Origin of the sequence: Psychrobacter sp. DWR1-2-3, assembly GCF_049896465.1 — a bacterium.
GTDB classification, from domain to species: domain Bacteria; phylum Pseudomonadota; class Gammaproteobacteria; order Pseudomonadales; family Moraxellaceae; genus Psychrobacter; species Psychrobacter maritimus.
This window is the reverse complement of sequence record NZ_JAFCUJ010000002.1, coordinates 115344-173014: the sequence shown is the minus strand read 5'-3', so window position 1 is coordinate 173014 and position 57671 is coordinate 115344. Positions and strand designations below refer to the sequence as shown.

Below are 57671 nucleotides of genomic sequence, written 5' to 3'. Positions count from 1 at the left end.
AGTCAGTCGATTTGTCCCATAGCAATACCATGGCATTGGCATGTGTGGCGGATATGGTCGTGACGCTTGCCGATGAGGCGCAACTTGATGCCTTTATGGCAAATCACGGAAAAGATGCAGAGCTTACTAAGCCGTTATTCGCGCTCTCTGGCGGTAGCAATGTTTTATTGCCAGCGCATCTAGATGCGATTGTCTTACGTCTCCAAATGCACGGTATCACTATAACGGCGCAAACAGACAGTCATGTCGATATCGAAGTGATGGCCGGTGAAAACTGGCACGATTTGGTGATGTATACCGTGGCTCAAGGTTGGTATGGACTTGAAAACTTGGCATTGATACCGGGTCTGACGGGAGCGGCTCCTGTACAAAATATCGGTGCTTACGGTGTGCAATTAGAAGATTGCTTAGAGTATGTTCGTGCTTATCATCTGCCAACCCACACTTGGCATCATCTAACAGCAGCAGACTGCCAGTTTGGCTACCGCGACAGCCTCTTTAAGCGTGCGCCTAATACTTGGCTTATCACTCGCGTGGGTTTTCGCTTACATACCGATGCCAATAAAATCCTTGCCAGCTATGGCGATGTGCAGACGGTCGCGCAGCGCTATGCAGAGCAGCAAGGGCGCATGCAGCCCGTACCTGCTGATGTCATGCAGGCGATTATAGATATTCGCCAACAAAAACTGCCCGATCCTAAACAGCTCCCCAACTGTGGTAGTTTTTTTCAGAATCCTATTATTCCTCAAGCGCAATTTATAGCGCTACAATCCGCTCACCCTACCATCGTTGGCTATCCAATGGCGGATGCCATGGTCAAGGTAGCGGCTGGCTGGTTAATTGAACAGTCTGGTTTAAAAGGTGGCGGTTTAGCGCCGATTATGACCCATCAACAGCAAGCCTTGGTGTTGACCAATCACAGCCCTTATCAAGCGACGCAAGCAGATGTGGCAAAGGCTCAAAATCATATTGCCAATATTGTCTCTGAGATATTTGCGATTGAATTATCACGCGAGCCGGTTTGGGTAAATGCTGACGGCTCTATTGGATTTGATGAGCATGTGGTCTAAACGATCATGGTCTAAGCGCTTATGGCGCTCTTACTTACGTTCAGCTGAGCGTATGATAAAGCTGTTTCGTATTATTAATGCCACCTTTTTACTGGGTTCAACGGCGGTTATTCTCGTTATTATCAGTTTATTTACCCCGCTATTTTCACAAGCGGTGATTTACCTTTTAGCCCATTTACCTTTACCAAAGATGCCGCCTGCCGCCATGAGCTCTCCACCGACCGCCTATGTGGTACTGGGCGGCGGTCTGACCAATGATAATAACAATCAAACCATCCTAAACAGTTATAGCCTCAACCGCGCCCGTACGGCGGCAACCGCCTATCATGATTTGCCGCTACCTATTGTACTGAGTGGTGCTGAGGCGCCTTGGCTTGGTCAGTGGCTTATAGAACACGGTATTGATGGGCTTATCAGCGAAAATGCCAGTATGAATACCTGTGAAAATGCGCGTTTTACTGCTAAGCGTATTCCTCTACATCATGTGTACCTGATTACCGATAGCTATCATATGGCGCGAGCAAGGAGACAGTTTGCCCTAAACGGCATCAATAGTACCCCAATCAATGCGCCTTTACCGGTCAAACGCGATTGGATGGAACCGGCACAGAACTTGAGTCATTCGCGGCGGGCAGTTTATGAAGTCGCCGCCTACTTACGTGATGTGATACGCCCACAAGCAAACTGTCGGCATGCTAAGGATGTGACCTCGCAGCAACTCTTAACCCCTAGAGGCAATGCCGTGAAAACGCCTACTGAATAACGCTTAGCTGGCATTCTCTGACCTAGTATTATTAGATTAGTATTATTAGATTAGTATTATTAGATTAGTATCATCAGACGACTATTATTGCCCCATTACCCACTGTCTCACTTTTAGTATTTATAGAACATTTAAAACACTTGCAATAAGTGTATAATATAAGAAACTGCTATTGAAGAGGTTTGCCATGCTCAGTATATTTTTATTAATTCCTTTAAGTTTAATGCTGTTCGTGGTCGCCATCTGGGCAATACGCTATGCGGTCAAATCAAACCAGTTTGAGGACTTAGATAATGCGTCACAGCGTATTATCTTGGATGATCGTCAAGAACGTCGGCAAACGATTCAAGCTCATACGCCTAGTGACGATATACCACAAGCTGATGACACGGCAGACTCCAACAAAGCCGACGATTGAGTGCTACTGATTCACCTTTTACCGATATCGTCTTAACAAAGCAAATAGCTATCAATAAAATTCAAACATATAGCCTTCCATATCTCATTTATACGTGACTGCTTTTATCATTTTTTTAGATAAATGATAAAAATAGGCTCACGCTTTACTATTTTTAGGAGAGACTCCCCATGACCACAGCTTTACTTGTTGCGGCATTACTAATGGGATTTTTTGGTTCACCGCATTGCTTAGGCATGTGTGGCGGGCTAGTAGCAGCATTTAGTCTATCGATGAAAGACGTGAGCCCTGCTAAGCGCCGCGCTTTGATAGCCACCTACCATTTCGGGCGTTTAAGCAGTTACGCATTTTTAGGTTTGGTCGCCGGACTTGTGGGTACCACGGTTTTAGAGCCATTAATGAAAGGCAATAGTACGCCTCGTATCTTATTGGGCTTGGTATTGGTATTTGTTGGTGTCACGATGCTTGGCGCGCCATTTTTAACCAAGCTTGAGCGTGTCGGCATGCGTTTTTGGCAGTATCTGAGTCCGCTACGCCAAAAAGTATTTCCACTTAATACCTTCCCACGTGCTTTAGCGGCAGGGTTATTATGGGGCTTCTTACCTTGTGGTTTGGTTTACGGTGCGCTACTCATTGCCGTCGTTGCTCACAACCCATTGGGCGGTGCGGCATTGATGTTTGTCTTCGGTTTGGGGACAGTGCCGATGTTGGTTGCCACTCATGAAACGGTTGGTTGGCTACGTGAGAAAATTGGACGCCTACGTTTAAGGCAAATTAATGGCGCTATCATGGTTTTATCGGGGTTAGCCGTCGTTTTCGTGCCTATCGCCATGTCCAGTATGCATGGTGACCATGGCGGTGGTCATAGCATGAACATGGAGCATGGTGAGCATACCATGATGAATGACACAGGTAATACCACCGACCACGATATGAGTCAGATGGACCATAGTATGCACAATATGAATGATGACTCAGCAGATATGGAACATCATCACTAACTAATTGCTGTTTAATATTCCTTTAAATTGATGGCATCTAAAAACAGACGTATAAAAAAGCCCTTAATCATGCATTAAGGGCTTTTTGCTGTTTAAATGCTTTAGAACTTAATTCAAAAAATTCTATTAAGGCTGCCACTGCTCAAGGCTAAACTTGGTATCTAAATGCTTTTCTAATGCAGGGATATTAAAGGCATCATCTTCGCTGACGAAGCTAATACTGATACCGGTTTGGCCCGCGCGTCCAGTACGTCCAATACGGTGTACGTAATCATCTGGCTGATCTGGCAGGGTGTAATTAATCACATGACTGACATCATCAACATGAATACCGCGTCCTGCCACATCGGTCGCGACCAACACAGAAGCATGACCATCTTTAAAGCGTTGCAGATATTTTTCGCGCTTTTGCTGAATCACATCGCCTGATAACATGACGATTCTATGTCCCTGACGCAGCTTATGATACAAGCGCTTAACCTGATCTTTACGGTTGGCAAAAATAATCACCTTCTCGACTGTGCTATCAGTGATGATACGCTCGACCGCTGCTAGTTTTTGATCTTCGGTTAATAAGTAAAAATGCTGATCGACCAATTCACTGGTCTTATGCTCAGGCTCAATTTCTACAAACTCTGGCTCATGCAACCAGCGATAAGCGAGATTCATCACATCTTGGTTAAAGGTGGCAGAAAACAACAAGCTTTGACGATCAGTATTCGGCGGCATACGACCAACCAAACGCTTGATATCAGGGATAAACCCCATATCGAGCATACGATCAGCTTCATCTAACACCAACACTTCCACGCGATCTAGATAGACCATGCCTTTGTGCATTAGGTCAATCAAACGACCTGGAGTGGCAATTAAGATATCCACATATTGGCGCTCAAGCTCATGCTGCTGAGTTTCATAATTGGTGCCACCCATGATACACACGCTGTGTAGCGAGGTATATTTGGTCAAAGCAATACAGTCGTCAAATATCTGCTGGGCAAGCTCACGGGTTGGTGCCATAACAACGGCACGTGGCTCACCTAAATAACGTTCTTCATCGGTAGCAAAAGGACGTTTTAATAACGCTTCCATAATGGTCAGTAAAAACGTTGCCGTCTTGCCAGTACCCGTTTGCGCCTGTCCGATGGCGTCTTGATTTGCCAATGTATGCGGTAATATCTGTGCTTGAATGGGCGTCAATTCAGTAAAACCTAAATCACTTACGGCACGTAAAGTAGGGTTTGATAACGGCAAATCCGTAAACGTCTTAAAAGTACTCAAAAAAATATCCTTGTGTGTGAATCGCTTGTCTATTATTAATAAATAAAAGCTTAAATGAATAAAAGCTCATGATAAGCGTTGGTTTTATAATACGACTGTCTGTTGTGAATAAGAAACATTGTGATTAGAAGCTACTACTTAAAAAAGCCCAGTCCGTAATCTCTAATCAGGCAATCTATAAAACTCATAAGCATAAAAAAGCCAAGCCCAACGCCTAAACTTACCAAATATGCTGCGTTCAACTCAACATAGGTAAGACAAGACGGGCTTGACTCAGTAGTATATCAGTAGTTTGTACAGACATTATAGCTGAACGGCGCTAATCACTGTAGCGATTACTCTTCTACTTTTCTGACTTCTTCAGCTTGCAGGCCTTTATCGCCTTCTACCACACTGAACTCAACCTTTTCGCCATCTTTTAGAGAGCGATAACCATCACCTTGGATTGCGCGGAAATGGACAAAAATATCTTCGCCGCTATCACGTTGAATGAAACCAAAGCCTTTTGAGTCATTAAACCACTTAACGATACCTTGCTCACGAGCTGACATAATATTACTTCCTAAAAAGTCACTTAACCCCAAATTCCTTTGCGAGATTGCATATAAACGGGGTTTAAGATTATGAAATCAAAATGTAAGAGTACTACTCTACATACCATCATCTGCACATAAAGCGTGTTATTACCCTCTTTATGATGCAGCCTATAGTAAAATTACTATGGTCAGTGTAGGTTCATATCAAAATTGCTTTATGCACTTTAATAGTTAGCCCAACTGACATTAGCAACAAATAGGTAATATTTGTTGCGTAAAAAATATCATAGCACGGGTTTTTAGCAACATAAAGACTTTTAACACGATTTTTAGCCCCTAGGATAATTTTTCATGTTATTTTTTATTACATGGCTGCCAAGCTGTTATCATAAAAGGATAAGCGCTTATCTATTCGGCTAGTTTTATTCTTCGGATAACTTTACTCTTAAAACCTTACAGCAAAGTTATCTTATACGGTCCTACTATGGACCCATAGCGATAACGACAACAATACTTATAAATAAAATACCACTTTATAAAGATAGAGACTATTATGACCACACCTTCTCAGTCAGCAGTGACCGACAAAACCTCTAATCAAGAAACTCTTATAAGTTCAAATGACATAAGTGCAAATGACATAAGTTCAAACAACATAAGTGCAAACGCCAAAACGCATAAGCTGTTGCTTATCAATGGTGTTAATTTAAATTTGTTGGGTAAACGTGAGCCTGAGATTTATGGTCATACAACCCTTGCTGATATTGAGAAAAGTTTGGTCGCACGGGCAGCCAAATATGGCATTGAGCTGATTTGCATTCAATCAAACCATGAAGGCAAGCTTGTCGATGAGATTCAACATTATGGTCTGTTAGCAGAGTCAGCAGCGCAAGTAGATGCGATTATTATCAATCCTGCTGCCTTTACTCATACTTCGGTTGCGATACGGGATGCATTATCGGCGACACAAAAACCCTTTATAGAAGTGCATTTGTCCAATGTTCACGCCCGTGAATCGTTCCGGCAGCATTCTTATTTTAGTGATATAGCCGTCGGCGTTATTTGCGGCTTAGGGCATTTAGGCTATCAGATGGCATTAGATTATTGGCTGACTCATACTTATGATTTGAAGTTAGACAGCTAATGATTTATCACTTGATGCTTGTTATTAAAACCTTATTGAAACCTTATTTATTAACCAATAAAAAACCGTCATACTGTTAAGTTATAAGCGAAAATCTATAACTTATAAGCAGCATTAAGATACGCATACTGTTGCTTTTGGCACATTTTTTGGCACACTAGTTAAACAGCAATCCTTTGCTTAAAATAATAACATTGGGGCTTAGTAAATAAACCCACTATATGGTGACATGAATGGCAAAATCGTCCGGAAAACGCTTTATGAAACTCGCTGGCATGACCGCCAGTATTGCCGGCAAAGCCGCAAAAAACTCATTAAAGCATCTATCAAGTGACGAAGAAAAACGTCTACAAGCGCGCTCAGAGCTGATGCAAGATGTCGGTGTTCAGATAGCTGAAACGCTTGGCGAAATGAAAGGCGCGGTGATGAAAGTGGGTCAAATTGCCTCGCAATATAAAGATGTGTTTCCGCCGGAGGTTGCAACGGCTTTAGAGAAGCTGCAAAAAGATGCACCGCCGATGCCGTATGCGCAGATACGTGCTCAAGTTGAACGTGAGCTTAACGCACCAGTTGCTGAGTTATTTACTGAATTTGAAGAAGCACCCTTTGCCGCCGCCTCAATCGGGCAAGTGCATAGAGCCGTTTTGCCATCTGGACAAAGGGTGGTGGTAAAGGTTCAATACCCTGATGTCGATGAGAACTGTGATAGCGACCTGAAGCAAGTACGCATGGCGCTAAAAATAGCCGGCGTGCTCAATATGAGTAAACAATTACAAGAGCAGTTATTTCACGAGATTCGCCAAAGCTTGCACGATGAGCTCGACTATATTAAAGAGGCGCACAACCTCCAAGTATTTGGTGCGTTTCATGCAGAAGACGACGGTCTTATTATTCCTAAAGTGATTGGTAGTCATTCATCTAGACGGATTTTGACCTTAACCGAAGAGATGGGTGAAACGCTAACGGTCGCCGCGACGTGGGATAATGCTATCAAGCAAAAAATTGCTGAGCGCCTGTTCCATTTTAGCGCAGGGCAACTATTTGGTTTATACCGCATGCACTGTGACCCACACCCTGGCAACTTTGCTTTTCGCACCGATGGCAGTGTGGTCGCTTATGATTTTGGCGGAATTCGCAGTTATAGCCATAGCGAAGTGCAATTATTTAGGCGTTTTGCCAAGCATGCTTTAAAGGGTGATGTGACCGCGCTTGAGCAAGATTTAATCGCCCTAGACATTCGCCGTGATGACGAGAAAGTTGTGCCGGGTGAGTTTTATCAGAAATGGCTAGAGATTGGCCTTAAGCCTTTATCCGTAAAGCCTTATCAAGAAGGTGCATTTGATTTCGGTAGCAGCCAGACCCATCACGAAGCCATCGCCCAAATGCGTACTTCTTTAAAGTATTTTGGTCAGTTCCAGCCATCAGCGACGACGATGATGCTTGACCGTACGATTTCGGGTCAGTATTGGAATTTGGTCAATCTGGGCGTGGTGATAGATTTATCACCACTGGTTGCTGAATATATAGACTATTAGTACTTAAAAGCCCGATAATTTTAAAAAGCCATATAAGTCGCGTTAATAAACACTAAACATGCAGGGCATGACCGCAGCGATCGCAGAAATCCGCTCCTACGGCGTGGCCAAATTTTCCGCAGTTTGGACAGGCAATAGGATTGAGCTGTGGACGCATATTACGCGCCAGCTCAGCGGTAAAGATACCCGTCGGTACGGCAATAATCGCATAACCGGTAATCATGACCATAGATGCAATTGCTTGCCCGATGGGCGTTTTTGGTGACATATCGCCATAGCCAGTGGTGGTGACCGTTACCACCGCCCAATAAATAGAGATTGGGATACTGGTAAAACCATTTTCTGGCCCTTCTACCACATAGACGACTGCACCAAAAATAGTCACCAGCAATACCAAGGATAAGAAAAATACCGTGATTTTCTGCTGGCTGGTTTTAAGTGCTGAGGCAAGAAAACCCGCTTGCTGCATATAAGTGTTGAGCTTGAGCACGCGAAATATACGCAAGATACGTAGTATGCGAATCACGAGCAAATACTGTACACCACCAAATATTAAGCTTAAATAGCTTGGCAATACCGACAATAAATCAACTATCCCAAAGAAGCTAAAAGTATAACGAAAGCGATTGGGCGCTGAAAATAGCCTTAAGATGTATTCAATAGTAAACAAAATGGTAAAAAACCATTCTGCATAGCGAAATATGGTGCCATATTGCAAACGCATGTACAGCACACTATCTAGCATCACTACGCCGACACTGGCCAAAATCGCAATCAGCAATACGATATCAAACAGCTTACCCAAACGGGTATCCGTGCCTTCGATAATAATATGAATGCGGTTACGCAAATGAGTAATGGCTTCGGCAGTTGGTTGCTTCATAGAGTCAATAAAGTCACAAGATCAATGGTTATATAGAACCGAACGTTTTAGGCTGGCATGGACAAGCTAAGGTTGGTCAAAATGCGCTAAAGTGGTTTATAATATTGCAAATATTGTTGCTCTCGACCGTCATCGTAAGAATTGATGATGGGTCAAAATATAGAAAATAGCAGTGTAGCAAAAAAGCGCACCAAACGACATACAAATCGTTAACTGGCCGATAGGTCTATTACACTGTATTAACAGCACAATCATATAATAAGAATACCTCATCAGGTATAAAAAGTTGCTACTGATGTATAGTCCTAACAACTTTTTTATCCGCACTATAAATAACACGTAAAACTTAAGGATGTCATATGGCAGGCCATTCAAAATGGGCAAATATCAAACACCGTAAAGCCCGTCAGGATGCGGTAAAAGGTAAAGTCTTTACCAAAATTATTCGTGAAATTGTTTCTGCTGCCAAGCAAGGTGACCCCGACCCTGATAAAAACCCACGCTTGCGTGCCGTTATCGAAAAAGCACTGTCAGTCAATATGACACGAGATACCATCAATCGCGCGGTTGCTCGTGGTACAGGCGGCGATGACAATGATAATATGGATGAGGTCAGCTACGAAGGCTATGGTGTCGGCGGCGTCGCAGTATTGGTCGAAACCTTGACTGATAACCTGAACCGTACGGTCAGTGAAGTGCGTCATGCTTTTACCAAAAACGAAGGCAACCTTGGCACCTCAGGCTCAGTGGCTTATCTATTTACCAAGCGCGGCGAAATCACCTTTAACGATATCAGCTTAGAAGAAGAAGTTATGCTAACAGCCTTAGACACTGGGGCACTTGATATCGAAAACGACGGCGAGTCACTACTGGTCATCACTGAATGGGAAAGTTTCGGTCAAGTCAAAGATGCGCTCAATGCGGCAGGTCTGGTCTCTGACAATGCTGAAGTGACTATGTCACCCTCTACCAGCGCTGAGATAGACAACGTTGAAGATGCCGAAAAAGTCATAAAAATGATTGATATGTTAGAAGATATCGACGATGTGCAAGAGGTCTATAGTAATGTGACTTTTTCAGATGAAGTTATGGCGCAGCTTGAGCAATAGTTCGAGCAATAGTTTCTAAGCAATATAACCATTTATCAACACCTTATTGATTATTAATAAAAAGGCGAAACATATTTAATGTTTCGCCTTTTTTAGTGTTTAAGCGCGGGTGATGAGCACTTTTTCCATGCTAAGTTTTGTAGCTCACCCCTTCCAGCGCTAACAAATACGCTTTCTTGTCTAAGCCGCCTGTATAACCACCAAGCTTACCATCGCTGGCAATTACTCGGTGACAAGGAATGATGATACTAAAGGGGTTTTTACCATTGGCATTAGCAACCGCACGAAAGCCTTTAGGATTACCTACGCGCTGCGCCAGTGTGGCATAGCTAATCGTTTCACCATGCTTGATGCCTTGTAACGCCCGCCATACCTGTTGTTGAAACTCAGTGCCTAAGCTTATATCTAATGGCAAATCAAATACTTGACGCTTACCCTCAAAATACGTGATTAATTGCGCTATCGCTTCTATAAGTAGCGCTTGAGAAGGCACGTCTTTGCTTAGGCTGTTTTGAGCGATAAAGGTAAAATCTTGATCGACAAGCCCATAATGCTTTTTAAGTTTAGGAATGGATTTTGAGCTGTGCCAAGAATCGCCCACCTGCAGCCAATTGACTTCGACCAGCTTAGGGCTGCTATCCGCTAGCGCACTAGCAATCAGTACTAACTGGTGCGACTCAACAGCTGCGATGGTGACTATCATGATTCTTCCCTCTAAACACTCATATTTTTAACACTTATTTATTCATTGAAAAAAACTACCAAGCGCTACTCTTTATCGTCAGTCTCAAATAGCGCTGCGACAAACTGTTTTGGACTAAAGGCGCGCAAATCATCAATCGACTCACCGACCCCAATATAACGAATCGGCACATCCGAGGTTTCAGCGATATTAAAGACCACACCACCTTTTGCAGTACCGTCTAATTTAGTAATAGTAATGCCGGTTAATGGCACGACTTTGTTAAACAATTCCACTTGGTTAATCGCATTTTGACCCGTGCCAGCGTCGAGGACAATCATACCTTCATGCGGCGCGCTTGGATCGGCTTTACGCATCACGCGCACGACTTTTTCAAGCTCCGCCATCAGGTGGGTTTTATTTTGCAAGCGCCCTGCGGTATCAGCGATTAATACATCGATATTTTTTGCTTTGGCAGATTGCATAGCATCAAAGATAACAGAGGCGCTGTCAGAGCCATGACCTTGGGCGACGACAGGAATGTTATTGCGTTCACCCCAGATTTGTAGCTGTTCAGTCGCGGCAGCTCGGAACGTATCGCCAGCTGCCAACATCACTGATTTACCTTCACCTTGTAGACGCTTAGCAAGTTTACCAATAGTCGTGGTTTTACCAACACCATTCACGCCCACCACCAAGATAACAAAAGGTTTTTTACTGGTATCAATAACGAGTGGCGCAACTTTTGGCGTTAAAATATCGACCAGCTCAGTTTGTAAGGCTTTATATAATGAATGGGCATAAATCAAATCGCCACGAGCGGTTTGCTCAGTGAGACTTTTGATAATACGGTTGGTTGCATTGACACCGATATCAGCCACCAACAGCTGGTCTTCAACCTCTTCTAATAGCTCATCATCAATCTCTTTACCACCGATAAGAATACTGACCATACCTTCGGCAAGATTTTTACGTGACTTACTTAGTCCCGTTTTCATGCGATTAAACCAGCTGCCTTTTTTCTTATTTTCCTCAGTCTGTTTTGACTCTTGTGACTCTTCTGTCGCGGCTGATAACTGCTGTATCTCGGTTTGTGCTTTATTTATAGCACTGGTATCACTAGTGGCAGATGTAGCGCTTGGTCTATCGCCCAGATGATCTTGCAAAGGCATGGTAGGAATGGTAGTTGTAGGCTGCGATGGAAGAGCGGCTTTATTAGTATTTACAGCGCCTGTTGCAGTTTCTACAGTAGATTCTAAAGTGTTTTCAGAAGAACTTTGTTTTTCTATCTCAACGATGGGCGTACCTAATGCTATATCTGCTGTATTACTCTTTTCTGCATCACTCTTTTCTGTATTACTGCTTGCAACGCTGTCTGACGCATCGACGATGGGTACCGTTTGCGCTGGCAGACTGGGTAAGGTAATATCATCGTCATCCAAATCATCAAGACCGCCGTCAAGGTTGATGACCACACGATTGCTATTATTGGGATTATTCATAAGCTTGCCCTAAAAGTTATCATTATCAGTAATTTGGTTTAAAGTGACTGTTTTTAAAGTAACTGTCTTTAAAGTGGTTTTTTAAAATGGCTGTTTTAAAATGACTATGCCGCCCGCTTTTTATTATTTAACGGGTGATTATTTTTAGCCTAGTTTAGCATAATTCAAGTGGTGCTTAGCCTTTAGCATTGTAGAGCACTGTCAAATTGTAAAAACCTGTCAATCCATAACAAACAGCCATGCCAAAAACCGTGCCAAACAGACTGTCATAAGCATTATAAAAAACATGCTAGCAATCATACGCTGGTCTAAGCAAGTTTCGCTTAAGGTTTGGACACAAAAATCTGACCTTTGATAGGCCAAACTTCGCCTACTCTTAGCGAGCGCTAAACCGTTGTATTTTTTAATTTACTCAACCACTTATATTGGAAATGACCTATGTTATCACTATCGAATAACTATAAAAAAATGACCCAAATGGGCGCCGCCGTGCTTCTCGCTACCATTGCATTATCGTCAACAGGCTGTAGCACCACTCAAGAATTTAAGCCGACCGCTAGCGTCATGGTTGGGGCGCATAAGTCGTTATAACGGTTTTATGCTCATAATAACGACGTACATTACTAGATGCATTAACATACGCTCTTCTCATTCTATAAATCAGTTACTTATCAGCTGCCTTTTTATATAAGTAGAACCTATCATGTCATTGTCACTGCCTTCATCACTGTTTCTGCCATCATCTGCTCACTCTCTACGCCTTGCCTGCGCTCTAGCTATGGCCACTACCCTTGCGGCTTGCCAAACCAGCGCGATTTCTTCGGCGAGTGAAGTTGCCACAAATAAAAATACTACAACTACAGATGTGATAAATAAAAACCAAACACTTAAAGATGCTGAGCAATCTTCAGCGCTGACCATGGATATGTCTGGTCGCCATGAATACAAGCTCGCAAATGGTCTAAAGATAGTGGTCAAAGAAGACCACCGCGCGCCTGTGGTCATGACCCAGATTTGGTATCGCGTCGGGTCAGCAGATGAGCCACTTGATAAAGGCGGCATCTCTCATGTGCTAGAGCATATGATGTTTAAAGGCACCACTGATGTGTCAAGCGACGATTATGAGCGTTTGATTGCTAAATTTGGCGGCGTTAATAATGCCTTTACCAGTTACGACTATACTGGCTATTACGAGCTATTCCCTGCCAATCGTTTGCCGTTAGCTTTAGAGCTAGAAGCGGATCGCATGAAAAACTTAATATTTGATGACAAAGCGTTTGCCAAAGAGCATCAAGTGGTGATGGAAGAGCGTCGTCAACGTACGGATGACAACCCCCTTGCCAAAGCTTATGAGTCCTTTCGCTTACTGGCATTGCCGAACAGCCCGAAAGGCGAATCGGTCATTGGACCCATGAGCGAGCTTGAATCAATCACCCTAAACGATTTAAAAGACTGGTATAAAATATGGTACGCGCCCAATAATGCGACGTTGGTTATCGTCGGTGATGTCGAACCAACCGAAGTATTGGCGCAGGTTAAACGTTACTTTGGGGCGCTAAAACCAAGCGCGCTACCCAAGCGTCCTGCGGTCACGCAAAAGGGCTTTCGCGGTTATCAGCAAGTAGAATCTGAGCAAGCGGTGCAAGTGCCAGTTTTATTAATGGGTTATAACGTGCCCAGTCTGGTGAGCGCTGGTGCTAATAATGAAAAACAAGCCTATGCGCTATCACTTGCTCAAGATGTATTAGATGGTGGTCTATCAGCGCGGCTAGAGAGCAGGTTGGTACGCGAGCAAGGACTACTTACTACGGTAGGTACGTCTTACGATTTGCTTGATCGCGGCGATGGACTGTTTTTGATACAAGCCACCCCGCGTGAAGGCATCAGCTTAGCGCAAGCACAACAAGCCATTATCAATGAGATTAATAAGCTATCGACCGACCCGATTGCTGCCGATGAAATCGAGCGCGCCAAAACCAATACTGTCACCGGTTTGGTGTATGCACAGGACAGCATGGAAGGTCAGGCGCGTATGATTGGCTCACTGCAATCTATCGGTCTTGATGATAGGTTACTGGCCAAATTGCCAACCAAGCTTGATAGCGTAACGATTGCGGATATCCAAGCGGCAAGTAAAAAGTATTTGGTCAAAGACAATTTAACGGTGATGCATATCATCCCGCCCAAAGAGGGTGTTAAAAAAGATAATATTAGCCAAGATAAGATGAGCAAAGATACCGTTAGTAAAAATGATGCTAATAAAGAAACGGCAAGCAAAGCTAAATAACATCAACATGCTCTCTAGTTACCTTGGCAAAAACCCGATACTTATGACCTTATTAATAAGAAGAAAGACATGACTCAAATACCTTTTCTTAAGAAAACCAAATTCTCATCTAATGTTAAGCAGCTTCCTTATTTGAGTGCTTGTGCATTCTTTGGGATGATGACCTTGACTACTATCGCACAGGCAGATATGGCAGGTGGCGAAGATGCTCGCACGCCGGCTGCCGCAGTCGATACCAGCGCGCCTATTGCCGCTTTAGCTAAGCTTAGTAGCCTTGATAATGCCAAACCTTTAGAAGTCACTGTTCCAAAGATTCAAACCTTTAAGACCAAAGCCGGTATTCCTGTGCTTTTTGTACCGACGACTACCTTACCCATTGTCGATATTGATTTGCGCTTTAACGCCGGTAGCGCACGTGATGGCAGTATCAGTAAATCAGGCTTTGGTATCGCCAATATGACCGCAACGATGCTTGAACAAGGCTCCAAACGCTTAGATGAAAATGAGTTCACGCGGGCGGTCGAAACCTTGGGTATCAATCTAAGCAGTGGCGCTTATAAAGACATGTTTATTGTCTCGTTGCGTAGCTTATCTGATGATAAGCATTTACTGCCTGCCGTTGACTTAATGACGCAAATGCTTACTGAACCCAGCTTTGACGAGCAAATATTAGCCCGTAATAAAGCACGCTTACTGGTCGGTTTACAACAGCAAAAACAAGACCCAGGCAGTCTTGCTAGCATTGCCTTTAGCAAGGCACTCTATGGCGACCATCCTTACGCCCATCCATCGGTTGGCACGCTTGAAACGGTTCCTAATATTAAAAGACAACAGTTAATCGACTTTAAAAACCGCTATCTAGTCGCCGCCAATGCGTCGCTTGCCATGACTGGTAATTTGACTTTGGCACAAGCAAAAAATTTGGCTGAAGAAATAACGGCTGACTTGCCAGCGGGCCAAGCGGCGACTACCCTACCCGAACCAAAACCATTAACCCAATCTCAGCACATTCATATTCCGTTTCCTAGTAGTCAAACCACGGTATTAATGGGGCAATTGGGCGATAAGCGCGCCACTGACCCCCAAGCGCAGCAAAAGCAAACCAACTTTGCCGTCGGTAATGAAGTATTAGCAGGAGGCGATTTTAACGCGCGCTTGATGACCGAAGTCAGGCAAAACCTTGGTTATACCTATGGCATTTCAGGCTCTATGAACCCGATGCTGGCGCGCGGACCTTATCAGATTGGTTTTTCGACTCGTAATGATAAAGCGCGCGCGGCGATTGATGCCAGCTTGGCGGTGATTAATGAGACGTTAGATAAAGGTATCACCAGCGATGAGATGAGATTGACCACGGATAATTTAAAAAACAGCTTCCCGATGGGTTTCGCCAGTAACGCAGGAATCAATAGTCTACTTGGCATGATGAATTTTTATCAGCTACCCAACAGTTATCTGACCAATTATGTCAGTCGTATCGAACAGGTTAAACTGTCAGAGGTCAACCAAACCCTGCGCGACACCTTAAAACCTGACGACTTTTTAATCGTTACCGTTGGTGAGGTTAACCCTTGGGATGAGAAGACGTCTAAGAAAAAACAATAAGCCTGATAGCATGTTTTTTATAGGCGTTTAAGAATATCGATTGAGCATTGATATACCTTTATTGATAATCAATTATCTATAAAAAATAAAATCGAAAAAAGCTCAGCCAGTAAATATTACTGGCTGAGCTTCTTTAATTCACGATATAGTTTTTAAAAACATACTATTTAATAGCGGCAAGCAGAGCTGCTACTGGCATGATTAAAGCCCCATTTACGATAACCATCAGTATCCAGATGAATTGCACCGGTAGAGTATAATCCTAGGCCAAAGTTGTGCGATTGACCCTGATATTGCCAAAACTCACATAAGCTGTCTTGCATGCGACTCAATTGCCATGGACTACTTTCATATTCTGGCACCCAAATATCCATCGCGCCGGCGGTCATATGCTTACTGGCGTTTGCCCCGCCTGCACAGCCATTTAACCCAGGACTGCGATAGACTGAACGTATCTCGGTATTGGCAGGCAAGATACCTTGGTTTTTGAGCTGACTATAAAGCTGCAAGGTCGGCACAATATTCGCCCATAGCTCCTGCGGCGGTAGCTGATAAGGCTCATAGCCGCATTTATCCCAACTACGGGCAGTCGTTAGCAGCTGTGATAAGGGCGGGACGTTTTGTGCCCCCACTCGTGAGCTTAAATAGCGCTGATAATTGGTCACTTGTCCGGCGCGGTAGCTATTACTATTTAACCACGTATTAAAATCCATACTGGTAAAATCGTTATAATTACTATTTCCGAAGTTATTATTACCAGTGTTATAAGTGGTGTTATAACGTGGCGTAACTTTATTGGTAATGACGCGTTTGCTCTCTTCTATCGACAAACCACTATCAAAATTAAATTCACGCTGTTTTTGTTGAATGAGCCCTTGCATACTATCGCCGCTTAAGCTATTTGACCCACTTCTGCCCTCGCTTAATATTGTCGCGCCGCCACTATAACTATTGCTTTGACTGCCATAATTTCTAGCAGGCGTGATATAGGCGTTAGAAGTGCTATCAGTAACGCTACTGCCATGGCGGATTTGGATACGGCGCTCACTATTATCACTTATAATAGCGGCAGAAGCCGAGACACTGCTGGCACAAATACATAGGGCAATAACAGGCTTATATATTTGCCTATAAACAGATTTTTTTGTCTTTATCATTATTAGAAACTACCGCTAAAAACGTTTTATCGATACTATCAAATTTTAAGCAAGCAGGCTAAACTATCGCAGCGAATCAGCGGTCACCTATTCGTTATTAACACTTATCCTTATAATGTTCATATTGACGTTACTTTATTACCAGCAAGTTACTTTATTCGCTATTATCTGGTTAAATGAACGCCTTATAATCACCGCTTGCTTGGTGATTAGTTGCTTAATTGCTTAATTGCTTAATTGATGAGCTATTATCCGTCAAACCCGACTTTTCTTTCACACCAACTGCCAGTCACATTTTGCCTATGTCTTCTAACCCGCAATACCGTTTTTCACGTCAGAGCCATCATCTAGGTCAAGGTCATGCGCCGACACTATGGCAACGTACTCATATTGACCCGTGGCTAACCTTACTGCTATTAACGGTTTGCTGTATTGGTTTGACAATTTTATACAGCGCATCCGGCCAAGATAGCGACATGGTCATACGCCAAATGGTCAGCTATGGCGTTGCCTTTACGGTGATGTTTATCATGGCGCAGATACCGCCTAGCCTCTATCGCACCTTTACCCCCATATTTTATGTGTTAGGGCTGATATTATTGGTACTGGTTGATATCATTGGCGAGGTGCGCATGGGTGCGCAGCGCTGGATTAACTTACCGGGATTTGGCAGTGTGCAGCCTTCAGAGTTTATGAAACTTGGCATGCCGATGATGTGTGCGTGGTTTTTATCCAAACGTGACTTACCGCCCTCACTATCCAGCATTGCCATCACTTTGGCGTTAATCGTAGTGCCGGTATTGTTAATCGCTAAAGAACCTGACCTTGGTACTTCATTACTGGTCGCTGCCAGTGGCATTTTTGTGTTGTTTTTGGCGGGGCTTTCGTGGCGATTGATTGCGAGTGCAGCGGCTTTGGCGGTACCTTTTGTCGCTTTCGCTTGGAACTTTTTATTACATGATTACCAACGTACGCGCGTCTTAACCCTATTTAATCCTGAGGCTGATGTACAAGGAGCTGGCTGGAATATCATTCAATCTAAAACCGCTATTGGTGCAGGCGGCCTTACTGGCAAAGGCTATCTTGAAGGCACGCAGTCCCATCTACATTTTCTACCAGAAGGTCATACTGACTTTATCATTGCCGCATTTTCTGAAGAATTTGGCCTGCTTGGCGTGATATTACTCATGTCTATTTATGCCTGTGTGCTGACTCGTGCCTTATATATCGCATTCAGCCATCCTGATACCTATAGTCGATTATTGGCAGGCGCGATTGCTATGTCCTTTTTTGTCTATGTTTTCGTCAATGTCGGTATGGTCGGCGGCATTTTGCCGGTTGTCGGCGTGCCTTTGCCTTTTATTAGTTATGGCGGTACAGCTATCGTTACCTTAATGGCAGGTTTCGGCTTATTGATGTCAATCCATACTCATAAATCTGATTAATGCTTTTTTAAGCAACTTGCAAATTTAAACAGCTTGCAAAGTGAATTATGTATAGCAATTTTTATGCTTAATGGCCGTTTTAGCATTGGTTAAAATAACGACACAAACACGCTATTAAGCATCCAATTTAGTCATTTAAAAAGTCATTAGGCAGCAAATCGGTGGGCAAATTTAGGAAGAATTTGCCATCAGCATTCATTCAGCCTTTATTCCATATCAACACAGAATTTGCAAAATTAGGCGGACATTTGTTGTTTTAACCTAGTTTTATTTGTAATCAATTCTACATAGATTGTCATAAAAACCCTAACATCACGCACTTATTAATAATGATAAGTCATTGTTATTCTTACAATTTATACCAATAACCTACCAGCTACAACCCTATAAAAACCCACTATTAGTCCATTCATACTGAGAGGTTTTATTCCTTGTTTTTTACAAATAATTGCGTTAACCTCGTTTTATGGTAGATATGATACATAACCCGTACATAGCTACTAACAAACTTATCATTCAATTATATTGTCGTTGTAGCTCCTCCGTATAGTTAGCAACTTGTAGATTTCAGACTTTCAAAGTTACTACTTAATTAACGGTTTAATAACAAAGTAATACGTAATACACTTTAAACTCTTTATTAATTTAGCATTGTGTGAAAGTTTGGTAATCGAATAGCAGCATCCCATTTTAGTGGTTGATGCGTTATTTAATTCATATTGTTAACTATCATTTGAGCGTGTCATAAGTTAAGTTTGGTGATTTGTCCCTAAATCATAAACGCCTACTCACTTATGATGATGAAATAAAAATTACCATATATTAAAATTTATTGAAGCCGGGCGGTAACGTCAGTCATTATGAGAAAGGTGATTGATCTCGGTTTTAGGGTTTGCGGCTGGGTTAGATTGGTCTAACGCTGCCTCGCTCCATCTAAGAGGTTTTTAGTGTTAAGTTTTGATGTATAAGTTATAGAGGTACTTATGAATAAGCGTTTATCTGGTTTACTTACAATGTCAGCGGTTTTATTTGCTGGCTCTGCAGTCGCTTCTAATGCAAATGCGGTAGAATCAAAAACCTCCCTTGCAATGATCTCGCAAGATAACGCCTCCCATATTGACCGTGTACTCGGTGAACTTAGTCGTCAGCACGACGGCGCATCAAGCTTAGTTAAGTCTGCCCGCCAACCTACTTCATTGGCACTGAGCAGCTCACTGTTGGCCAGTGACACCGCACAAGTATCTAAAGACGAAGATGTACTAGAACGCCTAACAGCAGTCGCCTCTAACTCTGTGAGCAAATTCAAGCAAACCGGCTTAGCCTCTTGGTATGGTCGTCAGTTTCATGGTCGCAAAACCGCTAGCGGTGAGACTTTTGATATGAATGGCCTAACCGCTGCGCACCGTTCGCTACCACTGAACTGCTACGTTAAAGTGACCAATAAAAACAATGGTAAAAGCGTTGTGGTAAAAGTAAATGATCGTGGTCCATTCCATGGTAACCGTGTGTTAGATTTGTCTTATGGTGCGGCCAAGCAACTTGGTATTACCGGTAAAGGTGTGGGTAACGTGGCTATTGAACGTGTTTCAGGCCCATCCTCTTAAACCATTAACGTCTTAGAACAATAGCGTTTTAAGCCCTTAACGGTTTCGTATAATAGAAAAATCGTACTTTTAGCTTCAAATAAAAAGCGCCTAACTCATTCAAAGTTAGGCGCTTTTTTGTTGTGTAAATTTTAATTATGAATATAAAAGGGTTTGCTATTAAAACCTTATAGCTCAAACGCGCGTTCAATCGCATCATCTAAGCGTTCTACTGCAATCACATTAATACCTTTGAACTGCGGTGCGTCTTTGGCAGGCGCATTGGCTTTAGGAATAATCGCATGTTTAAAGCCATGTTTCATTGCTTCTTTTAAGCGTTCTTGACCATTAGGTACAGGGCGAATCTCACCTGACAAACCAACTTCACCAAATACGGCAAGTGATGAGGGTAAAGGTTTTTCTTTGATACTAGAGGCACAAGCTAAGAGCACTGCCAAGTCAGACCCTGTTTCTATTACTTTCACGCCGCCAACGACGTTGACATAGACGTCTTGTCCGCTGGTATGGATACCGCCGTGGCGATGCATGACCGCTAGCAACATCGATAACCGCTGAAAATCTAGTCCTAATGCCATGCGCCTAGGTGAGCCTTGTGAATCATCAACCAAGGCCTGTACTTCGACCAGTAACGGTCTGGTACCTTCACGGCTCACCATCACCACAGAGCCTGCTACGGGTTTGTCATAACGGCTTAAAAATATCGCTGACGGATTGGCGACCTCTTTAAGCCCCATATCGGTCATGCCAAAAATCCCTAACTCATTGACCGCGCCAAAACGGTTTTTCACCGCGCGTATCATACGAAAACGCGAGTCAGACTGACCTTCAAAATATAAAACCGTATCAACCATATGCTCAAGCACACGTGGCCCTGCCAGCGTTCCTTCTTTGGTCACATGTCCCACTAAGAATAGTGCCGTACCGGTTTGCTTGGCATAACGGGTTAAAATAGCCGCCGACTCGCGAATCTGACTGACGCCGCCCGGTGCCGAATTGATTGCATCGGTATAAATGGTCTGAATCGAATCAATAATAGCAATCGCAGGCTGCTCTTGGGTCAATGCCGCGCAAATAGTTTCGACGTTGGTTTCAGCAAGTACACGCAACCTATCAGCAGGCAAATCTAAACGTTTAGCACGCATAGCCACCTGCGCCAATGATTCCTCACCCGTCACATACAGAGCACTACCCGCCAATGAATCAGCCTTTGCCATATTGGTCGCGGTTTGCAGCAAAATCGTCGATTTACCGATACCTGGGTCACCACCTATCAAAACGACAGAACCGGCCACCAATCCGCCACCTAATACCCGATCAAACTCACTGATACCGGTTGGTAAACGCGTATCTAAACCGACGCTTACGGCATTGAGTGGCATGACCGCACTATGTGTGCCGGAATAGTTCCCGGTTGGTGCTCCACCCGACGAGCGAGGTGTTGCACGATTTGCTGCTGGTTTAGCAGTGCTTTTGTTATGATGAGGCATGCTGATATTTGGGGCTTCAACTAAGCTGTTCCATTCGCCGCAATCAGAGCACTGTCCCGACCATTTACCAAAATGTGCACCGCAGCCTTGGCAGACATAGCTACTTTTATTTTTTGCCATAACGTATGAACCTTATTCAGCTGGTCAATCGAAAGTAATAAATAAAGAATAATAGATAGAATTTATGAAGCTCTGTAAAAGCTTTAATATAAGAGTGTTAGAGATGATATATCAGCCTGTAGAATCAGGTGATAATTTATAGAAGCCTGTGCTTGCAAAGAATGTACTGACAAAGATTGCTCTTATAAAAAAGCAATCACCAAATATCCGTAGAAGGTCTGCCTAATAACGAAATATTTGGCTAAAAATACAGATGAGGTTTTAAAGAAAGTATATCGGCTAAGCCGTAAGATTATTTTATACCTGAAAATCTTTACCAAGATAAACAGATTTTACCAATTCATTTTCTAATACTTCGCTCGACGTCCCTTCAGCAATAATAGCGCCTTCTGAAACGATATAGGCTTTTTCACAAATTGCTAAAGTATCACGTACATTATGGTCAGTAATTAAAACCCCAATACCACGATTTTTTAGAGTTAAAATAACGTCTTTAATATCCCCTACAGAGATAGGGTCAACACCTGCAAAAGGCTCATCTAATAAGATAAATTTGGGGTCGGCAGCCAAAGCGCGGGCAATCTCACAACGACGGCGCTCACCACCTGAAACACTCATGCCGAGTGACTTGCGCACATGTTCTAAATGGAACTCGCCGATGAGTTTTTCAAGCTCTTGGCGCTGCTCAGAGGCGCTCAACTCTTTACGAGTTTGCAGAATAGCTAAGATATTGTCTTCAATCGATAATTTACGGAAAATAGACGCTTCTTGCGGCAAATAACCAATACCGGCGCGCGCACGCTCATGCATGGCATATTTTGATAAATCCATTTTTCCTAAGGTCACACGGCCCTTATCCATGTTGACCAGTCCCACTACCATATAAAAACTGGTGGTTTTGCCCGCTCCGTTTGGACCTAGTAATCCAACGACTTGCCCTTGTTCAACAGAGAATGACACATCTTTCACCACCCAGCGTTTACCATAGCGCTTACCTAAATTTTGCATCGTTAAACGAGCGACAGGTTCAGAGCTATTAGCTGACGCTACAGAGTCATTATTAAGCTCATTGCTATTAACAACATTATTTTTAATATCACTCATAACTTATTCATCACTTACTTGTAAAGTTGCAACACTCAAGCACTAATATGGATAGCTTAAATACGGACGGCTTACATGTTTAATAGTTTAAAGATTTTAAGGCATGCAGCTTTATTAGCCATCTAACCAATTGTCATTTAACGTGTTAATCGGTTTAATTACTTAGCGTATGCTGCTTTGATTGGTGCTGTTATTAGGCGGGAAAACCAACTCTACGCGTTGATTGCCACCAGCGGTTGCTTCTACATCGCCCGCTTTTAAGCTATAACGAATGACATTACCAGCAAAGCTTGCGCCATTTTGTACCAGTTTTGCATTGCCTGTAAGCGTAACGATACCTGTGACCGCGTTATAGTCAATTTTATTGGCCTGACCTTTTGCCAAGCCTTTTTCTTGTGTAACCACCTGCTGCATAGTGGCTGGACGACCGGTTGCGACGGCCGAATTGATGCTGCGACCCTGTGATAAATTGACCGTAATATTATCAGCGGTCATCTTAAACGTCCCTTGCGTAATCACTACCGTACCCGAATAGCTGGTAATTCCTGTGCGTTCGCTATAAGTGGCTTTATCGGCCAATAATTTGATTTCTTGATTGGCATCTGATGGCAAGGCATGGCTATATAACGGCAAGGCTAACAGCATCACCATCGGCAGCGCACGTAATCCGTTCGTTACTTGGATATAGCGCGTCGATAGCAAGCGTAAAGTAGGCAAAAAAGTGGATTTCATAAAAGTTACTCGTGTCATTATGGGTAGTAGAGTTTGCAAACTTCCTGCTAGGTGCTGCTGTTAATATGCATCTAATATCAGTATAAAGGCTAAAATAATCGGGTGATTAGGACAATATTAAAGCGGCAGCTGATATTAATTTAAAACTTAGGTCATGGCTGAATCTATTAAAACAAGGCTTTGTCTTGGCGTTTCGCTGGCGTAAAGGCAACCGCAACCTTGCCAAATTCATAATCACCAGTTTCAAGATTGGCAGTCATGCTAGAGGCCTCAAAGCGATTCATACCTTGCTCTACTTTGACTGGCTCATCACTATAAACTTGACCTGACTTGGTATTGCCTTTTAATGTAGTACCCGTCACTTTAATAGGTTCAACATCGGACGCACCGGCTTTACCTTCGCTGACCAAGGAGAAACCGCCTGATAAGCTCATTTCACCCGTCTGCTGACTGATAGCGGCGCTACCCGCTTCAATACGATAGCGCTGCTCATCTGAAGGCTCCCAATTCATCGTAATGCCTTTCATCTCATCCTTATTGGTCACAGGATTGTGGGTCAATGATTCAGCACTCAGCTCGTACTCAGTTTCACCTTTCTCATTGGTCTGTACCGCCTTGATATCGGTGGCTTCATAATCAACATCCGTCGCTTCGATACTGACCGGTGGTGTAATCTCTCCTTGCTGCTTAAAAAACCAGCCAGCAATCACAGCGAGAATCAACGCAAGAACGATTAAAACACGAGTATTCACGACAAGTTATCCTGAGTTTTGGCTTCATCAAGCGTATAAGACGCAATAAATTCTTGATAGTGGCCATGACCCTTTAAAATCAGATCACATATTTCACGTACAGCGCCGGTGCCGCCTGCGCGCGTGGTCACCATATGGCTGCGTTTTATGACTTCTGCATGCGCGTTTGGCACAGTTGCAGCAAAACCAACGGTTTGCATCGCTTTAATATCGGGTAAATCATCGCCCATATAGGCACAATCGGCAGCGGTGATATTGAGCGCAGGATCAAGCGTGGCTAATAGCTCGTTTAGAGCAATCAGCTTATCATCACGACCTTGGACAATGTGATTGACACCCATCTCAGCAGCGCGCTTATCTACCATAGGGCTGCTACGACCGGTGATAATGGCGGTTAAAATACCATAACGTGCCAACGACTTAACGCCCACGCCATCTTGTACTGAAAAGGCCTTGGTTTCAATACCATTAGCATCGTAAATAATTTGGCCGTTTGATAAAATACCATCAACATCCATGACCAATAACTTCACTTGTCCAGCTTTTTTAATTAAGTCTTGCATCAGTGCTCTCTTATTAAAGGCTTTTTTAATATGGTAGTTATTAATATAGTACTTATTAATACAATAATCATGAATGCCATCATTGTTAATACAGGCCTTACTTCACACCGGCTTGTAATAAATCATGCACCGTAATGACGGCTTCCAAGCGCTCTGCCTCATCAATAATCAGCAGCTGGCTAATCCCATTTTCATTCATCACACTTAGCGCATCTGATGCGCGCATGCTTTTACTGACGCGACGTGGATTGCTTACCATCAAATCACGCATCGGAGTTTGCAAATCAATGCCTTTCTCTAAGCCGCGGCGCAAATCACCATCGGTAAATACACCGACCACTTTTTGTTCGTCATCGGTGACCACTGTCATACCCAAACGCCCAGCCGACATGGTAAATAAAGCGTCTTGTAGTGGCGCTTGTTGATTAATCAGCGGTAAGTTTTCTGAATTGGTATGCATCAAATCTTCAACGCGCGTCAGTAGCTGTCGTCCTAGCGCGCCAGCGGGATGCGATAATGCAAAATCTTCTGAAGTAAAGTTGCGGGCATGAACCAAAGCCACTGCCAATGCATCGCCTAATGCCAAAGTCGCCGTGGTACTAGAAGTCGGGGCAAGATTAAGCGGGCAAGCTTCCTGTGATTTACCAAGCGTCAGAACGATGTCCGCTGCACGTGGTAGCATGCCGCGTTTATCTCGGCTGATACTAATCAGCGGAATATTCAAGCGCTTAACTACGGGCAGCAGCATTCTAATCTCGTCCGATTCACCCGAGTTTGAGATGGCAAGTAAGACGTCGCCCTGTACTAACATCCCTAAATCACCATGCCCTGCTTCACCTGGGTGCATAAAAAATGCTGGCGTGCCCGTAGAAGCAAAGGTCGCTGCTATTTTGCGCCCAATGAGTCCTGACTTACCCATTCCCGTCACCACCACTCGCCCTTGACAGGCTAAGATAATATCGCAGGCTTGGGCAAATCTATCATCGATTTGTTCAGTTAACAATTCTAGTGCCGCCATCTCAGTATGAATCGCTTCGATAGCAGTACTAATAAATTGTTGATGGGTTAAATTGCGTTGGGGATTACTCATACAGCAGCTCGATATTTAGTGACTTTACATTCAGCGACTTTCAATTTAGTAACTTTCAATTTAGTAATTTTTAATTATATAACTTAAAACTTAATGACTTTAAATTCTTCAAATTGAAATATGCGATGAATCAATAGAATATTTTACTATACTATGCTCTCAATTAATAATGCTCTCGATTAATAACGCTCTAGCTTAATAGTATAGCGCATGATGATATGCCATCATTTTAGCACTAACATTGGCATTGCTAGATGCAATTATACGTCTATTTATACAAAAAAAACCCACTATAATATAGTAGGTCTCAATCAGATATAGAACATTTTAATAACATACTTTTTAATTAAGCATTACTTTAGATTTGAGCAATATGTTTCTAGCTCATTATTGCAAGCACAACCTCTTAAGTACGATGTTTTGGGTATAAAACTTAAACACAGTACTTTCAACGTAGATTTTAGTTATTACTGTCGTCAGTATCGTCATTTGGTTTATTCTCGAAGCCCGCATTATCTGACGGCGCCTCAAAACCACGGTCTTGACCAAAACCACCGCGCTCAAAACCGCGTTCTTGACTTTGACCAAAGCTGCCACGCTCAAAACCGCGCTCTTGACCTTGGCTAAAGCCGCCACGATTAAAGCCACTACGATTGGCAAAACCCCGCTCTTCAAAACCACCTGTGCTCGCAAGGTTACTACCGCGCTCAAAGCCACTACTCATACCACCACCTTGATAACCAACGGGTGCGGCACTTGGCGTGGCTGTACTGGTGCCCATTGCTGTGCTACTTCTAGGATTGCGCGCTGGCACTACTGTTGAGATGGCATGTTTATAAACCATTTGGCTAACGGTATTTTTTAGCAATACCACGTATTGGTCAAATGACTCGATTTGACCTTGTAGTTTAATACCATTTACTAAAAAAATAGAAACGGGGATGCGATCTTTGCGCAGCGAATTCAAGAACGGATCTTGTAAGGTTTGTCCTTTTGACATGAAATCTCTCCTAAATATTGTATAATTATTTTTAATGCCAATTATTTTAAGTGTCGCTTTAATTATAATGGCTAAGGGCAGATACAATAATAAGTTTTATTTATAAAACGTATCTAAATAAGCGCTCATTGTTGTTAAGTGATTCCACTTTATCGTGAATACATTATTATTGTAAATTATTAAGTAACCACTTGTTTCAAAAGCCATCTTATCAACAAACGTTAATTAATGACCATTAAACAAGCGGTTATATAAATATAATTCCCACTGTGCTACTAGGTTTAAATTATAGCAGCTATCTACATTATACTTTGAAACTAATTGTCATTATTTTTTACGCATTGCTAATTCCGCTATCGGTTTAATCCGTCAGCAATATAAGCAGGTGTCGATATAAATAGGCATCAATATAAATAATCTCGCACCTGTGCCATGGTATCAAACGTTTTTATCGTTATAGGATTGTCTATCTGCTTATCATCATTAGACACATCACCAGATAAATCAGACAATTGAGTAAGTTTACGCAGCCAAGTGTATTGGCGCTTTGCTAGCTGTCTTGTCGCATATAATGCCTTATTTTGCATTTGCTGACAAGCAAGCGCCTCAGTCTGGCTAGTGTGCTCGGGCGCTTGAATGGCTAGCTGAGCTGTGCGCTCGGATCTTATCGGCCCACTTATTGAAGCATCTAATTGACCAAAAGCATCATAAAACTGTGCTTTATCTAAATGTGCTTGCTCAAATACTGGGTGATTAATATGCACAAGGTACTCCAATACTTGCCGATAGCCAACACAGCGCATCGATGGCAAATTGGGCGTCAGTGGATACTGCTCAAGTAACCCTATCACTTCAGCGACCAATCCTTCATTCCACATGATATCCAAACGTTGCTCGATACGCTTATGCAACCATGGGCGATCAGGCATCACTGCCAACGCATGCCAATTTTGATTGGGATTATGAGCCAAAGCCTGTTTAGGCTTTTTTTGCCAATCACTGATGGGCATATTGGTTTGTAGATAGACTTCAAGCGCTCGAGTAATACGTTGAGTATCCGTGCCGTTGAGTCGCTCATGGCTAATCGGATCTATCTTACCAAGATAGTCATAGAGCGCATTGATACTTTCCTCTCGCCGCCACTGCTCCACGCGTGCGCGCACGTTATCATCACTGTCTGGGACTGGCGATAGCCCATCAATGAGCGCCATGTAATACATCATGGTACCACCAACGAGCAAGGGTATTTTGCCATGCTCATGACAGCTATCAATCAAACGGGCAACATCATTAACGAATTCCGCAACGCTATAGCTCTGCATCGGGTCAATGATATCGACTAAATGATGCGGATAGCGCGCCAGCTCGGTTGCTGTTGGTTTCGCCGTACCGATATTCATATCACGATATATCAGCGCTGAATCGACCGAAATCAGCTCATAACGTCCGGTATCGTATAACTCATACGCCAGTGCAGTCTTGCCACTCGCGGTTGGTGCCATCAAACACACCACGCTATTATCCGTTAGCTTGGAATTGAGGCGATAAGATGAGCTGTCAGACGAAATTTGCATAGAATTGCCTTTATTAATTATATGATTAGCGCTAAGGAAATTTGCGACTTGTCACTGCTAAAATTTGCTTATTATATTTTTTATGTCATTAGATACACATTTACTCAGGGGCAGATGACAGCATCAATGCAACCAATCGATGGCTATCCATAGATTTGATCGCATGTTTAACAAGTACGCTTTCCATATCTGCTATGAAAATCATTAAGTCTTGCGGTGACATTTGCATGCTCACGGTAGCAAGTTGCTGATTAATGGCAGCTGCGCTGTTCAACATCTTTTCATTTTTAAATGCCCTATCGCGAAATACATGTGACTCAAATAATGAACCAATCTTTGACTGCCAATCTGCTGCACTAATCAGTAAATGTTGGCTTTGGTAATAAAACAATAACCACGGCAGCGATTTATCTTCAATATCTGTTGTAATAGCAGATTCATTTAACACATTATTTAAATCGTCAATCACGTCCAGACAATAAGGCAAAGATGTCGAATTTATTGCTACATCGTTAGAGATATCGCTGGTGTTTTGATTAATATTTTCAGAAATAACCGATGTATTTACGGTTTGAGAAGTAGGCATATTTTCTGATAACTGATAGGGCTGTTTGGGTGCTTGGACTTGCTGGCTTTTGGTTGAATGAGTAGTCGATGATGTCTGTTCCATTTGAGCAGCGAAGGTATTATTTATAGACAGACTATTATTTAATACCTGACTATCATCATTAACGAAATTAATGGTCTTTTTGCTAATTGCATTTTTAAGCTTTGTCCGAATCGCATGACTGAGATGCGCCATGATGTTGTTCAATGGACTGATTTTGATACGTTGTTTAGATGGGTGTACATTAATATTAAGCCACTCAGTTGGCAGATCAAAATAAAGCGCATAGCCAATACCTGCTAACTTTGCGCTTTGAGCAAGTTGGCGTAGCTGATTGCTAATCAATGCTTCTTTTACCAGTCGTCCATTCACATAAATCAACTTTGGTAAAGCATCCTGCGAATCAGTGATTGGCCATAACCACCCATTAATGATTGCTTGACTGCCAAAATTATTATCAATGTAGGCTTTAGGCGACTGCATTAAACTGGTGAGGTCTATGGATATTTCTAAGGCGTTATCCGTTAATGGTAGCCCAGTCGCTTGCTCAAGACGCGATAAGGGCAGACGATTAGCGTCATTGTTGCTGTTGTCATTGACAGACATTGCTCTTGAAGAAAGAGACAGCCGCTTTTTATTATCATGAAACAGCGTCAGCGCCACATCTGCGCGCGCCAAAGCTACTTCTCGCACTATCGTTTCGATATGACCAAACTCGGTGGCAATAGATTTTAAGTTGCCGCGACGAGCTGGCACGTTAAAGTACAAATCCTTCACGGTAATAGTTGTACCACGATGATGCACAACTGGCAGCAACTTTGGCACATCGTCCAATACACCGGCGACTTGCAACTGGCGACCAACACCACTGTCATCATGACTACTGCTTAAGATCAAACGAGAAACCGCTGCCGTTGCTGCTAATGCTTCGCCGCGAAAGCCTAAGGTCGTAATACCATGCAAATTAGCAACATCCGCGACTTTACTGGTTGCATGCCGGGTAATCGCCATAACCATATCATCAGGATGGATACCCATGCCATTATCGACCACTTCAATCATACCCATGCCGCCTTGGGTAATATGAATCGCAATACTGGTCGCGCCAGCGTCAATCGCGTTTTCAAGCAGCTCTTTAACCACGGCTGCTGGACGCGTTACTACCTCTCCTGCTGCCAATTGATTGATGAGCAGCGGCGATAGCTTTTTGATGCGAGTATGAGAATGATTGTCTGGCATTTGTGGCATTAAGAGGTATCGTTATTTTGCGTGGTGATAAATGATGCTGTCGGCTATTGGTGATTTACATTGGCTACAGATATGAGATGCAAACTAAATCTTAAGAGAGGATAAATCCAAGCCTTGCGCTTGACCTGACTTTGATAGTCGCAGCTCAACTTGACGGGCTTCTTTATCATTATCATCGCCATCAGCTTGCGTCATATCAATAAATAAAGTCGGCGGCGGTAAATAGCTGTCCGCACGACTGGCCCATTCGATAATAACCAATGCATTTGGATCATCTAAATACTCATCGAAACCGATAAAAGACAGCTCTTCTGGATCTTGCAAACGATATAAGTCAGCATGATAAACTGGCTTAATTGAGCCATCATTTTGCTCGATACTATAAGGTTCAACTAAGGTATAAGTCGGGCTTTTAACGGCACCCGTATTTCCGAGCGCTTGCAACCAGTAACGGGTCAGCGTGGTTTTACCTGCACCCAAATCCCCCGCCAGCCAAACGCTACCGGATAGTGGTAAAGTTGCCAATTGCGCTGCCAAACGCTGAGTATCGTCTTCAGAGTACAGTATCAACGTTTTAACGTTTTTTTCTTCATTACTGTTATTAGACATCAGAATTACCTGCCTGTACTTGCATCGTGACTGACGGGTTAACAAAGTCCTCACCGCGAATCAGCTTGGCATATAACTCAGGGTCATGCCATTCACTGCTGACTTGATCGCTAAACTCAAACGCTTCTAAATTAAGCTTGCCCATTTGCTCATTGGCCACATCATCAGCAAAACACTGCGCATAACCGGTTGCGGTCTCATGCGCAATCACTGAGTAAACGCTGACATCAGACTCACCGTTTTGCATTTGAGTTTGTTTTAGAATCTCTTGTGCCCAAAAAAAGATTACACGTGAAAACTGCTCTGCTGATGGCGATACTGGCAAGCTTATCCAGCGCGCACTGAATTTCTTACAGGCAGCGATATACTCAGGGTCGTCTTTGTTCCAAAAGCAGATCGCATGATCGAAGCTATCGATAATATCTTTTATAGACGATTTTAATAAACCGAAATCATAGACCATCTGCCCATGGTCTAAGCGCTTAGCCTCAAGAATCAATTCGATTTGATAGCTATGACCATGGATAGAATGCTTGCAGCGCTCAGAGCTACAATTACGCACAATATGCGCATTTTCAAATTTGAACAGTTTACGGATACGCATAATAATCAACCAAAACAGTAAGCATCGTTGTGCTAAATATGAGTATTACAAAAGCTTGCCGCGACGATTCATCGGCTTGTGGCTCATTATAGCAAATCACGATGACTCCGTAAGTAAGCACTTATTAATAGCCATATTGACTAAATAAATCCATAACACTAAACACCCCTTTATCAAATCTATTTATCAAAAATAATTTGAGGAGCAGGATTAAAAAGAGATGTCTAAATCCAATCGTAGGTGAATTGTGCTGACGCTATCTATTGCGACACCTTAAGCCTATACTCATTGCAGTACGCAAAATTTGCGTCATCAGCATTTAACCTAACCTTTAAGCTTGTTTACACTGGCTTTAAAGGGATTACGGCTTATCTCAAGAGGAAAACACCATGAGTAAAGGTCAAGACAGTAAAAAGAACGTAAAAAAGAAACCGCTATTAACGGCAAAAGAGAAAAAAGCCGCTAAGCAATCTAAAAAAGATGACAACGGCAGTATCTTAGGTAAACATTAATATTTAGTGCATCAGTATGCTAACTGAAACTATATTAATCTGAACCATACTAATTAAAGCTATGCCAATTGAACCTCACGGTTTGATTGGCATTTTTTATGCTAGGTACTGTTTTTATAGTAGCTACTGTTTTTATGCTAGGAACTGTTTCATACTAACTACTGTTTTTATGCTAAGTACTGCGCGGTGCAAACATAATAATTGCCATGCCTAGCAGCGCGACGATAGAACCCAATATATCCCACGTAGTAGGCCTGATGCCGTTCACTGTCCACAGCCAAATAATAGCCATCGAAATATAAACACCGCCGTAAGCGGCATAAACTCGACCAGCTGCGGTTGGATGCAAAGACAATAACCAAACAAAAGCAACTAAACTTAGCGCACCCGGAACAAGCAGCCAAATCGACTTACCTTCTCGTAGCCAAAGATAAGGCAAATAGCAGCCCGCAATTTCTGCCAATGCGGTCAGCGCGAACAATCCAACGGTTTTTAACTCAGTCAAAACCATCTACTCCTAAACGGTGATAAATCCTGTCATATACTGTACGGCATTGCCAGAAATCATTACTCTGTCACCTGCGACGACACAGTCTAAAATACCGCCTCGTTTTGATGCTTGATAAGCAATCAATTCATTTTTACCCAAACGCTCCGCCCATAATGGTGCTAAAGCAGTATGAGCCGAGCCTGTCACTGGGTCTTCATCGCCACCATTGGCTGGCCAAAAATAACGTGAGATAAAATCGTAATCTTTGTAGTCAGCAGATGTAGCCTGACAGGTGACCACTACATCTAATGGCGCAAGCTGTTTTAGTCGCTCGTTATCGCGCTCTACGTTTAGGACATCTGCTTCAGCATTATAAATCACAAAATATGCTTGGGTGTTTTTATAAACTTCGACTGGTGCAATAGACAATCCTGCCAGCAAACTCTCGGGAATATCTTTGACCTTCTCAGGCTTAGTATTGGGAAAATCCATTTGTATTTTGCCATCGTCTGTTTGCACGATAGTTAAAACACCAACCGCTTTGGCGGAAAACTTAATGGTTTCTACATCAGGATGTTTGTTAAATAACACAAAAGCAGAGGCTAAGGTTGCATGTCCGCAAAAAGCAATCTCAGACAATGGTGAAAACCAGCGGATATGATAAATGCTGTCATCTTCAAGAACAATAAAAGCTGTCTCAGATAAATTGTTCTCAAAGGCAATCGATTGCATCAAATCATCACTTAACCAATCATCTGTAATGATAACCGCCGCTGAATTTCCTTTAAAAACGGTATCCGTAAAAGCATCAATGACATTGATTTCTAGCTGCATTTTATATTCTCGCTGTTATTTTTTATAACTTCATGGTTTTATGGTTTTATGGTTTTATAGCTTTATGAGGTTACCGCCAATATCAATCAACAATAAATAGCTTAGCGCCTGTCTTCGTTGATGAACGATGTGCAATCGTATTGTCCGCTACTTGATAAGTCATACCGGCTGTTAAGGTAAAAGTACGCCCATCCTTTAATTCGGTGTTTAGCTCGCCCTCAATACAAAATAAAATATGTCCTTTATCGCACCAGTGATCGGCAAGGTAGCCTGCAGAATACTCAACCATATGCACATTGATAGTATCAAATTCACGAGTCTTCCAATATCCTGTACCCGTTTCGCCTTTGATTTCTACCGCTTCTACTGTCGTCCAGTCGGTAGTAGCAAAAGGTATGTTTTTCATTTCCATGACGTCATCTTCCTGATTTAATCGATCATTTATGCATAATAACTCTCATTAGTTACTATACCTCAAATCCAGCGCCGCACTTTATTTAGATATACTTGATAAGTTTTACCAAATTTTCGTGCCATCATTTGCTCTTCTGGCTGTATCTGAAAACGTGTCATATAAAGTATAAAAACGGGTAATAACACAAACGCAAGAAAGTGCGACAGATAGAATGCCCAGCCTAATAAGATAAGCACCAAGCCTAAATACATCGGATTGCGACTATATCGATATATGCCACTGGTCACTAAACTAGATACTTTTTCAAGCGCCTGCGGATTGGGTGTGGTCTGCGCCTTTCTAAATTGCGTCACACCCATGACACCTAAGCTCATTCCCATCACACCCAAACCCACTGCCAGTGCAGTTGAGCCGTTGAGTGAGAACGTCAAAGCAGGAACCATTTTAGAGACGCCATACATGGCAGCAGCGGTAATAATGACTTGTGCTACTGGTGGTACTTTAAGCGCTAGAGCGTTCATAATGAAACCTTATATATGACTAAACAACGAACCTAAACCATTCATTATCTATTATAACTGCTAACTATTTGTGTATTTATTTTTCTACCTGTGCCTGTATCTAGCAACTGCACATTTCACACCGCTATCATTGGTATTTTCCATATTATAAAACTTTATTCATACTAGAATTGGCGCCTATATTACTTCTAGAAGGTTATAATTGTCCTCTGTTTAATTTTTAGTCTTTATTACGGTAAAGGAATTGCTCCTAACACTGTCGTTGAATTTAATGAGGAAGTTAGCGTCATGATGCGTATCGGATTGTTTTTGTTGACCAACTTAGCGGTGATTGTGGTATTTAGCATCGTGTTTGGTATTTTATCCAGATTTTTTGGGATTGGTGGCGTACATGGCGCAGGCGGGCTAAATTACACCAGCCTTGCCATTATGTGCGGTATATACGGCATGGTTGGCTCGATGGTTTCGCTATTTATTTCAAAATGGATGGCTAAAAGATCAACGGGGACAGTGGTTATTGAAACGCCAAGCAACGCCACGGAACAATGGCTGGTAGATACCGTCGCTAAACAAGCACGAGCGGTAAATATCGGTATGCCAGAAGTGGGAATTTTTAATAATTCCCAGCCAAACGCGTTTGCAACTGGCTGGAATAAAAATAAAGCGCTGGTCGCGGTTTCATCTGGTCTGTTGCAGAATATGAATCAAGATGAAGTAGAAGCGGTATTGGCGCATGAGATCGGTCACGTGGCCAACGGCGATATGGTGACGCTTGCTCTCATTCAAGGCGTGGTAAACGCCTTTGTGATGTTCTTTGCGCGCATTATCGGCAGCTTCGTCGACCGTACTGTCTTTAAAAATACCAGTGATAGCCCCGGCATTGGCTACTTTGTGACGAGTATCGTGATGGATATTTTGCTTGGATTTTTGGCGTCTGCCATCGTTATGTGGTTCTCACGTCTGCGTGAATTCCGTGCTGATGAGATGGGTGCAAAGCTTGCCAGCCGTGACAAAATGATTAGTGCACTTGATGCCTTGCGTCCTTCTGCACAGCGTCCAGATCAAATGCCAGAGAGCATGAAAGCATTTGCGATTTCATCAGGACAATCTACGGGCTTTAGTATCGCTAACCTTTTCCGCTCACATCCAACGCTTGATGACCGTATTGCGGCGTTGAGGAAGTATAATCCTCGGGAAGCATAGTAAAAAGTGTGATGATTTGTTTAGGCCGTAGGGTGCGCCCCGCCCAGTTTAGTAGATAAAGCGCATGGCAGGATCAGCTCCCTTTACCTTCCCGTAAAGTCACACTACAACCAAACATAAAAAAAGCCTATCTTTTAAAGATAGGCTTTTTATTAGATAAACTTACTGACTAAATATCGAACTCTAATGCTCTATCGCCTTCGCTATCTTTGATACGCGTTGGCAAACCAATCTTATTCAATAGATTAATAAATGGCTTGGCATCCAGCTCTTCAACGTTGACCATTTTGCCCGCATCCCACTCACCAGTTGCGACTAACATCGCAGCAGCGACAGGTGGCACGCCAGCAGTATAAGAGATACCTTGGCTACCGACTTCGTTATAGGCTTCTTTATGATCTGAGATATTATAGATAAATACCTCGCTATCAACGCCATTGATTTTACCTTTAACCTTATCACCGATGCAGGTCTTGCCGGTATAGTTTGGCGCAAGCGAGCTTGGATCTGGTAGCACGGCTTTGACCACTTTTAACGGTATCACTTCTTGCCCTTCCGCAGTCATCACCGGCTGCTCAGACAATAGACCTAGGTTTTGTAGCACGGTGAAAACATTAATATAGTGCTCACCAAAGCCCATCCAAAAGCGGATGTTTGGCACATCTAAATTGGCTGATAAGGAATGAATCTCGTCATGGCCACTTAAATAGCTATTTTGCACACCAACGACTGGCAAATCATCGGTACGCTTTACTTCAAACATCTTATTCGACTGCCACTTACTGTCCTGCCAAGAATAAACCGTACCGGTAAATTCACGGAAGTTAATCTCAGGATCGAAGTTGGTGGCGAAGTACTTACCATGGCTGCCAGCATTGATATCGATAATGTCGATATCAGTCACAGAGCCTGCATCCATCATGTCATAGCCAAGGCGCGCATAGGCATTGACCATACCGGGATCAAATCCTGCACCCAAGATTGCCGTGACATTATTGTCCGCACAGCGCTGCTTACGCTTCCACTCATAGTTGTCATACCATGGCGGCGTCTCGCAAATTTTGCGCGGATCTTCATGAATAGCGGTATCAATATAGGCAGTACCCGTCTCAATACAAGCTTCCAAAACCGTCATATTTACAAATGCCGAACCGACATTGATAACGATTTGCACGCCAGTATCTTGAATAAGCTGTATCAGCGCTTGGCTATCCATGGCATCGACTTGGTGCGTATGTAAGACAGCAGCTTGCTTAAAGCTACCTTTGTCTTTGACGCTTTGGGCGATGGCATCACATTTATCTCTAGTACGTGAGGCGATATGAATCTCGCCGAGCACATCATTATGCATCGCACATTTATGCGCGACCACTTGAGCAACGCCGCCTGCGCCGATGATAAGTACATCTTTTTTGTTGGACTTAGCTTGTTGGTTTGTGTTCAAAGAACAATCCTCCTTTGTGTCCCTGTCGATACCATTGATATTGGCTATGCAAAACAGAAACGAGTGAATGATATGCGTGAATTAAAAAGGAAGACCGAGGAAAACCCACGCACCCGTTAGACAAATCCGACTGCCTTTGCCAGTGGCAATTATAACAATTTTTACTTACTTTTCGGCAAAAATTACAACATAACTTAGAAAATTCAAGACCAATCCTCATTTCTAGATAGTTGTTTGGCAGTATGATTTAATAATGCCAAGCGTAACAGCGTTATGACAAACTCGCCTTATAATCTTGATAATCAAACTCGCGCTGAATATCGATACTGCCGTCCAGACGACGGATAACAATTGCCGGCATGTTAACGCCATTAAACCAGTTTTTCTTCACCATGGTATAGCCTGCGGCATTGCCAAACGCAATCTTATCGCCTACCTGTAAATTGCTAGGTAACGCATATTCGCCAAAGATATCACCCGCCAAGCAAGAACGACCGTAAATAATGGTGTTATCGACGGCATCGTCTACTTGGTCTTTGTTGACAGGTGCAATAGCCATGAACTCACCATTAATAGACGCTATAGGCGCCGACTCACGATAAATCAGCAAATCAAGCATATGCGCTTCGATAGAGGCATCAACAACGGCTAGGTTTTTTTCATTGTGCATGGTATCTAATACTGTCGTCACCAATGAGCCCGCGCCATGAATGCTCGCCTCACCCGGCTCAAGGTAAACTTGTACGCCGTATTTTTCGCTAAAGCCTTTTAATCTGTCTGCCAATTTTTCCAATGGATAATCAGGCGCGATAAAATGAATACCACCGCCCAAACTGACCCATTCAAGCTGTGCTAGGACGTCACCAAATCTGTCTTCAATATCGGCCAAGCTTGCACTAAATGCCTCAAAGCTGTCATTTTCACAGTTGTTATGAATCATAACCCCAGTGATATCACCAAGTACCGCTGCAATCTTATCTTTATCATGCTCACCCAGGCGACTAAAAGGACGAGCAGGATCAGCGATAATAAACGATGAATTACTGGTCTTTGGATTTAAGCGTAATCCAACTGGGATATCTTTTGCTGCTGCTTGACCTTTAAACGCATTTAATTGCGAGATAGAATTAAAAATAATTTTATCTGCATAACTTAATACTTCGTCGATTTCATCCGCGCTATAAGCGACGCTGTAGGCATGGGTTTCTTTTTTATTATCACTGTCTTTACCTTTACCAAAAGTCTCGTAGCCAAGTCTGACTTCATTGAGCGAAGATGACGTCGTACCATGCAGATAAGGCTGCATGACATCAAAAACACCCCAAGTGGCAAAACATTTGAGCGCGAGTAAAGCCTTGGCTCCCGATAGCTCGCACAGACGAGCGATAATCTGCATATTTGCGACAATCGCCGCTTCATCAAGCAAATAGTAAGGCGTTTTTAGCGCGGCAAGAGAGACAGCTGGTGTTGAGTTCATAAGAGATGACCTAATAGCTTTAACAATATACGGCGATAATAGCTTAATGCTAACAATGGCTTAGTGGTGCACTGTGATACAGTCATGACACGTTATCACACATTGTGACAAGGCCAAATGACAGGGCCAAATAAGTGCGCTATAGTAGTATAAATTCATCACAATTAGAATAGCTTATGTCACTCTCAACCGATTATTCTACCTCAAAAAGCCATACCAATTTATCGTCACTCGAGCTCAAAAATATAAATTTAGAGCATCTCGATTCAGAGGCGCGTGCCGTGTTGGATTTTTGGTTTGACAAAGACAATGAGCCATACTGGTTTGCGCAAAATGATGACTTTGATAAGCAGATAAATGATAAGTTTGGCAAGATTTGGCAAGCCGCAAAACAAGGCGAATGCGTCACGTGGCGCATTGCAGACGCGCCAGCCGATAGTAACAGCTCAATCACAGCGTTGGCGGGACGCTTGGCTGAAATCATTGTCTTAGATCAGTTTTCGCGTAATTTATGTCGCGAGCAAGCATGCGCGTTTGCTCAAGATGGTATGGCGTTGGTATTGGCACAAGAAGCCATTGGGCAGCCACATTTTGATACCCTACCAACGCCGTGGCGTAAATTTATTATTATGCCGTTTATGCATTCTGAGTCAGCGATGATTCATAAACGTTATCTACCGCTTTTTGAGCAACTAAACGATGCCGACACTTTAGACTTTGAGCGTCGCCACAAAGACATTATTGATAAGTTTGGCCGTTATCCGCACCGCAATGAAACCTTGGGTCGTGAATCAACTCTCGAAGAAGAGGCGTTTTTACAGCAGCCCAACTCGTCTTTTTAAGCAGTTGTTAAACTTTAAGCCTTAATAGAACCTAACTGTTGAATAATGGACTAAAAACCACCTATTTATTAAATAGGTGGTTTTTTATATTTGAGTGATAGCAATTTTACTTGTGTGGTTTACTTGGGTTTTTCACTTTGGAGCTATTTATCTAATACATTTGCGTAGGCTATTTTCTAAATATCTTAACCACTTACCTATTGCCACTCTCGGTATGCGTTACGTTTTCAAGCGCTTTTCTTACCGGTGCAAAGCTACGTCTATGCGCGGCTAACACACCATGAGCTGAAATAGCTTCCATATGGGCGCGCGTCGGATAGCCTTTATGCTTAGCAATACCATATTCAGGATATTCAGCATCAAGCGCATACATGGTTTTATCACGGCTCACCTTTGCTAAGATACTAGCGGCCGCAATACTGGTATGACGCGCATCGCCTTTTACCCACGCTTGACAATCAATGACTGAGCGCTCTATGCCTGATTTAGCAAGGCTTGCATAATCCAAATCCGGACAGCGATTGCCATCAATCAATACCTCGAACTGCCTTTTATCACCGGCATTCAGGTGCTTGGCAACTATTTCTAACAAAACCTCAGTACATAAACGCATACCCAGCATCGTTGCTTGCAAAATATTGACTTGGTCGATGACCGCTGCCGGTATATCAGCGACGATGTGACCGACGGCATATTGCTGAACCAATGGATAAAGAATGTCGCGTTTTTTTTCACTCAGCTGCTTAGAATCCGTCAATATAGATAACGGCGTACCTTTGAGTGGCGCGTCCTCGATTAGTCCTGACCAAGCAGCAGGTAATATCGCAGCAGCAACATTGACGCTACCTAGCAGAGGTCCGCGCCCTGCTTCATCGATACCAATTTGTATAGGTACTTGTTCGCGCTCTTCATTTATCGGATATTGCGCAAGTAACTCAGAGATATTTAACTGACCTGATAACAGTATGGGAGCAGCCAGTTGAATATACTGACCTTTAATATCTACTTGCTCGATACAGATGCTCATTGGCGTGAAAGGATTTGCGCTGCAAGGTGTGTTAGTCATAAAATTGTACTGTCTTATTTAATGAACTACCCGCCGCTTTAGAAGCGTGGGTTTCTTAGGTAACACCCATACTTAGTACGATGTTTTGTACCAGCGGTTAGGCGAATTAACTAAGCTAACCCCCTTGCACCAAGGGTTCTTTGAGGGTTAGACAGCGCAATCCTTCATTGAGGATATTGACACTGGCATTGAGATCACGGTCATTTTCAGACTTGCAACTGGGGCAATTCCAGGACCTATCGCTAAGTTTTAACTCGTCTTTACCAAGAACATAACCACAGACTGAGCAGGTCTTTGAAGATGGAAACCATCTATCGACCTTAATGAGCTGTTTGCCATACCAATCTGCTTTATAGTCCAGCATGGTGGTAAAAGTTGACCATGAACTGTCGCTGATTGCTTTAGCGAGTTTATGGTTTTTGAGCATACCGCTGACGTTCAAGTCCTCAATCACAATAATATCGTGGCTTTTGACAATATTGAAGGACTGTTTGTGTAGAAAGTCTTTACGGCTATTGCTTATTTTTTCATGAATGTTAGCGACTTTACGTTTTTGTTTTTGATAGTTACTGCTTTCAGATAGTTTGCGATTGGCTTTTTTGGCAACCGCACTGCGCTTGGACATGATTTTTTGAGCACGAGCCAACTTATCTTTTATTTTTGCTAGAAACTTAGGATTAGCAACTTTAGTGCCGTCAGATAAGACGATAAAGTCTGTTAATCCTAAATCAATGCCAATGTTTGATTGAGTTTTTAGGAATGGTGTCGCAATGGTTTCAACCAAAACACTGACATAATACTTGCCTGTAGGCGCTTTTGATACCGTGACGCTTTTGATTAAGCCATTGATAGACCGATGGATATTGGCTTTAATACGACCGATTTTAGGTAGTTTAATAAACGAGCCATCAATCGCCACTGTGCCTTTTTGGTTGTTGGTGGTGTAACTATCTTTTTTACCTTTATGTTTGAATTTAGGAAAACCCATATCAGGACGTTTGAAGAAGGATTGAAATCCTTGCTGTAGTTGCATTTGCACGTTAGCCAATGCCAAACTATCCACTTCACGCAACCACTCAAACTCTTTTTTATATTGAGCTGGGGTGTTTTTTAGGAACTTTTTATGCAGTCTATAATAATCTTTTTTATCCGCAAGCATTCTATTCCAAATAAAACGAGTGCAGCCAAACGACTTAGCAAAAAACACTTTTTGCACCTCATTGGGGTAAATCCTAATTTTATAGGCTTTATGGATCTGCTTACTCATTATCGGTCTTTCTCGATGATGACTTGCGGTCAATACTTGCGGTCAATTAAGTATTATATTACTTTAATAACCACTTGCTTTCAAGCTGTCATTGGTATCGTTAGGTCAATGATCACAAAGACGCATTCATCCCACCGCTTTAGAAGCGGGGGACTTCTGCGGGGCAGTGTTAAAAGATTTGGTGGTGTATCAAAAAGTATGCTGGGGTAATAAAGGAAGGGTGACAGCCGAAGCAAGATGATATATTTGAGGTTATGAAGATACAAATACAGATCAATTGCCCCGACTGTCACAGTCTTAGTCTAAAGAAAAATGGCAAAAAAGCTATGGTAAGCAAAACTACCAGTGTAAGGACTGCAAACGTCAATTCATTGGTGATCATGCCTTAACTTATAACGGCTGTCACTCTAAAATAGAAGACATTATACGGCTAATGACGGTTCATGGTTGCGGTGTTAGAGATATAGCGGTTATGGCCTCAGTTAGTATTGGTAAAGTGCTTAGTACTATAGGCTCATCTGTTTATAAGATTGCGCCTAAGAAGCGCTACTATGAACGCTCAGAGGTTGATGAATTCTGGACTTACGTGTATCGCAAGAAGCGTAAAGTTTGGCTTATTTATGCTTATGATCGCGCTACCAATGAGATTGTTGCTTATGTTTGGGGCAGACGCGACTTAAAAATGGCTCAGAAACTAAGAGCGCGTCTTAAGCAACTTAAAGTGAGCTATGACTCTATTAGCATGGACAATTGGGACAGTTTCATAACGGCCTTTAAACCAGATAACAAACAAGTTGGCAAACAGCATACGATAGGTATTGAAAGCAATAACTGCCGTCTTAGACACCGACTAAAGCGAGCCGTTAGAAGAACCTATTGTTTCTCTAAGAAGCTCGATAATCACTTAAAAGTGTTTGATTTGGTATTCTTTTATATCAATTATGGCTATGTCTGATGTCAGCATACTTTTTAGAACACCACCAAAGATTTAAGTGTGATGCAAATAATATTGAAGCTAGTTTAATTATGCTTAGGGAATTTACCTTTATTGAACTTGGGATTGATGATTATCCTGCAAAAACCACTGTTCAATCACGCTATTAGCAGGGTCATGATTGCTCTGCTGTTGTAATAATTGCTTGGTATCAATGAGCGCCTTTAATTGCTCAGCATAAGCACGTGGCTGCAGCAGACGCATCACGGTACGACAGATGTTATCACCACTTGCCTGCTCTTGGATAAGCTCGGGCACAATCGCGCTATCTGCCAAAATATTAGGCAAACCGACATAAGGCACTTTAACCAAACGTTTAGCAATCTGATAGGTCAGCTGATTTAACTGGTAAATCACCACCATCGGCCGCTCAAGTAACATGGCTTCCAAGGTTGCAGTACCCGATGCCAGCATCACCATATCTGATGCCGCCATCGCTTGCTGACTAAAGGTTGGCTGACTGTCATCATAGACCACCACAATCGCCGCGCGCAGCTGCTCTGAGCGCTTATCAATGACATCTTGCACGATATATTGATGATTTTGATCGACCGTTGGAATGATAAAACACAGCTTTGGGTCTAATAAAATCAGCTTTTGGATACCATCGAGCATGAGCGGCAAAATAGCCGTAATCTCACCGCGTCTAGAGCCTGGCATGACACAGATAAGCTGGCTGACATCGTCAAAGCGGTCGATAAAAAATTGCTGCAAGCCGTCATTATGCCAGACCAATTCACTACGGCGCTGATTGACTGGCGTCTCAAGTAGCGTCTGATCAATGGTTCGTAGTAGCGGATGACCGACACATATCGCTGGATGATTATGACGCTCATAAACCGGCAGCTCAAATGGGAATAAGCAAAGCACCAAATTGGTCGCCGCTTTAATATTGTGAATACGCGACTCACGCCATGCCCAAATAGAAGGGCTGACATATTGTACGCAGAATACCCCTTGCGGCTTAAGCTTCTTCCCCACTCGTAGATTAAAATCAGGCGCATCGATGCCAATAAACCAATCAATATCGGCGGCTTTAAAGGCCGTTAATAATTCACGCCGAGCTTTAAGCAAATCAGGTAGTTGCGCCATCACTTCTACCAAGCCCATCACTGCCAAACGCGATAATGGAAAAATACTTTGTAGCCCTTGCGCTTTCATTTTTGCGCCGCCAATACCAACCCAAATGATATCATCGCGCAGGTTATTCATCTGCTGCATAAAATCTGCGCCCAAGCTATCCCCTGACACTTCACCAGCGACAATCCCTATGACCAGTGGCGCCCCCGTCACAGCAGGCATTGCGTCATAAGCATTATAGCCATCAGGTGCTGACGTTAAATCATAAGGTTGGTGAGGCGTAGCAGAATCTGTCATGACAAGCTCTCAATATTAAAGTGGTACAATTTAATTGGTGCCATTTGAGTAGCACAGTTAAATAAAACAAAGGATAAAGTACATCAATTATAAAAATGATTATATAAAATATAACACAGCTTAGCCGTAATAAGATGCCCATTAAAAGGCATCTTAGCCGCTCGCATCATGCTCAAATTTGGTTGTTTATATCGTCATCATACGTGACCGTGCTTGAAATAGCTAAAAATAGCTAAATTAGTGCACAAAATCTAGTCCGTATCACTTATCTATATATGCCTATAGGCGTTCTGTTTAATGAAAATTTGGACTTAGTTTAGTGATAAAGAGTCATTTAACCCTATCCTTTACCCTGCCTTATCATTCTTATACACCTATGAATGACAGCATGTTAAGACAGGTTGCAGCGATAAGGTATAACAAAGTTTTGGTCGCCACATTCCAGTTAGCAGTCAATTAACTGTGCGACTGCCCTTGTCAACCGGCGCTTTTGTCCGCATAATGAATATCCCTATAAATCAGCTAGACGATATATAACCATGACAACACCAGTTATCCATAATGCAGATATTGACGACGTGAATATTGAAAAATTCATTCCTTTAATCACTCCCGCTGAGCTAAAGTCTGAGCTACCTTTGTCGAATGACGCCTATAACACGGTTCTAAAAGGTCGCAATACCATCCAAGATATCCTCGATGGTAAAGACAAGCGTCTATTTGTGGTTATTGGCCCCTGCTCTATTCACGATATTAAAGCCGCCCACGAATATGCCGATCGCTTAGCCGTATTGGCAAAAGAGATTGAAGACAGCATCTTCGTTGTGATGCGCGTCTATTTTGAAAAGCCGCGTACCACGGTTGGCTGGAAAGGCATGATTAACGACCCTGATATGAACGACAGCTTTGATATCGAAAAAGGTCTGCGCACTGCCCGTAAGCTACTACTTGATTTGAACGAAAAAGGTCTGCCGTGTGCGACTGAGGCATTAGACCCAAACACGCCGCAGTACATGCAGGATTTGATTAGCTGGTCAGCGATTGGCGCGCGTACGACTGAAAGCCAAACGCATCGTGAAATGAGCTCAGGCTTATCGTGCCCAGTTGGCTTTAAAAATGGTACAGATGGCGGTATGACGGTTGCTGTTAATGCCATGCAAGCAGTGAAAGAAGGTCATAGCTTCCTTGGCTTATCAGCAGATGGCAAAGTTTCTATCATCAAATCAAAAGGCAATCCTTACGCACACGTGGTACTACGCGGTGGTAACGGTAAGCCAAACTATGATGAAACCGCTGTTGCGCAAGTAGAAAACGAGCTGGCAAAAGGCAAGACCAATAGTAAGATTATGATTGACTCAAGCCATGCCAACTCAGGTAAAGACCCGTATCTGCAACCGATGGTCATCCAAAACGTTGCCGAGCAGATTAAAAACGGTAATAAATCTATCATTGGTCTGATGATTGAGAGCCATCTAAAAGGCGGCAATCAAAAGCTGACGGCTGATTTGAGCCAACTTGAATATGGCAAATCTATCACCGATGGTTGCCTAGATTGGGATAGCACGGTCACTGCCATGCGCAACCTACGTGACATGGTTAAAGACGTATTGCCGAATCGTTAATCTTTAATAACAATTGCCCATAAGCACAGGTTATTAAGTTTTTTAAGCATTATTAAGCGTTTCATAAAAAAGCCCGTCCGATAATAATATCGGACGGGCTTTTTCTTATAAAATAATTTAGTTTATTCTTATAGGGTCATTTAATTTACCCTACTCGCTCTCTGACCCTAAAACACTGTTTAAGCTTTCAATTACGTGCTTAGAAGTTGCTTGCTTTTGCAGTTCAAGCAACTGCTCATGCGCCATTTGACGACGCGGTTCAGCCAAGGTATTCCAACGTGCCAGCACTTGTAATAAGCGCGATGCTAACACAGGATTGGCGTCATCCAGCTTTTTAATCACAGCGATATAAATATCCAAACCTTCTTGTGTCCATAATACTGTTGGCTGCGAGGTAAAGGCACTGATGACTGAGCGTACACGGTTGGGCGTATTCCAATCAAAATCTGCATGCGCAAGTAAGGATTTAATAGTATCAGGTGTGACCGTATCAGCAGACGCTTGCACACTGAACCATAAATCAATGACCAAATCATTATTTTGGAAGCGCTTATAAAAGTCCGCCAAATAGGCATCAGCATTTGCCAGTTGATGATTGACCATCACTTTTAACGCGCCAAAACGTTCTGTCATACAGCTGGCATTATCATACTGTTGCTGCGCCCATTCATCTGCACCGGCAACGTTGGCGGTCAATGCCATATCGAGTACCACATTACGTAAAGCACGGGTGCCACGAGCGGCGGCACTGTCTTCATAAGCCTGCATCGGTAGCTGCTTATAAAGCTCAGACCATTGATCTTTTAGCGCCTCTGCCAGCTGTTGATATAAGCCTTCACGCTGTGCTTTTACCAGCTCTGGATCGTAATCTTTATGAATAGCAGATGCCAACTCTGGTGCAGATGGGATATCAAGCAAACGCGCCGCCAACATCGCATCACTAGCAGCCAATTCCGGCAAGGTCTGCGCCACTGCTTGCAGATATATCTCAGGACTGCTTTTCGCGCCTTGTCCTTGCAGTAAAATGCGATTGACGAGCATTTGCGTCACTTGCCAGCGGTTAAAGCCATTGTTCTCATATTGAAGCAAAAACGCCAAATCTTCATCTTGATAATCATAATTGAGCTGCACTGGGGCGCTAAAATCACGTAGCAAGGATACTACTGGCTCGCTTACTACATTTTCAAAGGTAAAGGTTTGTGTGGCTTGATCGAGCAGCAACATACGCTCGGCGACGATAGCACCAGAATCTTTATCAAATAGCGCGGTCGCTACGGGTATCAGCAATGGTTTTGGTGCATCAAAGCCTGCAACATGACGGGTTTGCTGACTCAAGGTAATGGTCAATGTCTGCGTCGCGCTGTCATAATCTTGGTGACCAGAGACTACAGGCGTACCGGGCTGACGATACCAATCGATAAAGTCCTCAATCTTGCTATCGGTAATACTAAGCGCCGATAAAAAGTCTTCAACCGTGACCGCTTGCCCATCATAACGACGGAAGTACTCGTCCGTACCTTTACGGAAGTTATCAGGCCCTAACGTATTGGCAATCATACGCACGATTTCAGCGCCTTTTTCATAAACAGTGGTGGTATAAAAGTTATTAATTTCAACGAAACTCTCAGGACGTACAGGGTGCGCTAACGGTCCTGCATCCTCAGCAAACTGATGGGCGCGCAAGGTTGCCACGTCATCGATACGCTGGACGGCACTTGACTGCTGGTCGGCTGAAAACGATTGATCACGGTAAACAGTAAAGCCCTCTTTTAGACACAGCTGAAACCAATCACGGCACGTAATGCGATTGCCCGTCCAGTTATGAAAGTATTCATGGGCAATGATAGATTTAACACTAAAGCTACGTGAATCTGTGGTGGTCTCAGGGCTAGACAGTACACAAGCGGTGTTAAAGATATTTAAACCCTTATTTTCCATCGCGCCCATATTAAACTGGCTAACCGCCACAATCATATAACGGTCTAAATCGTAAGCACGACCATAATTGACCTCATCCCATTGCATCGAGTCTTTTAAAGCTTGCATACCGACATCACATTTATCGATATCTTCAGACTTCGCATAGAGCTCAAGCATTACCTCACGCCCTTCGCTCGTCGTATAGCTGTCAGTCAATACATCTAAGTCAGCGATAACGCAAGCAAACAAATAGCTTGGCTTATTGGTCGGGTCTTGCCAAATCGCATAATGACGCTCTGGCGCATCCGACACTTCACCCGCTTCGAGCAAATTACCATTACTCAATAGCGTTGGAAAACGCTTATCGGCTTCTAAGCGTGTGGTAAATATCGCCAGCACATCAGGACGGTCCGGATAAAAGGTAATCTTGCGAAAGCCCTCTGGCTCACACTGGCTGACAAACATGGTATCGTCACCACTGCCGGCGATATATAAGCCTTCAAGCGCCGTATTGGTATGCGGATGGATGCGTACTTGCAGCTGTAATTTGGTGTTTTTTGGCGCATCGGTAATGGTCAATGTGCCCTCAGCTTGCGTATAACGATTACGAGCAAGCAGCTCATCATTAAGCTTAATAGACATCAGCTCAAGAGCTTCGCCATACAGCACCAAGTCGCCGTCAGTCTGACGCTGCATCACCAAAGTACTATCTACAATGGCATGATCATCAAATAGCTTAATATCCAAATCAACGGTTTCGACATCAAAGCTTGGTGGTCTATAGTCTTTTAAATGAATTTTACTTGGAGCATGTGATGGCACATCTGGCATGTCAGGATTGATAATTTGAGCAGCGGTTTCAGTGGTGGACATGGAAGTTCCTATTATTATTTATGATAAAAAGCTTACAACACTTAGCTACATTGCTCTAAACCACCAAATTTCAAGTGCGAGGATGAATAAAAACCAGCTTAGCATTTATTACTCAGGTAGTAGTCATGGCTAGCATGAACCGCTCGCCTTTTTATTCGTTTATTAATCACTATCCCCTTTATCAATCACAGCAGTTAATCATTGGATAATGTTTATTAACATGATTTAATAGGCTGATTGCTAACCTGACTACCAATTAAACGACCAACCTTATGACGACTTATGCTTCAAACATTACTTTACCATTATTAAGTGCTTATATTGAGGCATTACTACCTTCATTAGCCGCGCCTACCCAGAGCCAAGTAACTGAGCAACTAACCTCTGTCGATAATCATCAGGGCGAAATATTGTGGGTCGTACTAGATAAGCAAGAACGCTTAAATCTGCAAGCCCAACTTAGAGATAGCATTGCTATGATAAAAAGCAGCGCGCCTGATAGTCTCTATAAGAACGATGAAAATAATGATGAAATGGCAGCATTGCCTATAGCGACTTTAACCGAGCTTACCCAACAAGCGCGGCCTGAGCGTTATAATTTGGCCTGCTTTTGGCTACCTACCTTATCGGCAGAATTACTACAACAGTATATCCCCCTACTCATGCGCTATCGGGACATCTATGCTGCCCATTTACTTATCGTGCTTGATAAGGCAATAGATTTGCGCGCTTACGGTTTGACACCGTTCGATATTTTGAGCGAAGCATCTTTAGACAAGGATATCACTCATCAAAAAGACACCACTTTATTGACGGCATCGTCGCCCATATCCACCACACTTTGGCAGTTTAATTTGTACGATTATAAGCAATTGCCAAACTGGCTCAACGCTGACTACTGGGCGAACCCTGAAAACTGGGGCAAGAATCGTTGGTAAAATATCGGATAGGTATATGTAAATTCTCGAATTATTTACAGTAATACTACTTACATAAAGTAACATTTAGTATATGATAGATAGCAATTGCCTAAGTTTTACCAAAAGCAGTTTACAACAACAAATGTCATTAAAATTTTAGGAGCTCATTATGTCAACCAGTTTTTCAAAAATCGCTGCTCTAGCAGTATTATCAAGTGCTGTGGTATTGGCATCAGGTTGTGCCAACAAACGCGCGACTTCAGAAGTTGTCGTGGCCCCACTAGGTATCCCAGGTGGTCAAGCGGGTTATAACGGCGCGGTTATCGTCGGTAACTCAAATGCTGTTATTACTGGTGCTGAGAACCTGCAAGCAGTTGTATACTTTGCCTTTGATAGCAGTGAAATCACTTCACAAGCGGCTGGCGTATTAAACCAACATGCCGGTCTACTAAGCTCAAATCCAAACGCTGGTGTTGTTATCGCTGGTCACACTGATGAGCGCGGTAGCCGTGAATATAACATCGCCCTAGGTGAGCGCCGTGCCCAAGCTGCACGTGATTATCTTGCTGCCCAAGGTGTTGCGGTAAATAACATCCGTGTCATCAGTTATGGTGAAGAGCGTCCAGCAGCTGCCGGTACGACTGAAGATGCCTATGCACAAAACCGCCGTGCTGAATTGTCTTACTAATCACTGTTGATAAGACTTTGTTAGCCTAAATTAATGAGTAACAAAAAGCCCAGCAAATATATTGTTGGGCTTTTTGCATTCTGCTACGCTAAAATGAATGGTTAAAAGTGGTTTATATTCTGACAAACTGTAGACTTTATCTACATAAAAATACGAAGAAACCTATCTCTCAACAGCTTTAAGCTAATAGCCTTTACTATAAATAAATGATGCCAACCTTAAACTTACATAATATTCAATACAGTCAACTTGATTCCACGACGTGGTGCGCGACGGCTCAGGTAACTGCGCCTTGCCCTCTAGAGTCTTTGCACTTATTCAGCAATTCATTATTATTTAACGCAAACCTATTAAACATCGACACTGATAAATTCAGTCATATTACTTGGCACTATCATACTCATAACGTTTCTTTATCCGCGCGCAAAATCGCTTATCAACAGCGCCAGCAACAACGTACTGGTGTGCGCCTGTTATTACAATCTCTACTTAATAAGCTAGATATTATTGACAGTTTGGATGACGTAAGCTTCCCCTATCGACTTGTTAACAGCCAATATTACGTGTGCTTTAGTCATACTGGCGCAAGCAGTCCAAATACTTCTACTCAGCCGAGTGGAGAAAAATCTTTTAATGGGTTAGATAATAAAGTTGCAGTTGTTATTAGTTGTCATCGACCTGCAGGCATCGACATAGAAACCAATAACGTTGCATGGCGGGTGGCAAAGCGCTTTTACCATACTAATGAGATTGCTATCTTACAAGCTCTAACTTTTATGCAACGTGATACTGTCGCTAAGTTACTATGGCAAATAAAAGAGTGTTTTATTAAAATTCATCAATATAAGCTGGCGCAAGGTTTGGGTATGGATTACTCCTATCTCATTACCGGCTTAGTAAACGGCATCGAAGCACAAGCACAGCTACCTTTGTTAGCGTTCAACGATGATAAAACTGGTTACTATCTCGTCTTATTACCTGAGCAGCAGACAGTGATTGTCTATTAAAAAGTATTTAATGTAGGCACATCATTCTGACTTTATTTTAGACAAAAAAAACGACCCTTTTCAGGATCGTTTTTTTATTACTACTTATCTTCTAACAACAGTCCTTAGACTGTGATTAGCTTAGAAGCGGTAAGTTGCACCAACTTTAACAATTGGCATCCACTCTAACCAGTTTTTGTCTTCTAATTCATTTTCAGCAAGTTTAGCAACTTGACCAGCATTCAGACCTGAATCTACACCACCTTCTGTAACACCGTTTTCAATATTAACGCGTCTCTCTGAGTCAACAGCATTTACAGTTGCATCAGTTTTACCCATATAGGCTGCGCCAATCTCACCAAACAAACCAAAGTTGTTAGTGATATTAGGACGGAAACCGATAGTAGCATAAGGAGCTAATTTGTTGCGATGCTCCATAGTACCTTTAAGGGTTCCAACACCATTTTCACCATCAGCAACGAAAGTTTTGCCGTTAATCTTATAAACACCGCCATTAGGGTTAGCAGTTACATCAAAATCGTTATCAGGAACGATGATGCCAGCACCCATAGTGAACCAGTTACCAGTAGGACGTAATTGTACGCCTAGGTATGGGTTGCTAAAATCAGAATCAACGTCATAGTTTACGTCGTTAGCATCAAAGTCACCGCCGAATAGGTCAGCAACATCGCCACCTGCCCAACCAGCTTGTAGTTCAGTTTTCTCGTTTAGAGACCAACCGATGTTAGCGCCATAACCTAAAGTACCAACTTCAGCACTAACAGATGCTGGGTTTACTACTTGTTTGAAGAAACCTTTAGTACCACCAAGTGTGTTGCCTACAACACCAGCGTCAGCATCATATGCATAACCAGGTTGTGCTTGATAAGCAACAGCTACTGGCTCAGCTTCGTATACAACTGCTTCATTACCGTCAACAACGATAACTGGCTCAGCTGCTAATGCAGCACTTGATGCTAAAACAGCAGCAGAGATTGCCGTTAATTTAATAAGTTTCATAGAATACTCTCCTAAAGTGTGAAATAACTCGCCCGTAAAAAAATGATAATTTAGCTTTTTTTAAACAACCATTTTGTTGAGCAGATTAAAACAATTTTGGCTTGAAAAGTCACCCCCATGGATGCGCTTTTTATTTGCCGTTATGTAAAGATTGCATAGATATTGTAATAATTGCTACACCAATCCGCAAAACTTCGCTTTCCTGTTACACAATACTCTCAAAGCAACTGAATAGCACAAACACGAATATTGAATCGCTTAACGCTCATGTAAAGGTATTACAAAACATGTCAGTATAATGACCTATGTCACACTTTAACTCAATTACAGTTATAGAGTTTATTACTACAGTTTGTTGTGGTTTGTGAGTTAACGTATCTAACATTACCTAATCACTGATAATTTAGAAGCCAGATAACTTAAAAAACCAGATGATTTAGAAAGCTGTTAGTTAATACTTAGTATGAATCGCAGTATGGTAGATAAATGTGTTTATATTTAATGAGATATAAGCTTGTCTAAGCGCGATAATATGCTAAATTAGTCTTAGTCATAAAGTTGCTTTTAGACTTTGAATTTACTGGTATTTAACTGACTGATTACAGCGTCTTTTGTTTTCTGCTTTATTTTTATCATTCTTATTGAGCCATCTATATGCCTAAAGTATCGTCGATTACCCGTGTGTTAGAGATTATCGAAGCCGTATCTTACGCTTCAAAGCCCCTCTCGCCACTTGAGCTATCGCAAGAGCTTGATATCCCAAAACCGACCATTCATCGATTGATTCAAAATTTGGTCGATGAAGGGTTTGTTACGGTGGATATTGGTGGCGGTATTATTCCTGGCAAGCGGGTACGTAATTTGAGCGTCGAGCTTTGGCAACAGCGTCAGTTCTTTAATGAGCGCCAAATAATTTTGCACAAATTGGTTGATGAGATTAAAGAGACTTGTGGTATTGCCATTCCTTATCAGATGGGCATGATGTATACCAATCGTGCTAACACCTCGTTACCGTTACAGATTTATCTCCCTGTAGGCGCAAAATCACCGATGTGGTGTACGGCCACGGGCAAGCTTTATTTAAGCCAGTTATCGGCGACCAGCCGCGCTAAAATACTGCAAGGGCTTCCGCTAGATAAATTTACCAAAAATACGATTACGGATATTGATGCGTTAAATGCCGAGCTTGATCGTATCGCTGAGACGGGTATCGGTATCGACAATGAAGAGTTTATCTCAGAGATGGTAGCGGTATCGGTACCGGTACTGGATAAAAAATCACGCTATTTGGCATCCTTATATATTCATGCCCCAACCATCCGTGTGTCATTAGATGAGCTAATGACACACGTGCCGCGTTTGCAAACAGCAGCGCAAGATATTCAAGCTTTGGTGTATGAGCTGCAAAACTAGAGCCTGTATCATTAAGAAAAAATATGAGCTAACACGAAAAGGTCTGCGCTATAAAACTAGCGCAGACCTTTTTTATACTTTTCTTAGCAGCTCTATCAAGAACAATCTTTTAATACTTCATTAAAGCACAATATTCAAAATAAATTAACAATTTTAAGCGTTTAGAGCGTTAAGACAATACTGAACTGTCATGACGCGCCATAATGCTAGAAAAATCCTTATCGCCATTTTCTAGCGTATGTGCTTCGTAAAGCTCTGTCGCTTTGGCACCCATTGGCGTTTCAACATCGGTATCCTTAGCCGTTTGCATCGCAAGGTTAAGATCTTTTTGCATCAGCTTACTCATAAAGCCGCCTTTATAGCCGTTGCTAGAGGGTACATTTTCCATCACTTGTGGATAAGGGTTATAGACCTCTAACGTCCAATTACGACCTGAGCTTTGTAGCATAATATCTGACAGCACTTTGGGGTCTAAACCGTTTTTAACGCCTAAATTAATCGCCTCTGCCGTTCCCGCCATTAGAATGCCTAACAGCATGTTGTTGCAGATTTTCGCGACTTGTCCAGCACCGTGGTCGCCAGCATGAAATATATTTTTGCCCATAATAGCTAATATCGGCTCGGCTTTGGCGAACGCATCAGCGCTACCACCGACGATAAAGGTTAAACTACCAGCGATGGCGCCGCCTGTACCGCCGGAGACTGGCGCATCTAAGAAGTCTATGCCAAGTTTGCTTGCTGCCTCTGCTACCAGTCTTGCATCAGCCGCCGCTATTGTACTGCTATCGATGACCAATGTGCCTTTGGGTAATTCTGCCAGTAGGCCTTCAGCGCCATTTTCACCCAAATAGACAGAATGAACGTGCTTGCCCGCAGGTAACATGCTAATAACGACTTGTGCATTGCTCGCAGCATCTTTAGGACTATCAGCCACACTGGCACCTGCTTGCTGCAAGCGCGCGGTTGCCTCCGCAGATAAATCATAAACCGATAGCGTATAACCTGCCTTTAACAAGTTCTCTGCCATCGGTGCACCCATATTGCCAAGCCCAATAAAAGCTATATTTGGCTTGGCAGTATTGTTTGACTCTTTATTGCTTAAACCTGAATCCTTTGTACCCATCTCATCGCTCCTTGATGATTGCTTATGCAGACAGTGCTACACATAGTTTTACGTTTTTTAATTTATACTTGATTCTTATAATGAGGTTACCAGCTCTTAGCACACAAGCTGGCTGCCCAACGCTTCATCACCCAACCAATCGCCTAGGGGATGTTCGCCTTTAGCATAAGGGTTTACAAAGTGCTGATGTATATATTCCTGCCCTTCGCTACTGAGACACTCTGCTAGTGAACGCGACCATTGTGGATTACGGTCTTTATCAATTAGTAGCGCACGTACGCCTTCTTTAAAATCAGGATTGGCGGCACAATGCACAGCTACGTTGGTCTCTAAATATAGGACTTGCTCTAGCGACAAATCAGTCACTTTATGATAAAGCGCATAGGTTAAAGCGGCGGTAACTGGGCAGCCATGTCGATAAGTATCTACTGCGCGCTGCGTCCAGCTGTCTGCTGCAAAGTCTGTATCTAGCTTTGCTAGCGCTTCGTCGCTTTGTAGGAGCGCATCAATATCTCCCAGTCCGCCGCTGTTCATCAACTGCTGAATAGGATGCCAATAGGTTGCTAACTTACTAGCAGGCAATTCGGCTACTGGTTGTGCTGCTAGTGCACGGCTAACAATACTGTAGGCACTATCGTTGTGACATTTATCGGTATTACCAGCTGCTGATTGCCAATTACTCTGTTTTAAAATTTGTATGACGGCATCATAATCACTACTGGCAACGGCATACTCTGCAAGATTTGCTAATAAAGCGTCATTGCCGTTACACATCGCACCTGTTAGCCCTAAGAACAAACCTGTTTTAGCTGGCATACGCTGCAAGAACCAACTACCAGAAGCATCAGGGAACAGTCCAATAGTTACTTCTGGCATGGCAAAGCGGGTGCGCTCAGTGACCAAACGATGACTACAACCTGCCATCAAGCCCATGCCGCCACCCATAATAATGCCGTCGCCCCAGAGGATTAATGGCTTTGGATAAAAATGCATCTGCCGATAAAGACGATACTCATGACCAAAAAACTCTGTCGCATAAGGGTTCGGTAGCGGCGCACTGGTAGACATACTGTCATACAGCTTACGGATATCACCGCCGGCACAAAACGCCTTTTCTCCTGCTCCTTTTAATACCAATGCCACTATCTGATCGTCATTTTGCCACTGCTCTAGCTGCTGGGCTAATAACTGACACATCTCAACACTGAGCGCATTGAGAGATTTGGGCGTATTTAACGTCATTATCCCAATCAGATGGCCACACTCTGTCGGCTCAGTATTGAACAATACTGGTGCTTCTTGTGTATTTTTTTCTACGGCTTTTTGATTATTATCATCCGTCGCTGTCGTCGCTGCTGTCATAAAAGTAACCTAAAAATTAAAAGGAAAAATATTAGCGCTAAGTCTGATTTAATTTGGCCTATTTATTTTGCCAAGTGGGTTTGCGCTTCTCTAAAAACGCTTGCACACCTTCGCGCTGATCTTTGGTGTCGAACAACTTAACAAAAGCTTCGCGCTCATGGATAAGGTTTTGGGCAGGCGGGGTGTTTCTTGCGGCTTGGATAAGCTGTTTAGAATAACTGACGGCAACAGGAGATTGCTTAGCGACTTTTTGCGCTAGCGCTTGCGCCGCTAATAAACCGCCACCTTTTGCCGTGACTTCTTCGACTAAGCCAATGCGTAATGCTGTCTCGGCATCGACGCGCTCACCGCACAATATCATACGCTTCGCCCAGCCTTCACCAACCAATAAAGGTAGATTCTGCGTACCGCCCGCGCATGGCAATAATCCCACGCCGGTCTCTGGTAAGGCCATCTGTGCATGCGCTTCTGCGATACGGATATCACAGGCCAGCGCGCACTCAAGTCCACCGCCCATCGCATAGCCGTTGATGACTGCGATACTCACACCGCGATACGCTGATAGTGCTTCAAACGCTTCGCCAAAAGCGATGGCCATGCTGACTGCTTGGCCTTTATCACCGTCTGAGAAATTATTTAAGTCCGCACCTGCTGAAAAGAACTTCTCACCATCGCCATGGATAATTAAGGCATAAACATCATCATTGGCATTGAGGTCAGTAACCAGCTGTTTGAGCGCTGACAGACTGTCCATCGTCCACGTATGGGCTGGTGGGTTATTCAGTGTCACGGTAGCAATGTGGCCGTCAATGGATAACTTGAGATTGGTATAATCCGTCATAAATAATCCTTTATTTTATCTGAATTTGGTACGATTTATTGGTGAGACACTAGGTAAAAGAGCCCTAGAAAATCATAGAGCACTTAAAGTATTTCTATAAAAGCATTGCCATAAAATAGCTGTGTACTACGATTAACGCAATTGACTCAACGCATCATCTTGCATAAGCTGACGCGAGACAATCACCCGCATGATCTCATTGGTGCCTTCCAAAATCTGATGCACACGTAAATCTCGAACATGGCGCTCAAGCGGATACTCATTTAGATAGCCATAACCACCATGTAGCTGTAAGGCTTCATTAGCGACATCGAAACAAAGATCCGTTGAGAGACGCTTTGCCATCGCACAGTAGGTAGATGCTTGCGAGTCATTGTTATCGACTTTATTAGCTGCTAAATAAAGCATTTGCCGCGCAGTAATGGTTTGTGTGAGCATATCAGCAAGCTTAAACTGTACTGATTGTAAGCTGGCAATCGGGCTACCAAACTGGCTACGCTCTTGCACGTAATTGGTCGCTGTCTCTAGCGCTGACTGCGCCGTACCTACCGCACAGATACCAATATTGATACGACCGCCATCTAAGCCTTTCATCGCAATACGAAAACCTTGGCCTTCCTCGCCTATTAAATTTTCTGCTGCTACTTTGACATCTTTAAAGCTGATGGTGCGCGTTGGTTGCGCTTTCCAGCCCATTTTATGCTCGTTTTTACCATATTCGATACCAGCGCTATCAGCGTCTACCACAAATGCAGAAACCCCTTTTGGTCCTGCGCCGCCTGTACGCGCCATGACTACCAACACATCGGTTGAGCCTGCGCCTGAGATAAAAGTTTTTTCGCCATTGAGTACATAATAGTCGCCTTGCTTGTCGGCTTTGGTGCGTAATGAGGCGGCGTCAGAACCGGCATTCGGCTCAGTTAAGCAGTAACTGCCAAGCCATTCACCA

The 57671-nt window shown here is 43.0% G+C and carries 52 protein-coding genes and 1 pseudogene (2 of these 53 cut by a window edge); 21 read left to right on the top strand and 32 right to left on the bottom strand.

Annotated features, from left to right (window positions below):
* From murB to ACP7AA_RS03975, 4 genes are all read left to right on the top strand, one after another.
* A protein-coding gene (murB, locus tag ACP7AA_RS03990) for a UDP-N-acetylmuramate dehydrogenase (RefSeq protein WP_426222735.1) crosses the window boundary here: on the top strand, positions 1-1070 show its 3' portion. Its footprint begins 79 nt before the window's first position; only the last 1070 of its 1149 coding nucleotides appear in the window; its start codon lies beyond the left edge, outside the window; its stop codon occupies positions 1068-1070.
* Positions 1060-1833 carry a YdcF family protein gene (locus ACP7AA_RS03985; protein WP_201619324.1) on the top strand — a complete coding sequence of 258 codons (774 nt, stop codon included), beginning with the start codon at positions 1060-1062 and terminating at the stop codon, positions 1831-1833. The genes murB and ACP7AA_RS03985 overlap by 11 nt, the downstream gene beginning before the upstream one ends.
* Positions 1834-2020: 187 nt before the next feature.
* A complete protein-coding gene (ccoS, locus tag ACP7AA_RS03980) occupies positions 2021-2251 on the top strand; it encodes a cbb3-type cytochrome oxidase assembly protein CcoS (RefSeq protein WP_201565277.1) in 231 nt (76 codons plus the stop codon).
* Between the two features lie 170 nt (positions 2252-2421).
* Positions 2422-3252: a sulfite exporter TauE/SafE family protein gene (locus tag ACP7AA_RS03975; protein ID WP_201619325.1), complete on the top strand. Its 831-nt coding sequence runs from the start codon at positions 2422-2424 to the stop codon at positions 3250-3252.
* Between the two features lie 126 nt (positions 3253-3378).
* Here the strand turns inward: ACP7AA_RS03975 and ACP7AA_RS03970 are convergent, their stop codons facing one another.
* Together ACP7AA_RS03970 and ACP7AA_RS03965 are read right to left on the bottom strand one after the other, a co-directional pair.
* Complete coding sequence (locus tag ACP7AA_RS03970; protein ID WP_406947524.1) at positions 3379-4533, bottom strand: DEAD/DEAH box helicase; 1155 nt, start codon at positions 4531-4533, stop codon at positions 3379-3381.
* Positions 4534-4868: 335 nt separating this feature from the next.
* Positions 4869-5084 carry a cold-shock protein gene (locus ACP7AA_RS03965; RefSeq protein ID WP_011513806.1) on the bottom strand — a complete coding sequence of 72 codons (216 nt, stop codon included), beginning with the start codon at positions 5082-5084 and terminating at the stop codon, positions 4869-4871.
* A 538-nt stretch (positions 5085-5622) separates the two neighbouring features.
* On the opposite strand from ACP7AA_RS03965, the gene aroQ reads away from it, so the two are divergent.
* Positions 5623-6213 (top strand): type II 3-dehydroquinate dehydratase, encoded by a 591-nt coding sequence (gene aroQ / locus ACP7AA_RS03960; RefSeq protein ID WP_426222734.1) that lies wholly within the window; start codon positions 5623-5625, stop codon positions 6211-6213.
* Positions 6214-6446: 233 nt separating this feature from the next.
* Entirely contained in the window at positions 6447-7748 is a 1302-nt protein-coding gene (locus ACP7AA_RS03955; RefSeq protein ID WP_298871173.1) for an ABC1 kinase family protein, read from the top strand.
* A gap of 52 nt (positions 7749-7800) precedes the next feature.
* Here the strand turns inward: ACP7AA_RS03955 and ACP7AA_RS03950 are convergent, their stop codons facing one another.
* Positions 7801-8631 carry an ion transporter gene (locus ACP7AA_RS03950; protein ID WP_201619328.1) on the bottom strand — a complete coding sequence of 277 codons (831 nt, stop codon included), beginning with the start codon at positions 8629-8631 and terminating at the stop codon, positions 7801-7803.
* A gap of 359 nt (positions 8632-8990) precedes the next feature.
* Here ACP7AA_RS03950 and ACP7AA_RS03945 point away from each other — a divergent pair, with 359 nt between their 5' ends.
* The gene (locus ACP7AA_RS03945) at positions 8991-9740 is read left to right on the top strand and encodes a YebC/PmpR family DNA-binding transcriptional regulator (protein ID WP_426222733.1); all 750 of its coding nucleotides are present in this window, start codon (positions 8991-8993) and stop codon (positions 9738-9740) included.
* Between the two features lie 130 nt (positions 9741-9870).
* Here the strand turns inward: ACP7AA_RS03945 and ACP7AA_RS03940 are convergent, their stop codons facing one another.
* Positions 9871-10443: a methylated-DNA--[protein]-cysteine S-methyltransferase gene (locus ACP7AA_RS03940; protein ID WP_426222732.1), complete on the bottom strand. Its 573-nt coding sequence runs from the start codon at positions 10441-10443 to the stop codon at positions 9871-9873.
* Between the two features lie 65 nt (positions 10444-10508).
* Positions 10509-11420 (bottom strand): signal recognition particle-docking protein FtsY, encoded by a 912-nt coding sequence (gene ftsY / locus ACP7AA_RS03935; RefSeq protein WP_227670435.1) that lies wholly within the window; start codon positions 11418-11420, stop codon positions 10509-10511.
* A gap of 942 nt (positions 11421-12362) precedes the next feature.
* Between ftsY and ACP7AA_RS03930 the strand changes: the two genes are divergently transcribed.
* From ACP7AA_RS03930 to ACP7AA_RS03920, 3 genes are all read left to right on the top strand, one after another.
* Complete coding sequence (locus ACP7AA_RS03930) at positions 12363-12515, top strand: hypothetical protein (protein WP_201565270.1); 153 nt, start codon at positions 12363-12365, stop codon at positions 12513-12515.
* Between the two features lie 187 nt (positions 12516-12702).
* Positions 12703-14211: a M16 family metallopeptidase gene (locus ACP7AA_RS03925; protein ID WP_426222731.1), complete on the top strand. Its 1509-nt coding sequence runs from the start codon at positions 12703-12705 to the stop codon at positions 14209-14211.
* A gap of 69 nt (positions 14212-14280) precedes the next feature.
* A complete protein-coding gene (locus tag ACP7AA_RS03920) occupies positions 14281-15816 on the top strand; it encodes a M16 family metallopeptidase (RefSeq protein WP_426222730.1) in 1536 nt (511 codons plus the stop codon).
* Between the two features lie 167 nt (positions 15817-15983).
* Here the strand turns inward: ACP7AA_RS03920 and ACP7AA_RS03915 are convergent, their stop codons facing one another.
* A complete protein-coding gene (locus tag ACP7AA_RS03915) occupies positions 15984-16973 on the bottom strand; it encodes a D-Ala-D-Ala carboxypeptidase family metallohydrolase (RefSeq protein ID WP_426222729.1) in 990 nt (329 codons plus the stop codon).
* A 302-nt stretch (positions 16974-17275) separates the two neighbouring features.
* Here ACP7AA_RS03915 and rodA point away from each other — a divergent pair, with 302 nt between their 5' ends.
* Together rodA and ACP7AA_RS03905 are read left to right on the top strand one after the other, a co-directional pair.
* Entirely contained in the window at positions 17276-18418 is a 1143-nt protein-coding gene (gene rodA, locus ACP7AA_RS03910) for a rod shape-determining protein RodA (RefSeq protein WP_426222728.1), read from the top strand.
* A 1256-nt stretch (positions 18419-19674) separates the two neighbouring features.
* A pseudogene (locus ACP7AA_RS03905) lies at positions 19675-20022 on the top strand (septal ring lytic transglycosylase RlpA family protein); the annotation flags it as partial.
* Between the two features lie 167 nt (positions 20023-20189).
* On the opposite strand, the gene radA reads toward ACP7AA_RS03905, so the two are convergent.
* From radA to ACP7AA_RS03850, 11 genes are all read right to left on the bottom strand, one after another.
* Positions 20190-21629: a DNA repair protein RadA gene (gene radA, locus ACP7AA_RS03900; protein WP_426222727.1), complete on the bottom strand. Its 1440-nt coding sequence runs from the start codon at positions 21627-21629 to the stop codon at positions 20190-20192.
* A gap of 297 nt (positions 21630-21926) precedes the next feature.
* Positions 21927-22637 carry an LPS export ABC transporter ATP-binding protein gene (lptB, locus tag ACP7AA_RS03895; RefSeq protein WP_201565290.1) on the bottom strand — a complete coding sequence of 237 codons (711 nt, stop codon included), beginning with the start codon at positions 22635-22637 and terminating at the stop codon, positions 21927-21929.
* Positions 22638-22895: 258 nt separating this feature from the next.
* Positions 22896-23384: a lipopolysaccharide transport periplasmic protein LptA gene (gene lptA, locus ACP7AA_RS03890; protein ID WP_183619124.1), complete on the bottom strand. Its 489-nt coding sequence runs from the start codon at positions 23382-23384 to the stop codon at positions 22896-22898.
* Between the two features lie 248 nt (positions 23385-23632).
* Complete coding sequence (gene lptC, locus ACP7AA_RS03885; protein ID WP_201565264.1) at positions 23633-24217, bottom strand: LPS export ABC transporter periplasmic protein LptC; 585 nt, start codon at positions 24215-24217, stop codon at positions 23633-23635.
* Complete coding sequence (locus ACP7AA_RS03880) at positions 24214-24780, bottom strand: KdsC family phosphatase (RefSeq protein ID WP_201625158.1); 567 nt, start codon at positions 24778-24780, stop codon at positions 24214-24216. Before ACP7AA_RS03880 ends, lptC begins: the two co-directional genes overlap by 4 nt.
* A 97-nt stretch (positions 24781-24877) precedes the next feature.
* The gene (locus ACP7AA_RS03875; protein ID WP_201625159.1) at positions 24878-25870 is read right to left on the bottom strand and encodes a KpsF/GutQ family sugar-phosphate isomerase; all 993 of its coding nucleotides are present in this window, start codon (positions 25868-25870) and stop codon (positions 24878-24880) included.
* A 460-nt stretch (positions 25871-26330) separates the two neighbouring features.
* Positions 26331-26870, bottom strand: a complete 540-nt coding sequence (gene hfq / locus ACP7AA_RS03870; protein WP_426222726.1) for an RNA chaperone Hfq — start codon at positions 26868-26870, stop codon at positions 26331-26333.
* Between the two features lie 404 nt (positions 26871-27274).
* The gene (miaA, locus tag ACP7AA_RS03865; RefSeq protein WP_426222725.1) at positions 27275-28444 is read right to left on the bottom strand and encodes a tRNA (adenosine(37)-N6)-dimethylallyltransferase MiaA; all 1170 of its coding nucleotides are present in this window, start codon (positions 28442-28444) and stop codon (positions 27275-27277) included.
* 100 nt (positions 28445-28544) lie between these two features.
* A complete protein-coding gene (gene mutL, locus ACP7AA_RS03860; protein ID WP_426222724.1) occupies positions 28545-30299 on the bottom strand; it encodes a DNA mismatch repair endonuclease MutL in 1755 nt (584 codons plus the stop codon).
* A gap of 84 nt (positions 30300-30383) precedes the next feature.
* Entirely contained in the window at positions 30384-30908 is a 525-nt protein-coding gene (gene tsaE / locus ACP7AA_RS03855) for a tRNA (adenosine(37)-N6)-threonylcarbamoyltransferase complex ATPase subunit type 1 TsaE (RefSeq protein ID WP_426222723.1), read from the bottom strand.
* A complete protein-coding gene (locus ACP7AA_RS03850; protein WP_426222722.1) occupies positions 30901-31512 on the bottom strand; it encodes a 6-pyruvoyl trahydropterin synthase family protein in 612 nt (203 codons plus the stop codon). Before ACP7AA_RS03850 ends, tsaE begins: the two co-directional genes overlap by 8 nt.
* A 389-nt stretch (positions 31513-31901) precedes the next feature.
* On the opposite strand from ACP7AA_RS03850, the gene ACP7AA_RS03845 reads away from it, so the two are divergent.
* A complete protein-coding gene (locus tag ACP7AA_RS03845; RefSeq protein WP_020443648.1) occupies positions 31902-32024 on the top strand; it encodes a hypothetical protein in 123 nt (40 codons plus the stop codon).
* Between the two features lie 172 nt (positions 32025-32196).
* Here ACP7AA_RS03845 and ACP7AA_RS03840 read toward each other — a convergent pair whose 3' ends face one another.
* The 4 genes from ACP7AA_RS03840 to ACP7AA_RS03825 form a co-directional block, all read right to left on the bottom strand.
* Positions 32197-32529: a YnfA family protein gene (locus ACP7AA_RS03840; RefSeq protein WP_183618447.1), complete on the bottom strand. Its 333-nt coding sequence runs from the start codon at positions 32527-32529 to the stop codon at positions 32197-32199.
* 12 nt (positions 32530-32541) lie between these two features.
* The gene (locus ACP7AA_RS03835; RefSeq protein ID WP_426222721.1) at positions 32542-33348 is read right to left on the bottom strand and encodes a PhzF family phenazine biosynthesis protein; all 807 of its coding nucleotides are present in this window, start codon (positions 33346-33348) and stop codon (positions 32542-32544) included.
* Positions 33349-33430: 82 nt separating this feature from the next.
* Entirely contained in the window at positions 33431-33760 is a 330-nt protein-coding gene (locus ACP7AA_RS03830) for a DHCW motif cupin fold protein (protein WP_200662139.1), read from the bottom strand.
* A 62-nt stretch (positions 33761-33822) separates the two neighbouring features.
* Positions 33823-34284 (bottom strand): methyltransferase family protein, encoded by a 462-nt coding sequence (locus ACP7AA_RS03825; protein ID WP_426222720.1) that lies wholly within the window; start codon positions 34282-34284, stop codon positions 33823-33825.
* Between the two features lie 288 nt (positions 34285-34572).
* Between ACP7AA_RS03825 and htpX the strand changes: the two genes are divergently transcribed.
* Positions 34573-35487: a protease HtpX gene (gene htpX, locus ACP7AA_RS03820; RefSeq protein ID WP_426222719.1), complete on the top strand. Its 915-nt coding sequence runs from the start codon at positions 34573-34575 to the stop codon at positions 35485-35487.
* A 169-nt stretch (positions 35488-35656) separates the two neighbouring features.
* On the opposite strand, the gene ACP7AA_RS03815 is transcribed toward htpX, so the two are convergent.
* Positions 35657-36931, bottom strand: a complete 1275-nt coding sequence (locus ACP7AA_RS03815) for a saccharopine dehydrogenase NADP-binding domain-containing protein (RefSeq protein ID WP_426222718.1) — start codon at positions 36929-36931, stop codon at positions 35657-35659.
* Positions 36932-37202: 271 nt separating this feature from the next.
* Positions 37203-38408 carry a carboxynorspermidine decarboxylase gene (locus tag ACP7AA_RS03810; protein ID WP_426222717.1) on the bottom strand — a complete coding sequence of 402 codons (1206 nt, stop codon included), beginning with the start codon at positions 38406-38408 and terminating at the stop codon, positions 37203-37205.
* Between the two features lie 176 nt (positions 38409-38584).
* Between ACP7AA_RS03810 and ACP7AA_RS03805 the strand changes: the two genes are divergently transcribed.
* A complete protein-coding gene (locus tag ACP7AA_RS03805) occupies positions 38585-39250 on the top strand; it encodes a DUF924 family protein (RefSeq protein ID WP_201629057.1) in 666 nt (221 codons plus the stop codon).
* 193 nt (positions 39251-39443) lie between these two features.
* Here ACP7AA_RS03805 and ACP7AA_RS03800 read toward each other — a convergent pair whose 3' ends face one another.
* Positions 39444-40316, bottom strand: a complete 873-nt coding sequence (locus tag ACP7AA_RS03800; protein ID WP_426222716.1) for a ribonuclease HII — start codon at positions 40314-40316, stop codon at positions 39444-39446.
* Between the two features lie 115 nt (positions 40317-40431).
* The gene (gene tnpB / locus ACP7AA_RS03795; protein WP_201625169.1) at positions 40432-41583 is read right to left on the bottom strand and encodes an IS200/IS605 family element RNA-guided endonuclease TnpB; all 1152 of its coding nucleotides are present in this window, start codon (positions 41581-41583) and stop codon (positions 40432-40434) included.
* Positions 41584-41837: 254 nt separating this feature from the next.
* On the opposite strand from tnpB, the gene ACP7AA_RS03790 reads away from it, so the two are divergent.
* A protein-coding gene (locus ACP7AA_RS03790; RefSeq protein WP_426222715.1) for an IS1 family transposase occupies positions 41838-42538 on the top strand; the annotation gives its coding sequence in 2 pieces (ribosomal slippage) (positions 41838-41910 and positions 41910-42538; 702 coding nt in all).
* 90 nt (positions 42539-42628) lie between these two features.
* Here ACP7AA_RS03790 and lpxB read toward each other — a convergent pair.
* Positions 42629-43879, bottom strand: coding sequence for a lipid-A-disaccharide synthase (gene lpxB, locus ACP7AA_RS03785; RefSeq protein WP_426222970.1), 1251 nt, complete (start codon positions 43877-43879; stop codon positions 42629-42631).
* Positions 43880-44493: 614 nt separating this feature from the next.
* Here lpxB and ACP7AA_RS03780 point away from each other — a divergent pair.
* On the top strand, positions 44494-45576 hold the full coding sequence (locus ACP7AA_RS03780; protein ID WP_201619352.1) for a 3-deoxy-7-phosphoheptulonate synthase: 1083 nt from the start codon (positions 44494-44496) through the stop codon (positions 45574-45576).
* A gap of 150 nt (positions 45577-45726) precedes the next feature.
* Here the strand turns inward: ACP7AA_RS03780 and pepN are convergent, their stop codons facing one another.
* On the bottom strand, positions 45727-48369 hold the full coding sequence (gene pepN / locus ACP7AA_RS03775; RefSeq protein ID WP_426222714.1) for an aminopeptidase N: 2643 nt from the start codon (positions 48367-48369) through the stop codon (positions 45727-45729).
* A 272-nt stretch (positions 48370-48641) separates the two neighbouring features.
* Here pepN and ACP7AA_RS03770 point away from each other — a divergent pair, with 272 nt between their 5' ends.
* The 3 genes from ACP7AA_RS03770 (at position 48642) to ACP7AA_RS03760 (ending at position 50984) form a co-directional block, all read left to right on the top strand.
* Positions 48642-49307 (top strand): DUF6231 family protein, encoded by a 666-nt coding sequence (locus tag ACP7AA_RS03770; RefSeq protein WP_426222713.1) that lies wholly within the window; start codon positions 48642-48644, stop codon positions 49305-49307.
* A 151-nt stretch (positions 49308-49458) separates the two neighbouring features.
* Entirely contained in the window at positions 49459-49977 is a 519-nt protein-coding gene (gene pal / locus ACP7AA_RS03765) for a peptidoglycan-associated lipoprotein Pal (RefSeq protein ID WP_183618461.1), read from the top strand.
* Between the two features lie 206 nt (positions 49978-50183).
* Positions 50184-50984: a 4'-phosphopantetheinyl transferase family protein gene (locus tag ACP7AA_RS03760; RefSeq protein ID WP_426222712.1), complete on the top strand. Its 801-nt coding sequence runs from the start codon at positions 50184-50186 to the stop codon at positions 50982-50984.
* A gap of 120 nt (positions 50985-51104) precedes the next feature.
* Here the strand turns inward: ACP7AA_RS03760 and ACP7AA_RS03755 are convergent, their stop codons facing one another.
* A complete protein-coding gene (locus tag ACP7AA_RS03755) occupies positions 51105-51983 on the bottom strand; it encodes a hypothetical protein (RefSeq protein ID WP_426222711.1) in 879 nt (292 codons plus the stop codon).
* Between the two features lie 654 nt (positions 51984-52637).
* Between ACP7AA_RS03755 and ACP7AA_RS03750 the strand changes: the two genes are divergently transcribed.
* Entirely contained in the window at positions 52638-53396 is a 759-nt protein-coding gene (locus ACP7AA_RS03750; protein ID WP_426222710.1) for an IclR family transcriptional regulator, read from the top strand.
* A 169-nt stretch (positions 53397-53565) separates the two neighbouring features.
* Here ACP7AA_RS03750 and mmsB read toward each other — a convergent pair whose 3' ends face one another.
* The 4 genes from mmsB to ACP7AA_RS03730 form a co-directional block, all read right to left on the bottom strand.
* The gene (mmsB, locus tag ACP7AA_RS03745; protein ID WP_426222709.1) at positions 53566-54519 is read right to left on the bottom strand and encodes a 3-hydroxyisobutyrate dehydrogenase; all 954 of its coding nucleotides are present in this window, start codon (positions 54517-54519) and stop codon (positions 53566-53568) included.
* Between the two features lie 96 nt (positions 54520-54615).
* The gene (locus ACP7AA_RS03740; RefSeq protein WP_426222708.1) at positions 54616-55881 is read right to left on the bottom strand and encodes an enoyl-CoA hydratase/isomerase family protein; all 1266 of its coding nucleotides are present in this window, start codon (positions 55879-55881) and stop codon (positions 54616-54618) included.
* Between the two features lie 58 nt (positions 55882-55939).
* Positions 55940-56722, bottom strand: coding sequence for an enoyl-CoA hydratase (locus ACP7AA_RS03735; protein ID WP_426222707.1), 783 nt, complete (start codon positions 56720-56722; stop codon positions 55940-55942).
* A 132-nt stretch (positions 56723-56854) separates the two neighbouring features.
* Positions 56855-57671, bottom strand: partial view of an acyl-CoA dehydrogenase family protein gene (locus ACP7AA_RS03730; RefSeq protein ID WP_426222706.1) — the 3' portion only. The gene runs 344 nt beyond the window's last position; only the last 817 of its 1161 coding nucleotides appear in the window; its start codon lies off the right edge, out of view — the gene reads right to left on this strand; it ends in the stop codon at positions 56855-56857.

Excerpts from the sequence above, each read along its gene's own strand:
- ACP7AA_RS03985 (WP_201619324.1), top strand. The coding sequence starts at position 1,060 with ATGTGGTCTAAACGATCATGGTCTAAGCGCTTATGGCGCTCTTACTTA.
- ccoS (WP_201565277.1), top strand. The coding sequence starts at position 2,021 with ATGCTCAGTATATTTTTATTAATTCCTTTAAGTTTAATGCTGTTCGTG.
- ACP7AA_RS03975 (WP_201619325.1), top strand. The coding sequence starts at position 2,422 with ATGACCACAGCTTTACTTGTTGCGGCATTACTAATGGGATTTTTTGGT.
- ACP7AA_RS03965 (WP_011513806.1), bottom strand. The coding sequence starts at position 5,084 with ATGTCAGCTCGTGAGCAAGGTATCGTTAAGTGGTTTAATGACTCAAAA.
- aroQ (WP_426222734.1), top strand. The coding sequence starts at position 5,623 with ATGACCACACCTTCTCAGTCAGCAGTGACCGACAAAACCTCTAATCAA.
- ACP7AA_RS03955 (WP_298871173.1), top strand. The coding sequence starts at position 6,447 with ATGGCAAAATCGTCCGGAAAACGCTTTATGAAACTCGCTGGCATGACC.
- ACP7AA_RS03950 (WP_201619328.1), bottom strand. The coding sequence starts at position 8,631 with ATGAAGCAACCAACTGCCGAAGCCATTACTCATTTGCGTAACCGCATT.
- ACP7AA_RS03945 (WP_426222733.1), top strand. The coding sequence starts at position 8,991 with ATGGCAGGCCATTCAAAATGGGCAAATATCAAACACCGTAAAGCCCGT.
- ACP7AA_RS03940 (WP_426222732.1), bottom strand. The coding sequence starts at position 10,443 with ATGATAGTCACCATCGCAGCTGTTGAGTCGCACCAGTTAGTACTGATT.
- ftsY (WP_227670435.1), bottom strand. The coding sequence starts at position 11,420 with ATGAAAACGGGACTAAGTAAGTCACGTAAAAATCTTGCCGAAGGTATG.
- ACP7AA_RS03930 (WP_201565270.1), top strand. The coding sequence starts at position 12,363 with ATGTTATCACTATCGAATAACTATAAAAAAATGACCCAAATGGGCGCC.
- ACP7AA_RS03925 (WP_426222731.1), top strand. The coding sequence starts at position 12,703 with ATGGCCACTACCCTTGCGGCTTGCCAAACCAGCGCGATTTCTTCGGCG.
- ACP7AA_RS03920 (WP_426222730.1), top strand. The coding sequence starts at position 14,281 with ATGACTCAAATACCTTTTCTTAAGAAAACCAAATTCTCATCTAATGTT.
- ACP7AA_RS03915 (WP_426222729.1), bottom strand. The coding sequence starts at position 16,973 with ATGATAAAGACAAAAAAATCTGTTTATAGGCAAATATATAAGCCTGTT.
- rodA (WP_426222728.1), top strand. The coding sequence starts at position 17,276 with ATGTCTTCTAACCCGCAATACCGTTTTTCACGTCAGAGCCATCATCTA.
- radA (WP_426222727.1), bottom strand. The coding sequence starts at position 21,629 with ATGGCAAAAAATAAAAGTAGCTATGTCTGCCAAGGCTGCGGTGCACAT.
- lptB (WP_201565290.1), bottom strand. The coding sequence starts at position 22,637 with ATGCAAAATTTAGGTAAGCGCTATGGTAAACGCTGGGTGGTGAAAGAT.
- lptA (WP_183619124.1), bottom strand. The coding sequence starts at position 23,384 with ATGGTGATGCTGTTAGCCTTGCCGTTATATAGCCATGCCTTGCCATCA.
- ACP7AA_RS03880 (WP_201625158.1), bottom strand. The coding sequence starts at position 24,780 with ATGCAAGACTTAATTAAAAAAGCTGGACAAGTGAAGTTATTGGTCATG.
- ACP7AA_RS03875 (WP_201625159.1), bottom strand. The coding sequence starts at position 25,870 with ATGAGTAATCCCCAACGCAATTTAACCCATCAACAATTTATTAGTACT.
- hfq (WP_426222726.1), bottom strand. The coding sequence starts at position 26,870 with ATGTCAAAAGGACAAACCTTACAAGATCCGTTCTTGAATTCGCTGCGC.
- miaA (WP_426222725.1), bottom strand. The coding sequence starts at position 28,444 with ATGCAAATTTCGTCTGACAGCTCATCTTATCGCCTCAATTCCAAGCTA.
- mutL (WP_426222724.1), bottom strand. The coding sequence starts at position 30,299 with ATGCCACAAATGCCAGACAATCATTCTCATACTCGCATCAAAAAGCTA.
- tsaE (WP_426222723.1), bottom strand. The coding sequence starts at position 30,908 with ATGTCTAATAACAGTAATGAAGAAAAAAACGTTAAAACGTTGATACTG.
- ACP7AA_RS03850 (WP_426222722.1), bottom strand. The coding sequence starts at position 31,512 with ATGCGTATCCGTAAACTGTTCAAATTTGAAAATGCGCATATTGTGCGT.
- ACP7AA_RS03845 (WP_020443648.1), top strand. The coding sequence starts at position 31,902 with ATGAGTAAAGGTCAAGACAGTAAAAAGAACGTAAAAAAGAAACCGCTA.
- ACP7AA_RS03835 (WP_426222721.1), bottom strand. The coding sequence starts at position 33,348 with ATGCAGCTAGAAATCAATGTCATTGATGCTTTTACGGATACCGTTTTT.
- ACP7AA_RS03830 (WP_200662139.1), bottom strand. The coding sequence starts at position 33,760 with ATGGAAATGAAAAACATACCTTTTGCTACTACCGACTGGACGACAGTA.
- ACP7AA_RS03825 (WP_426222720.1), bottom strand. The coding sequence starts at position 34,284 with ATGAACGCTCTAGCGCTTAAAGTACCACCAGTAGCACAAGTCATTATT.
- htpX (WP_426222719.1), top strand. The coding sequence starts at position 34,573 with ATGATGCGTATCGGATTGTTTTTGTTGACCAACTTAGCGGTGATTGTG.
- ACP7AA_RS03810 (WP_426222717.1), bottom strand. The coding sequence starts at position 38,408 with ATGAACTCAACACCAGCTGTCTCTCTTGCCGCGCTAAAAACGCCTTAC.
- ACP7AA_RS03805 (WP_201629057.1), top strand. The coding sequence starts at position 38,585 with ATGTCACTCTCAACCGATTATTCTACCTCAAAAAGCCATACCAATTTA.
- ACP7AA_RS03800 (WP_426222716.1), bottom strand. The coding sequence starts at position 40,316 with ATGACTAACACACCTTGCAGCGCAAATCCTTTCACGCCAATGAGCATC.
- tnpB (WP_201625169.1), bottom strand. The coding sequence starts at position 41,583 with ATGAGTAAGCAGATCCATAAAGCCTATAAAATTAGGATTTACCCCAAT.
- lpxB (WP_426222970.1), bottom strand. The coding sequence starts at position 43,879 with ATGCCTGCTGTGACGGGGGCGCCACTGGTCATAGGGATTGTCGCTGGT.
- ACP7AA_RS03780 (WP_201619352.1), top strand. The coding sequence starts at position 44,494 with ATGACAACACCAGTTATCCATAATGCAGATATTGACGACGTGAATATT.
- pepN (WP_426222714.1), bottom strand. The coding sequence starts at position 48,369 with ATGTCCACCACTGAAACCGCTGCTCAAATTATCAATCCTGACATGCCA.
- ACP7AA_RS03770 (WP_426222713.1), top strand. The coding sequence starts at position 48,642 with ATGACGACTTATGCTTCAAACATTACTTTACCATTATTAAGTGCTTAT.
- pal (WP_183618461.1), top strand. The coding sequence starts at position 49,459 with ATGTCAACCAGTTTTTCAAAAATCGCTGCTCTAGCAGTATTATCAAGT.
- ACP7AA_RS03760 (WP_426222712.1), top strand. The coding sequence starts at position 50,184 with ATGATGCCAACCTTAAACTTACATAATATTCAATACAGTCAACTTGAT.
- ACP7AA_RS03755 (WP_426222711.1), bottom strand. The coding sequence starts at position 51,983 with ATGAAACTTATTAAATTAACGGCAATCTCTGCTGCTGTTTTAGCATCA.
- ACP7AA_RS03750 (WP_426222710.1), top strand. The coding sequence starts at position 52,638 with ATGCCTAAAGTATCGTCGATTACCCGTGTGTTAGAGATTATCGAAGCC.
- mmsB (WP_426222709.1), bottom strand. The coding sequence starts at position 54,519 with ATGGGTACAAAGGATTCAGGTTTAAGCAATAAAGAGTCAAACAATACT.
- ACP7AA_RS03740 (WP_426222708.1), bottom strand. The coding sequence starts at position 55,881 with ATGACAGCAGCGACGACAGCGACGGATGATAATAATCAAAAAGCCGTA.
- ACP7AA_RS03735 (WP_426222707.1), bottom strand. The coding sequence starts at position 56,722 with ATGACGGATTATACCAATCTCAAGTTATCCATTGACGGCCACATTGCT.